Annotated in this window: 56 protein-coding genes (1 of these 56 only partly in view); 26 read left to right on the top strand and 30 right to left on the bottom strand. The window is 73.9% G+C overall.

Annotation, left to right across the window (positions count from 1 at the left end; genetic code table 11):
- On the top strand, window positions 1-585 hold the 3' portion of the coding sequence (locus tag ACFVZH_RS08970) for a phosphotransferase family protein (RefSeq protein ID WP_384894781.1). It extends 474 nt beyond the left edge of the window; the window shows 585 of its 1,059 coding nt (coding positions 475-1,059); the start codon falls outside the window, past its left edge; its stop codon occupies window positions 583-585.
- A 257-nt stretch (window positions 586-842) separates the two neighbouring features.
- Here the strand turns inward: ACFVZH_RS08970 and ACFVZH_RS08965 are convergent, their stop codons facing one another.
- The 7 genes from ACFVZH_RS08965 to ACFVZH_RS08935 form a co-directional block, all read right to left on the bottom strand.
- Window positions 843-1,610 (bottom strand): rod shape-determining protein MreC, encoded by a 768-nt coding sequence (locus ACFVZH_RS08965; protein WP_384894779.1) that lies wholly within the window; start codon window positions 1,608-1,610, stop codon window positions 843-845.
- A 120-nt stretch (window positions 1,611-1,730) separates the two neighbouring features.
- Entirely contained in the window at window positions 1,731-2,918 is a 1,188-nt protein-coding gene (locus tag ACFVZH_RS08960) for a globin domain-containing protein (protein ID WP_384894777.1), read from the bottom strand.
- Between the two features lie 81 nt (window positions 2,919-2,999).
- Window positions 3,000-3,443 carry an RrF2 family transcriptional regulator gene (locus ACFVZH_RS08955; protein ID WP_384894775.1) on the bottom strand — a complete coding sequence of 148 codons (444 nt, stop codon included), beginning with the start codon at window positions 3,441-3,443 and terminating at the stop codon, window positions 3,000-3,002.
- A 37-nt stretch (window positions 3,444-3,480) separates the two neighbouring features.
- Window positions 3,481-4,416 carry a hypothetical protein gene (locus tag ACFVZH_RS08950; RefSeq protein ID WP_384894773.1) on the bottom strand — a complete coding sequence of 312 codons (936 nt, stop codon included), beginning with the start codon at window positions 4,414-4,416 and terminating at the stop codon, window positions 3,481-3,483.
- Between the two features lie 25 nt (window positions 4,417-4,441).
- Complete coding sequence (locus ACFVZH_RS08945) at window positions 4,442-4,843, bottom strand: SHOCT domain-containing protein (RefSeq protein WP_384894771.1); 402 nt, start codon at window positions 4,841-4,843, stop codon at window positions 4,442-4,444.
- Between the two features lie 286 nt (window positions 4,844-5,129).
- Entirely contained in the window at window positions 5,130-5,579 is a 450-nt protein-coding gene (locus ACFVZH_RS08940; protein WP_384894769.1) for a peroxiredoxin, read from the bottom strand.
- Between the two features lie 127 nt (window positions 5,580-5,706).
- Window positions 5,707-6,306, bottom strand: coding sequence for a PadR family transcriptional regulator (locus tag ACFVZH_RS08935; RefSeq protein ID WP_384894767.1), 600 nt, complete (start codon window positions 6,304-6,306; stop codon window positions 5,707-5,709).
- Window positions 6,307-6,507: 201 nt separating this feature from the next.
- Between ACFVZH_RS08935 and ACFVZH_RS08930 the strand changes: the two genes are divergently transcribed.
- The 3 genes from ACFVZH_RS08930 to ACFVZH_RS08920 all read left to right on the top strand — a co-directional run bounded on the left by ACFVZH_RS08930 (window position 6,508) and on the right by ACFVZH_RS08920 (window position 8,935).
- Window positions 6,508-6,993, top strand: coding sequence for an SRPBCC family protein (locus ACFVZH_RS08930; protein WP_384894765.1), 486 nt, complete (start codon window positions 6,508-6,510; stop codon window positions 6,991-6,993).
- Window positions 6,994-7,129: 136 nt separating this feature from the next.
- Window positions 7,130-8,479: an Ig-like domain-containing protein gene (locus ACFVZH_RS08925; protein WP_384894763.1), complete on the top strand. Its 1,350-nt coding sequence runs from the start codon at window positions 7,130-7,132 to the stop codon at window positions 8,477-8,479.
- A gap of 135 nt (window positions 8,480-8,614) precedes the next feature.
- Entirely contained in the window at window positions 8,615-8,935 is a 321-nt protein-coding gene (locus ACFVZH_RS08920; protein ID WP_384894761.1) for a CU044_2847 family protein, read from the top strand.
- On the opposite strand, the gene ACFVZH_RS08915 is transcribed toward ACFVZH_RS08920, so the two are convergent.
- From ACFVZH_RS08915 to ACFVZH_RS08890, 6 genes are all read right to left on the bottom strand, one after another.
- A complete protein-coding gene (locus tag ACFVZH_RS08915; RefSeq protein ID WP_384894759.1) occupies window positions 8,859-10,007 on the bottom strand; it encodes a threonine/serine exporter family protein in 1,149 nt (382 codons plus the stop codon). The genes ACFVZH_RS08920 and ACFVZH_RS08915 overlap by 77 nt on opposite strands.
- Before the next feature lie 183 nt (window positions 10,008-10,190).
- On the bottom strand, window positions 10,191-10,793 hold the full coding sequence (locus ACFVZH_RS08910; RefSeq protein ID WP_384894757.1) for a GNAT family N-acetyltransferase: 603 nt from the start codon (window positions 10,791-10,793) through the stop codon (window positions 10,191-10,193).
- Window positions 10,794-10,894: 101 nt separating this feature from the next.
- On the bottom strand, window positions 10,895-11,710 hold the full coding sequence (locus ACFVZH_RS08905; protein ID WP_384894755.1) for an ABC transporter permease: 816 nt from the start codon (window positions 11,708-11,710) through the stop codon (window positions 10,895-10,897).
- Window positions 11,711-11,732: 22 nt separating this feature from the next.
- Window positions 11,733-12,662, bottom strand: a complete 930-nt coding sequence (locus tag ACFVZH_RS08900) for an ABC transporter permease (protein ID WP_384894753.1) — start codon at window positions 12,660-12,662, stop codon at window positions 11,733-11,735.
- Window positions 12,663-12,672: 10 nt separating this feature from the next.
- Window positions 12,673-13,884: an ABC transporter substrate-binding protein gene (locus ACFVZH_RS08895; RefSeq protein WP_384894751.1), complete on the bottom strand. Its 1,212-nt coding sequence runs from the start codon at window positions 13,882-13,884 to the stop codon at window positions 12,673-12,675.
- 97 nt (window positions 13,885-13,981) lie between these two features.
- Window positions 13,982-15,028 carry an ABC transporter ATP-binding protein gene (locus tag ACFVZH_RS08890; protein ID WP_384894749.1) on the bottom strand — a complete coding sequence of 349 codons (1,047 nt, stop codon included), beginning with the start codon at window positions 15,026-15,028 and terminating at the stop codon, window positions 13,982-13,984.
- A gap of 158 nt (window positions 15,029-15,186) precedes the next feature.
- Between ACFVZH_RS08890 and ACFVZH_RS08885 the strand changes: the two genes are divergently transcribed.
- From ACFVZH_RS08885 to ACFVZH_RS08875, 3 genes are all read left to right on the top strand, one after another.
- Window positions 15,187-16,035, top strand: coding sequence for a FadR/GntR family transcriptional regulator (locus ACFVZH_RS08885; RefSeq protein WP_384894747.1), 849 nt, complete (start codon window positions 15,187-15,189; stop codon window positions 16,033-16,035).
- Complete coding sequence (locus tag ACFVZH_RS08880) at window positions 15,989-16,915, top strand: cache domain-containing protein (protein WP_384894745.1); 927 nt, start codon at window positions 15,989-15,991, stop codon at window positions 16,913-16,915. Before ACFVZH_RS08885 ends, ACFVZH_RS08880 begins: the two co-directional genes overlap by 47 nt.
- A gap of 130 nt (window positions 16,916-17,045) precedes the next feature.
- Window positions 17,046-17,549: a tetratricopeptide repeat protein gene (locus ACFVZH_RS08875; RefSeq protein WP_384894743.1), complete on the top strand. Its 504-nt coding sequence runs from the start codon at window positions 17,046-17,048 to the stop codon at window positions 17,547-17,549.
- Window positions 17,550-17,602: 53 nt separating this feature from the next.
- Here the strand turns inward: ACFVZH_RS08875 and ACFVZH_RS08870 are convergent, their stop codons facing one another.
- The gene (locus ACFVZH_RS08870; protein WP_384894887.1) at window positions 17,603-17,920 is read right to left on the bottom strand and encodes a cupin; all 318 of its coding nucleotides are present in this window, start codon (window positions 17,918-17,920) and stop codon (window positions 17,603-17,605) included.
- The gene (locus ACFVZH_RS08865; protein WP_384894741.1) at window positions 17,920-19,197 is read right to left on the bottom strand and encodes an MFS transporter; all 1,278 of its coding nucleotides are present in this window, start codon (window positions 19,195-19,197) and stop codon (window positions 17,920-17,922) included. The genes ACFVZH_RS08870 and ACFVZH_RS08865 overlap by 1 nt, the downstream gene beginning before the upstream one ends.
- Window positions 19,198-19,315: 118 nt before the next feature.
- Here ACFVZH_RS08865 and ACFVZH_RS08860 point away from each other — a divergent pair, with 118 nt between their 5' ends.
- Window positions 19,316-20,203 (top strand): LysR family transcriptional regulator, encoded by an 888-nt coding sequence (locus ACFVZH_RS08860; RefSeq protein WP_384894739.1) that lies wholly within the window; start codon window positions 19,316-19,318, stop codon window positions 20,201-20,203.
- Here the strand turns inward: ACFVZH_RS08860 and ACFVZH_RS08855 are convergent.
- The gene (locus ACFVZH_RS08855) at window positions 20,163-21,509 is read right to left on the bottom strand and encodes a M20 family metallopeptidase (RefSeq protein WP_384894738.1); all 1,347 of its coding nucleotides are present in this window, start codon (window positions 21,507-21,509) and stop codon (window positions 20,163-20,165) included. The genes ACFVZH_RS08860 and ACFVZH_RS08855 overlap by 41 nt on opposite strands.
- 282 nt (window positions 21,510-21,791) lie before the next feature.
- On the opposite strand from ACFVZH_RS08855, the gene helR reads away from it, so the two are divergent.
- Window positions 21,792-23,939: an RNA polymerase recycling motor ATPase HelR gene (gene helR / locus ACFVZH_RS08850; protein WP_384894736.1), complete on the top strand. Its 2,148-nt coding sequence runs from the start codon at window positions 21,792-21,794 to the stop codon at window positions 23,937-23,939.
- A gap of 151 nt (window positions 23,940-24,090) precedes the next feature.
- Here the strand turns inward: helR and ACFVZH_RS08845 are convergent, their stop codons facing one another.
- Window positions 24,091-24,675, bottom strand: a complete 585-nt coding sequence (locus ACFVZH_RS08845; RefSeq protein ID WP_384894734.1) for a TMEM165/GDT1 family protein — start codon at window positions 24,673-24,675, stop codon at window positions 24,091-24,093.
- A gap of 321 nt (window positions 24,676-24,996) precedes the next feature.
- On the opposite strand from ACFVZH_RS08845, the gene ACFVZH_RS08840 reads away from it, so the two are divergent.
- The 4 genes from ACFVZH_RS08840 to ACFVZH_RS08825 all read left to right on the top strand — a co-directional run bounded on the left by ACFVZH_RS08840 (window position 24,997) and on the right by ACFVZH_RS08825 (window position 30,271).
- Entirely contained in the window at window positions 24,997-25,644 is a 648-nt protein-coding gene (locus ACFVZH_RS08840; RefSeq protein ID WP_384894732.1) for a TetR/AcrR family transcriptional regulator, read from the top strand.
- A complete protein-coding gene (locus ACFVZH_RS08835; RefSeq protein ID WP_384894730.1) occupies window positions 25,641-27,068 on the top strand; it encodes an MFS transporter in 1,428 nt (475 codons plus the stop codon). The genes ACFVZH_RS08840 and ACFVZH_RS08835 overlap by 4 nt, the downstream gene beginning before the upstream one ends.
- 25 nt (window positions 27,069-27,093) lie before the next feature.
- A complete protein-coding gene (locus ACFVZH_RS08830) occupies window positions 27,094-28,200 on the top strand; it encodes a PP2C family protein-serine/threonine phosphatase (protein ID WP_384894728.1) in 1,107 nt (368 codons plus the stop codon).
- 172 nt (window positions 28,201-28,372) lie between these two features.
- Window positions 28,373-30,271, top strand: a complete 1,899-nt coding sequence (locus ACFVZH_RS08825) for an alpha/beta fold hydrolase (protein WP_384894726.1) — start codon at window positions 28,373-28,375, stop codon at window positions 30,269-30,271.
- Between the two features lie 67 nt (window positions 30,272-30,338).
- On the opposite strand, the gene ACFVZH_RS08820 is transcribed toward ACFVZH_RS08825, so the two are convergent.
- Window positions 30,339-31,703 carry an NtaA/DmoA family FMN-dependent monooxygenase gene (locus ACFVZH_RS08820; RefSeq protein ID WP_384894724.1) on the bottom strand — a complete coding sequence of 455 codons (1,365 nt, stop codon included), beginning with the start codon at window positions 31,701-31,703 and terminating at the stop codon, window positions 30,339-30,341.
- Window positions 31,700-32,815, bottom strand: a complete 1,116-nt coding sequence (locus ACFVZH_RS08815) for an LLM class flavin-dependent oxidoreductase (protein WP_384894722.1) — start codon at window positions 32,813-32,815, stop codon at window positions 31,700-31,702. Before ACFVZH_RS08815 ends, ACFVZH_RS08820 begins: the two co-directional genes overlap by 4 nt.
- A 497-nt stretch (window positions 32,816-33,312) precedes the next feature.
- Between ACFVZH_RS08815 and ACFVZH_RS08810 the strand changes: the two genes are divergently transcribed.
- Window positions 33,313-34,485 carry an alpha/beta hydrolase family protein gene (locus tag ACFVZH_RS08810; protein WP_384894720.1) on the top strand — a complete coding sequence of 391 codons (1,173 nt, stop codon included), beginning with the start codon at window positions 33,313-33,315 and terminating at the stop codon, window positions 34,483-34,485.
- Window positions 34,486-34,523: 38 nt separating this feature from the next.
- On the opposite strand, the gene ACFVZH_RS08805 is transcribed toward ACFVZH_RS08810, so the two are convergent.
- The 4 genes from ACFVZH_RS08805 to ACFVZH_RS08790 form a co-directional block, all read right to left on the bottom strand.
- Window positions 34,524-35,108 carry a nucleosidase gene (locus ACFVZH_RS08805; protein WP_384894718.1) on the bottom strand — a complete coding sequence of 195 codons (585 nt, stop codon included), beginning with the start codon at window positions 35,106-35,108 and terminating at the stop codon, window positions 34,524-34,526.
- Window positions 35,109-35,156: 48 nt separating this feature from the next.
- Window positions 35,157-35,366: a DNA-binding protein gene (locus tag ACFVZH_RS08800; protein WP_384894716.1), complete on the bottom strand. Its 210-nt coding sequence runs from the start codon at window positions 35,364-35,366 to the stop codon at window positions 35,157-35,159.
- A gap of 256 nt (window positions 35,367-35,622) precedes the next feature.
- Complete coding sequence (locus tag ACFVZH_RS08795) at window positions 35,623-37,014, bottom strand: VWA domain-containing protein (RefSeq protein WP_384894714.1); 1,392 nt, start codon at window positions 37,012-37,014, stop codon at window positions 35,623-35,625.
- On the bottom strand, window positions 37,011-37,892 hold the full coding sequence (locus ACFVZH_RS08790) for an AAA family ATPase (protein ID WP_384894712.1): 882 nt from the start codon (window positions 37,890-37,892) through the stop codon (window positions 37,011-37,013). The genes ACFVZH_RS08795 and ACFVZH_RS08790 overlap by 4 nt, the downstream gene beginning before the upstream one ends.
- A 182-nt stretch (window positions 37,893-38,074) precedes the next feature.
- Here ACFVZH_RS08790 and ACFVZH_RS08785 point away from each other — a divergent pair, with 182 nt between their 5' ends.
- Complete coding sequence (locus ACFVZH_RS08785) at window positions 38,075-39,337, top strand: PP2C family protein-serine/threonine phosphatase (RefSeq protein ID WP_384894710.1); 1,263 nt, start codon at window positions 38,075-38,077, stop codon at window positions 39,335-39,337.
- Window positions 39,338-39,473: 136 nt separating this feature from the next.
- On the top strand, window positions 39,474-39,839 hold the full coding sequence (locus ACFVZH_RS08780; RefSeq protein ID WP_026057873.1) for a luciferase family protein: 366 nt from the start codon (window positions 39,474-39,476) through the stop codon (window positions 39,837-39,839).
- 15 nt (window positions 39,840-39,854) lie between these two features.
- Here ACFVZH_RS08780 and ACFVZH_RS08775 read toward each other — a convergent pair whose 3' ends face one another.
- Window positions 39,855-40,367, bottom strand: coding sequence for a PaaI family thioesterase (locus ACFVZH_RS08775; RefSeq protein WP_384894708.1), 513 nt, complete (start codon window positions 40,365-40,367; stop codon window positions 39,855-39,857).
- Window positions 40,368-40,468: 101 nt separating this feature from the next.
- On the opposite strand from ACFVZH_RS08775, the gene ACFVZH_RS08770 reads away from it, so the two are divergent.
- Window positions 40,469-40,942: a winged helix-turn-helix transcriptional regulator gene (locus ACFVZH_RS08770; RefSeq protein ID WP_384894706.1), complete on the top strand. Its 474-nt coding sequence runs from the start codon at window positions 40,469-40,471 to the stop codon at window positions 40,940-40,942.
- Window positions 40,943-41,011: 69 nt separating this feature from the next.
- A complete protein-coding gene (locus ACFVZH_RS08765; RefSeq protein ID WP_384894704.1) occupies window positions 41,012-41,869 on the top strand; it encodes a YhjD/YihY/BrkB family envelope integrity protein in 858 nt (285 codons plus the stop codon).
- Window positions 41,870-41,872: 3 nt separating this feature from the next.
- Here the strand turns inward: ACFVZH_RS08765 and ACFVZH_RS08760 are convergent, their stop codons facing one another.
- Together ACFVZH_RS08760 and ACFVZH_RS08755 are read right to left on the bottom strand one after the other, a co-directional pair.
- Window positions 41,873-42,715 carry an ABC transporter permease gene (locus ACFVZH_RS08760; protein WP_384894702.1) on the bottom strand — a complete coding sequence of 281 codons (843 nt, stop codon included), beginning with the start codon at window positions 42,713-42,715 and terminating at the stop codon, window positions 41,873-41,875.
- A complete protein-coding gene (locus tag ACFVZH_RS08755) occupies window positions 42,712-43,620 on the bottom strand; it encodes an ABC transporter ATP-binding protein (protein ID WP_384894700.1) in 909 nt (302 codons plus the stop codon). The genes ACFVZH_RS08760 and ACFVZH_RS08755 overlap by 4 nt, the downstream gene beginning before the upstream one ends.
- 134 nt (window positions 43,621-43,754) lie before the next feature.
- On the opposite strand from ACFVZH_RS08755, the gene ACFVZH_RS08750 reads away from it, so the two are divergent.
- Window positions 43,755-45,029: a sensor histidine kinase gene (locus ACFVZH_RS08750; RefSeq protein ID WP_384894698.1), complete on the top strand. Its 1,275-nt coding sequence runs from the start codon at window positions 43,755-43,757 to the stop codon at window positions 45,027-45,029.
- Window positions 45,026-45,703: a response regulator gene (locus ACFVZH_RS08745; RefSeq protein WP_384894696.1), complete on the top strand. Its 678-nt coding sequence runs from the start codon at window positions 45,026-45,028 to the stop codon at window positions 45,701-45,703. Before ACFVZH_RS08750 ends, ACFVZH_RS08745 begins: the two co-directional genes overlap by 4 nt.
- Before the next feature lie 59 nt (window positions 45,704-45,762).
- Here the strand turns inward: ACFVZH_RS08745 and ACFVZH_RS08740 are convergent, their stop codons facing one another.
- Window positions 45,763-46,284 carry a hypothetical protein gene (locus ACFVZH_RS08740; RefSeq protein WP_384894694.1) on the bottom strand — a complete coding sequence of 174 codons (522 nt, stop codon included), beginning with the start codon at window positions 46,282-46,284 and terminating at the stop codon, window positions 45,763-45,765.
- Window positions 46,285-46,383: 99 nt separating this feature from the next.
- On the opposite strand from ACFVZH_RS08740, the gene ACFVZH_RS08735 reads away from it, so the two are divergent.
- From ACFVZH_RS08735 to ACFVZH_RS08725, 3 genes are all read left to right on the top strand, one after another.
- Complete coding sequence (locus ACFVZH_RS08735; protein WP_384894692.1) at window positions 46,384-47,031, top strand: DUF6629 family protein; 648 nt, start codon at window positions 46,384-46,386, stop codon at window positions 47,029-47,031.
- Window positions 47,028-47,240, top strand: a complete 213-nt coding sequence (locus ACFVZH_RS08730) for a hypothetical protein (RefSeq protein WP_384894690.1) — start codon at window positions 47,028-47,030, stop codon at window positions 47,238-47,240. Before ACFVZH_RS08735 ends, ACFVZH_RS08730 begins: the two co-directional genes overlap by 4 nt.
- A gap of 136 nt (window positions 47,241-47,376) precedes the next feature.
- Window positions 47,377-47,874 (top strand): peptidylprolyl isomerase, encoded by a 498-nt coding sequence (locus ACFVZH_RS08725; protein WP_384894688.1) that lies wholly within the window; start codon window positions 47,377-47,379, stop codon window positions 47,872-47,874.
- Between the two features lie 149 nt (window positions 47,875-48,023).
- Here the strand turns inward: ACFVZH_RS08725 and ACFVZH_RS08720 are convergent, their stop codons facing one another.
- From ACFVZH_RS08720 to ACFVZH_RS08710, 3 genes are all read right to left on the bottom strand, one after another.
- Window positions 48,024-48,860: an SDR family oxidoreductase gene (locus tag ACFVZH_RS08720; RefSeq protein ID WP_384894686.1), complete on the bottom strand. Its 837-nt coding sequence runs from the start codon at window positions 48,858-48,860 to the stop codon at window positions 48,024-48,026.
- 120 nt (window positions 48,861-48,980) lie between these two features.
- On the bottom strand, window positions 48,981-49,229 hold the full coding sequence (locus tag ACFVZH_RS08715) for a type B 50S ribosomal protein L31 (protein WP_384894684.1): 249 nt from the start codon (window positions 49,227-49,229) through the stop codon (window positions 48,981-48,983).
- Between the two features lie 123 nt (window positions 49,230-49,352).
- Window positions 49,353-51,965 carry a SpoIIE family protein phosphatase gene (locus ACFVZH_RS08710; RefSeq protein ID WP_384894682.1) on the bottom strand — a complete coding sequence of 871 codons (2,613 nt, stop codon included), beginning with the start codon at window positions 51,963-51,965 and terminating at the stop codon, window positions 49,353-49,355.
- A gap of 154 nt (window positions 51,966-52,119) precedes the next feature.
- Between ACFVZH_RS08710 and ACFVZH_RS08705 the strand changes: the two genes are divergently transcribed.
- From ACFVZH_RS08705 to ACFVZH_RS08695, 3 genes are all read left to right on the top strand, one after another.
- Window positions 52,120-52,884: an alpha/beta fold hydrolase gene (locus ACFVZH_RS08705; RefSeq protein WP_384894680.1), complete on the top strand. Its 765-nt coding sequence runs from the start codon at window positions 52,120-52,122 to the stop codon at window positions 52,882-52,884.
- Between the two features lie 171 nt (window positions 52,885-53,055).
- Window positions 53,056-53,652 (top strand): hypothetical protein, encoded by a 597-nt coding sequence (locus ACFVZH_RS08700; protein WP_384894679.1) that lies wholly within the window; start codon window positions 53,056-53,058, stop codon window positions 53,650-53,652.
- Between the two features lie 150 nt (window positions 53,653-53,802).
- Window positions 53,803-54,878, top strand: a 1,076-nt coding sequence (locus ACFVZH_RS08695; protein ID WP_384894677.1) for a phosphoribosyltransferase family protein, incomplete at its 3' end; no start/stop codon positions are given.

The raw sequence follows: 54,878 nt of genomic DNA, 5'->3' as shown, positions 1-54,878 counted from the left end.
ACCGTTCCCCATGAACTCGCCGGTCTCCTGGAGCGGCTGAACCCCGCCTCGCACCATGCGCTGCTGCACGGCGACCCCTGCCCCGGCAATGATCTGCGCACCGCCGACGGCGTCCGCTTCGTCGACTTCGAGCGGGCCTCGCTCGGCAACGGCCTGATCGAACTCGCCTACTTCCGCATAGGCTTTCCCACCTGCTGGTGTGCCATGTCGGTCACGGCGGCCCCGCTCACGGAGGTCGAGGACGTCTACCGGACCACCTGGCGCGGCCTCACCGGCAAGGACGTGCCGGGTGACATCGCCGACGCGTGCGCGGGCTGGCTGATCCAGGGCGACGCGCTCGTCGAGCGGGCCCACCGGGGGACGGTCGACCAGCTCGCCCGAGTGCCCGCCGAGGACTTCGAGTGGGGCAACGCCTCCGCCCGAGAACGCCTCGTCCACCGCCTGGGCGTGGTCGCCGACATCACCCGCGACCACGATCACCTGCACGCCCTCGGCCGCCTCAGCTCCGCCATGGCCGACCGCCTCCTCGAGCGCTGGGCGACCCTGCGTCCGCTGCCCACGCAGGACACCCGCCCTTGGTTCTAGGGGGTGTCGGTCAGACCGGGCTCGCGGCGTCTGGCACCGTGCCTCGCCGCGTTGTCGTCGGTCGGCATGGTCCCCCGTACCCCTTCGGGCACGGGGGTGCCCCCACCGCCATGACTCTCTCCTCCGCCTTGCGATCCGCCCACTCGGCCCTGGCGAGCCTGGCGGGCCGGGGGAGACCCCAGGCTCCGGACGCCGCTCCCTGGTCCGGCTTGAGATCCGGGCTGATCCGGCCTGACCGACAAGGCACCTCCTCGGCGTCAGTCGCGGGTGAGGGGCCCGGACGGATGGCGCAGGACCGAGGTGAGCATGAGGCCGGCGCCGCGGACGACGCTGGTCGCCGGGTCGTTTGCCAGGCGGAGGCGGGCGCGGAGGAGGTGGGCGAGGTGGCCCGTCACATCGAGGCGGAGTGCGCCGCCGCCGGTTACCAGGACCCCCCGGCGCAGGGCTCCGCGGACGGCGCCGGTGCTGTCGTGCCGCCACATGTCGCTCACCATGTCGGCGGTGGTCCCGGCGATCGTGTCGGGGACCCGCCCCGGCTCGGGTACGTCGTCGACCCCCACCTCGGCGAGGCGGGCGTCCTCCACGAGGCCGTCCACGACGAGGGTGACCTCGGTCAGCCGGGCGCCCAGGTCGACCACGAGGAGGGGGCCGCCGCCGGGCGGGGCCGAGTACGCCGCCGCGGCGCGGGCACTGTCGACGGCGATGACCCGTACCGGACCCAGACCGTCCATCATCCGGCGCGCCGCCTCCCGCTCCTCGGGGCCGGCGAGGACCGGGTGGGTCAGCATCACGACGGTGTCGTGCTCGCCGTCGCCCGGGGCCGAGGCGGTCAGCCGGCGCAGCAGCCGGAGCTGGGAGGCCGAGTCGGTGGTGTGGCCGCGCCGCACAGGACCGCTCGGCACGTCCGCGAAGACGCCCGCTCCCGGCGCCCAGGCGCGGGTCCGGGAGCTGCCGATGTCGAGGGCGATCCCGCGTACGGGCCGCCGTGTGCCCCGGCCCCCGACTGCTGATCCGAACGATCCCATCGCTTCCGTCCATTCGCTGCGGACCCGCTGATTGCGAGGCCGATATGGGGCTCACTATGCAGTATCCGCAGCGGGAGCGCTATGACGCACAGGGATCGAAGGTCAAGCGGTGAAGTGCGGTCAGTTCTCGGCGCCGAGCCACAGGTCGGGTCCGAACACCTCGTAGTGGATGTCGGCCGCCGCCGTGCCGGCGTCGAGGAGATCGCCGCGCACCGTGCGGAGGAAGGGGAGCGGCCCGCACAGGTAGGCGGTCGTGCCCGTCGGGAGGTCGAGCGCCGTGACGTCCGCGCGGCCCGGGCGGGCGTCGGAGTCGCCCGGCTCCTCGTACCAGAGGTGCAGCGTCCCGTGCGGCAGTGCGTCGACGAGGCGCCGGAGCTCGGCGGCGTGGGCGTGGGAGGCGGGGGAGCGGTCGGCGTGCACGACCGCGACCGGGCGGGTGGACCCGGTGGCCGCGAGGTGGTCGAGCATGGCCAGCATCGGGGTGCTGCCGATACCGGCGGAGGCGAGCAGCAGGGGGCTCTGGTCCTCCGGCAGCACCAGGTCGCCGAACGGTGCCGAGACCTCCACGGTGTCGCCCGCGCGGGCGTGGGCGTGCAGCCAGGAGGACACCTCGCCCGCCGGGTCGCCGTCGACCCGCTTCACGGTGATGCGCCACTGCGGACGGCCGGGTGCGGCGGACAGGCTGTACTGGCGGATCTGCCGGGCGCCGTCGGGCAGCTGGACCTGCACGCTCACGTACTGGCCGGGCCGGAACGAGGCGGTGGGGCTCCCGTCGGCGTGCCGCAGGACGAAGGACACCGTGTCGGCGGTCTCCTCTTGGCGCTCGGCGATCTCCATCGAGCGCCAGACCTCGCCCTCGGGGACGCCCGTCTCCTGGTAGAGCCGGGCCTCGATGGCGATGAGCGCGTTCGCCATCAGCCAGTACACCTCGTCCCAGGCCCGTGCGACCTCCGGGGTCACCGCTTCGCCGAGGACCTCCACGATGGCGGCGAAGAGGTGCTCGTGCACGACCTTGTACTGCGCCGAGGTCACGCCGAGGGAGGCGTGCTTGTGGGCGATCCGGGACAGCATCGCGTCGGGACGGCTGTCCGGGTTCTCGAGCAGGGCGACGGCGAAGGCGGCTATGGAGCCGGCGAGTGCCTTGCGCTGCTCGCCGTTGGTCTGGTTGCCCCGGTTGAACAGGTCGCGCAGCAGCTCGGGGTGTGCGGCGAAGAGGCGCGAGTAGAACCGCTCGGTGATCTGGTCGAGCGCGCCGCCGACGGCGGGCAGGGTGGCGCGTACAACCGGAATGGCCTGCTCGGACAGCATGGGAACTTCCAATCTGGTAGATGATCTGCGTATTAAAGAGCGTGCGTGTGGGGCTGACTGGCGCCTGGTGGCGCGGATGGTTCAGGAGGTGGGGCGTGGGGTGAGGGAGAGGAGTAGCGGACCCGTCGGCGAGGTCACGAGCTCTGTCACGGTGAGTGGGTCGAGCGCGCGGTAGAACGCCTCCTGTGCCTCGCGCAGCGCCCCCCGCAGCCGGCATGCCGCGCGCAGGGGACATGGCGGATCGCCCTCGCAGGCGACGACCTCCTCGTCGCCCTCCAGCGTGCGGGTCAGCCAGCCCACCGACGAGCGTCGGCCCAGTTCCGTCAGGGCCAGGCCGCCGCCGCGCCCGCGCCGCGCCTCGACCACGCCGAGGTGTTGGAGTCGGGTGACCACCTTCGCCATGTGGGCGTAGGGCACGTCCATCGACTCCGCCACCTCGCGGGTGGTGACGGATTCCTCCGGTGCGGTGACCGCCAGGCGCATCACGGCACGGAGCGCCAGGTCGGTGAACTTTGTCAGCCTCACGGTGTGACCGTATCAAAGTGGCATCTGCATGACGTATTCAGGGGGTGGGTCGGCGCCTGTGGCGTCGCCAGAGCCACCAGCCGCCGGTGAACAGGCAGCTGGCGGTGAGCACCATCCCGAGCACCGGCCATCGTCCACCGGCGATCCGGAGGTCCGAGGTGACGACCAGGAACACCGCGACCGCCGGGACGAGCAGGGATGCCAGCGCGCGCAGCAGTGCCAGACCCATGGCCGCGTCGACCCGGACCCCGCGCGGTACGCGCAGGTCGGGGGAGCCGACGTAGAAGACGGTGGCCCGGCCTGTCAGCCGCGTGGTGGCCCGCCAGTACATGACGGCCAGGTACGGGAGCCATACGAGCGGCGCCACCAGGCCGACGAGGAAGACGAGGCACGACAGCGCGATCTGGAAGATCCGGACGAGCTTCCCCGGGCCGTCCGTGGCCGGCGTGAGCAGGCCCAGGAGCCGCGCCATCCTGATCACCAGGCCCCACAGCGCCGCCCACCGTCCCCGCGTTTCCGGCCGGCGGGTGCGGGACGGAGCGGCGGTCAGCGCCGCGCGGGCCGCCGCGGTGTCCTCGTACACGCCCTGGAGGACGAGCAGTTCGGCTGCCCGCTCGGGGTCCGTGGCGTCCCGCCCCTCCGCAGCGGCGAGCTCGAAGATCATGCGGGCCTGGGACAGCAGGGCGCCGCAGAACGCGACGGGGATGAACAGCATGAAGGGACCGCCGACGAAGGCTCCCTCGGCGGTCACCGCCCGCCGCCCGCGCGTCACGATCAGGGCTCGCAGGGCCGCCGCGTCGGCATCGGGGTGGGCGGCCCGCAGGCGCTCGACGGCCTTTCCGGCGCCCGGCCCCATGCGGCGCAGGGCGAAGGAGGCCAGGGACTCCGGCAGCCTGCCCGGCTCCGCAGCGACCTCCCGCAGCAGGGAACCCGCGAGCCCGCCCGCCGGCGCCGCCCCGGCCTCCTTCCGCACCTCGGTCCGCCCTCCTTGCGCAGGGTCAGGCCAGGACCTTGGCCTTCGCCTTCTCGAATTCCTCGGGGGTGATGGCGCCCTTGTCCTTCAGCTCCGCCAGCCGGGCCAGTTCGTCGGTGGCGCTGCCGCCGCCCGCGGGCGCCGTCCCGGCCGTCTTGCGGATGTAGTCCTGGAACGCGGCCTCGCTCTCCTTGGCCTGCTTCATGTCACGCTGCCCCATGCTCCTGCCGCGGGCGATCACGTACACCAGCACCCCGAGGTAGGGGAGCAGGATGCAGAAGATCAGCCAGCCGGCCTTCGCCCAGCCGTTGAGCGAGTGGTCGCGGAAGATGTCGGTGATCACCTTGAACAGCAGGAAGAGCCACATGATCCAGATGAAGAACCACAGCATCGTCCAGAAGACGTCGAGGAGGGGATAGTCGTCCATTCCTGCACACTCCGTTCCCACCCGGCCGGGAGAGCCTGGCGTTGGAGTGAGTCTCACCCAGCCCTCGCGGCCCCGCACGTCGTGGCGGCCCGGCGTGCGGGCCTCACGCCGGCGTGTTCGGATGGAGGCCGCGGACCGCGAGTGGGCGGCACCCGAGGGCCCGGGCGGAGTGCCGTCCGGCCGAAAGCCCCGGGCCGCGCGCGCCGCGCAGCCCGGGAGTGGTCTCAGTCGCGGCGCAGCCCCAGAGACATGGCCTCAGTCGCCGCGCAGCCCGGGAGCCTTGGTCTCAGTCGCGGCGCAGGGCCGCCAGGGCGCGGTCCGCGTGGGCGCTCATCCGCAGTTCGCTGCGGACGACCTCGCGTACTCGCCGGTCCTGGCCGATCACGAACGTGACCCGCTTGGTCGGGGCGAGGGAGAACCCGCGCTTCACGCCGAACCGTTCGCGTATGGCGCCCTCGGTGTCGGACAGCAGGGGGTAGCCGAGGGAGTGCCGCTCGGCGAACTCCTGCTGCCGCTCCACGTCGTCCGAGCTGATCCCGACGGGGAGCGCCCCGACGGCACGGAACTCGGCCGCGAGGTCGCGGAAGTGACATGCCTCGGCCGTGCACCCGGGCGTCAGCGCGGCCGGGTAGAAGAAGAGCACGACCGGCCCCTCGGAAAGCAGTCCGCTGAGGGAGCGCGCCGCGCCCGTCTCGTCCGGAAGGCTGAAGTCCTCGACGAGGTCACCGACGTTCATGGAAGCCCATCCCCGATCAGTACCCGCATGCCACCGGCACCTCCGGTGGCCGGTCGGTGAGGCTACCGCAGGGTAGGGACCCGTCGGCACAGAGGGGTGGGTGAAGCCACCGGCCGAGGGTGTCGTGTCAGCCCCGGGGGGCCGCCTCCGCCCCCCGCACCGCCCCGGTCCGCGTGGCGGCGCGGCGGTCGAGCACCGCGAGGGCGCGTTCGCCCCACCGCAGGTTCTCCTCCTCGAAGAACCGGCCGCGCATCAGCGTGAGATAGGGCCCGACCCGCTCCGCCTCGGCGAGGTAGGTCTCCTCGTCCCGGCCGTCGAGCATCCATTCCCGCAGCCGGTCGTAGCGGGCGAGCTTGGCCTGGGCCGTCTCCATCCGCTGCGCCACGAAGCCGCGCACCGCCGTCGTGTCGCCCTCGTCGCACGCCTGCACCTGGACCAGGAGCTCGTCCCGTACGGCGCTCGGCCGCGGAGGTGTCGAGGTGTAGGCCGCCAGATCCCGCAGTCCCGGCTCCGTGAGGCTGAACATCCGCTTGTTCGGACGCCGTTCCTGCTCCACGACACGGGCGGTGATCAGCCCTGCCTCGTCGAGGCGGTCCAGCTCGCGGTAGAGCTGCTGCGGGGTGGCCGCCCAGAAGTTGGCGACGGACACGTCGAAGATCTTGGCCAGGTCGTATCCGGATGCCTCGCCCTCCAGGAGAGCTGCGAGGACGGCGTGCTTGAGCGACATTCCGACACGCTAGCAGCACGTTTAATAGTTTCCTCCGCACCTATTCACCAGTGTGACCCGCGGGTGTTCACAGGGGGGCCGGCGACTGTTCACCGGGGGCCCCACGGGCCGGACGGGTGTCCTTCGCTGGCACGTCCGTCCGGCGCCTGCCTAGGCTGGAGAGAGGCAGGACGCGGGGGAGCAGATCCGAGGGGCAGCGCGATGGACAGCGACTCGTTCGTCTACACCACCTATATCCGGACGACGCCCGACGAGCTCTGGCAGGCGCTCACGGACCCCGAGCTCACCCGGCGCTACTGGGGTGTGGCCTTCGAGACGGACTGGACTCCCGGAGCCCCCATGGTCTGGGACGAGGGCGGCCGCAGCACCGCCGACCCCGAGCAGGTCGTCCTCGCCGCCGAACCCGGCCGCCTTCTCTCGTACAGCTGGCACACCTTCACCCCCGCCTGGGCGGAGGCCGTCGGCCTCGGGCACGAGGTCTACGAACGCCTCGCCGCGGAGCGCAGATCGAAGGTGACCTTCGTGATCGAGCCTTCCGGCGACATCGTCAAACTCACGGTCACGCACGGGGACCTGGAGCCCGACGGGACCATCAGGGAGCTGATCGGCGAGGGGTGGCCCGCACTGATCGCCAGCCTCAAGTCCCTCCTGGAGACCGGTGAGGAGCTCCCCGAGCCCGCCCGCTGACCCATTCGAGTCGTCTCGCCCGCCACTCGCCCGCCACGCCCGGCGCCTTGATCATCTTTTCCTCTGTTGATCCGTTTTGATGTTCGGGTCGGCACCGCCCGCCGGCGTCGTCGTCCGGAAGGGGAGGGTGTCCGACGTGTCGTCACGCAGATACGTTCGGGGGTGGGGAGCGCTGTCCCTGGCCGTCGGAGCCGTACTCGTCGGTACGGCCGCCCAGTCGTCCACCGGCCGGGACACACGCCCCCGCGCCGCCCCCGACCCCACCGCCATCGTCACCGTCGACGGCTGCTCCGCCGACGGCGGGCTCTGCTCCGTGCCCCGCCACACCGCCGTCCTGACCGGCGGGCCCGTGCTCACCGGAGACCCGTTCCTGCTCGACACGCGGGTGTCCGGGCCCGTGGAGATCGCGCTGCGCACACCCGGCCTACTCGCCGACGTCACCGTCACCGACCAGCGCGGCCGCCAGGTCGCCGGTGCGTCGAGCGCCGACGGCACCCGGTGGACCAGCGCGGCGGTGCTGCCCACGGGGGCCCGGCTCGCCGCCCGCCTCGTCGTCGAACACACCGGGACGGGAGAGCCCCGTCGGCACATCGCCCGCCTGGACTTCCGCACCGCCGCGGAGCCGGCCGGGGAGCGGCTCACCGTCGCCTTCGGGCCGGAGGACGGCCGCACGTACGGTGTGGGCCGGCCGGTCACCGCCGAGCTCAGCCACCCGGTCCCGGCCGACGACCCCGCGGCCCGCCGTGCCGTCGAGCGAGCCCTCGACGTGCGGTCCGAACCCCACGTCGAGGGCTCCTGGTACTGGGTCGGCCCCTCCACCCTCCACTACCGGCCCCGTACCTTCTGGCCCGCCCGCGCCACGGTCCGGGTCCACAGCGGACTCGACGGGGTCCGGGTCGGACGCGGGCTCCACGGCGGCCCCTCGCGTCCCCTCACCTTCACCACCGGAGCCCGGGTCGAGGCCGTCACCGACGCCAGGGCCCTCACGATGACCGTCTCCGAGGACGGACGCGTTCTGCGCACCCTGCCGGTCACCACCGGGAAGGCGGGCTACCGCACCCGGGGCGGCATCAAGGTCGTCCTCGGAAAGGAGCCGCTCGTCCGCATGCGGGGCGACTCCATCGGCATCGCCCGCGGCAGCCGCGACTACTTCGACCTCAAGGTCCGTTGGGCCACCCGGGTGACCTGGAGCGGCGAGTACCTGCACGCGGCCCCCTGGTCCGTCGACGCGCAGGGCAACGAGAACGTCAGCCACGGCTGCACCGGCATGAGCACCGAGGACGCCGCCTGGCTGTTCCGCACGGTCCGCGAAGGGGACCTCGTCCGTGTGATCAACGGATACGGGGAGCCCATGAGCCCGTTCGACAACGGCTTCGGCGACTGGAACCTCAGCTGGCCCCAGTGGCAGCGCGGCAGCGCCTTCGACCCCGGCGCCGGCGTCGCCGCGGCCGGACCCGCAGCCGGTCCCTTCCGCCCGGAACTCTGAACGAGCGGTACGGGGGGTGTGTCCGCGCCGACGGTCACCGGCGCGCCACGCCGCCCGGCCGATGGGCGCGCCCCGCGTCGTACCCCTCGGTGATACTGACGTCCTGTCAGCTCACTCTCGACCCCAGGAGCCCCGATGCCGGACGTCACCGAAGTCGCGGTCGGGGACGCGACGCTTTACGTCGAGGCGCGATCCCTCGGCCCCGAAAGGGAGTTCGACGGCGAGCTCGAAGGGCTCGGCGACCACCTGCCCGACCTCTCCGCGGTCACCGAGGCCCTCTCCTCCTTCGCGGGGCAGATCGGTGACGCGCTGCACCAGGCGGCGCCGGACCGCGCGACCGTCGAGTTCGGCTGCCAACTGGGCCTGGCCGCCGGCAAGCTCACGGCACTCGTCGTCTCGGGCAACGCGAACGCGAGCCTGCGGGTGACGCTCGAATGGACGAAGAAGCCCCACTGAGCGCGGGGTCCCTCGCCGCGGGCTCAGAGACCGCCGCCGGCCGGAGGCTTCTCCGCCGTCGTCTCCCCGTCCGGGTCGGGCAGGGGAGAGGCCGGGGCGGCGCGGAGAAGTACAGCAGGAAGCCGAAGCCGAGCAGCAGCACCCCGGCCCAGGGCGCCCAGGCGCCCAGCGGATCGGACGCGGGGCCGCCCGCCGGGTGGGGCCGCAGCAGTTCGGTGCCGACCAGGATGCCGAGGGCCAGGAGCAGCAGGACGTTCACCGCCCCCGCCAGTCGGGCGATACCCGAGAGGGCCGCGCCGGTGGCGAGTTCGATGGCGCCGAGGGTCAGCGCGGCGCCCGGCAGGAAGGCGATCAGCGGCGGGACGTACAGGACCGTGGGCTCCTCGTGCAGGAGCGGCCCGGCCCATCGCAGGGACGCGGCCGTGACGAGGATCGCCGCGACCACCGGCAGGGCCGTACGGGCCGCCGGGAGCCGGTCGCCGAAGAGGCGCAGCAGACCGACGCCCAGGCCGAGCACCGCGTACCCGACGACGGCCGGGACGGTCGCGTGCCGCATCACGCCGAGCCCGATGGTGAGCAGGACGTAGCCCAGGACGGTGGTCGCCGGGCTGAACCGCTCCGGGCGCTCCCGCACCTCCCGGAGCGACCGTCGCGCGTCCTCGAAGGAGACCTCCTCGGCGCGCATCCGCTTCACCAGCGACTGCAGCGCCTCCACCTGGTCGAGCCGCAGGTCGGGCCCCTCGACCGGGGAGAAGTCCAGCTCACCGCCCCGCCCGTCGGGGCCGCCGCCGACCCGGACGAAGAGGCCGGTGGGGACGACGAAGGAGCGCACCCGCATTCCGTAACGGGCGGCCACGTCGTGCAGCGCGCCCTCCACCTCGGCCGTCCGTTCCCCGGCCCGGAGGAGCATGGCGCCGAGCTCGCAGAGCAGCGCGGCCAGGTCCCGCAACCGCTCCCTGCCGGCGTCCTCGGCCTCCGGCACGGTGACGGTGCTCCCGCCGCGCCGCCAGGGCCGCAGCGCCGCCGCCCGTCGGGCGGCGGCGCGCAGATCGAAGCGGGACAGCCTCACCACACGCGCCCGCTTCCCGTGGCGACGGCGCCACGCCTCCCCCGAAACGCAGACAAATTACGCATTTCGGAAAGGTAGCAGCGGGTGGGCGGTCGCGCGCCGCAGCCCAGCGGAGCCGGGCGGACGCCTTCTCGGGTCAAGCGGCGTGACGCGTTCTCGGATCAGGCGGTGGGACGCGTTCTCGGATCAGGCGGCGGGGCGCGGCTCGCGCCACATCCCCCACAACGTGGGTCCGCCGCCCGGCAGTCGCAGCTCCTCGCGCACGGCGAAGCCGAAGTGCTCGTACACCGGGAGGTTGGACTCCTTGGAGGACTCCAGGTAGGCGGGCATGCCCGCCGCGTCGGCCTTGGCGAGGCCCGAGCGCAGCAGGGCGGACCCCTGGCCCCGGCCCTGGGCGGCCGGGTCGGCGCCGATCAGGGCCAGGGACCAGTGGGGCTCCCGGGGCGTGTGCTCGGCGGCCGTCCGCACGGCCTCCCCGAACAGCCCGGCCCGGTCGCCGAGGATGTCCGTGAGCTCCTGGATGGTCTCGGCGTCGGGCACCGCCTTGGCCTGGGCCTCGGGCGCGACCCAGAACGCGGCGGCCGCGTCGGTGCGTTCGCACACGCCGTGGCGGACGTACTGGCGGGTGAAGAGCGTGGTGAAGTAGCGCCCCAGCGCGGTCGCGCGCGAGGTCTCTTCGGGGAAGAACCAGCGCATCATCGGGTCGTCGTCGAAAGCGCGGGTCAGGACGCGGCTGATGGCCGCGGCGTCGTCGATCGTTGCCGTTTTGGGCATGTTCGTTATCGCCATAAGGGTCATTGTGCCCCTTGATGATCTTGAACGGTCGACGGGGGGTCGGATCCGGATCCGACCCCCCGTGCCGGGTGCCCGGCCGGGGCCGGACACCCGTCTCAGACGCGTCCGCCGCCCGCCGTGTCCGACGACAGCCGCTGGGCGGCGTAGATCGGCACGACCGACAGCAGGACCAGTGCCGCGGCCACCACGCTGACCACCGGCGCCTGCTGAGGGCGAGTCATGTTCTCGAAGATCCAGACCGGCAGTGTCCGCACCCCCGGCCCCGCCGTGAAGGTGGTCACCACGATCTCGTCGAAGGAGAGCGCGAAGGCGAGCAGGCCGCCCGCGAGGAGCGCGGAGCGCAGCAGCGGGAAGGTGACGTCCCGGAAGGTGCGGAACGTGTGCGCGCCGAGGTCCATCGCCGCCTCCTCGTACGAGCCGGGGAGTCTGCGCAGCCGGGCCACCACGTTGTTGAAGACCACCACGATGCAGAAGGTCGCGTGGCCGACGACCACGGTGAACATGCCGAGGCCCACCCCGAGCGGCCGCAGCACCGTGCCGAAGGCCGAGTTGAGCGCGATGCCGGTGACGATGCCGGGCAGCGCGATCGGCAGCACCACCGCGAAGGAGACGGCCTCGCGCCCGAAGAACGAGTGGCGCTGCACCGCGAAGGCGATCAGCGTGCCGAGCACCAGCGCCACCGCCGTCGCCGCCAGCCCCGCCCGCACCGAGGTCCACAGGGCCGCGCGTGCGCCCTCGTTGTCCCAGGCGGCCGCCCACCAGTCGAGCGTCAGCCCCGGTGGGGGCCAGCTCGCCGAGCGGTCGGGGTTCAGCGAGCCGAGCAGCACGAGCAGCAACGGCAGGTAGATCACCGCGAAGCCGAGGCCGGCCGCGGTGCGCAGCGCGATCCGCGCGGGTCGGGAGAGGTTCATCGGTCGCGGTCCTTCCGGCCGGTCACAGGCTGCGCAGCGCGCCGGAGCGCCGCACCGCGAGCAGGTACACCACGATGACGGCGACCGGCACGGTGCCGAGCGCGGCGGCCAGCGGCAGGTTGAGGGTGACGTTGGAGTAGACGAGGTTGCCGATCAGCTGGGTCTTGCCGCCGACGATCTGCACCGTGATGTAGTCGCCGAGACTCAGCGAGAAGGTGAAGACGGACCCGGCGGCCACCGCCGGCCACACCATCGGCAGGACGACGGAGACGAAGGTGCGGCCCGCCCGCGCGCCGAGGTCGGCCGAGGCGTGCAGCAGGCTGTCGGGAAGCTGCACGAGCGCCGTGTGGATCGGCAGCGCCATGTACGGCAGCCAGAGGTAGGTCAGGACGAGCACCGTGGCCGTGAGTCCGTACCCCGGGCCGCTGAGCCCGAACGGCCGCAGCGCCCAGTCCAGTGGGCCGCCCTCCGACAGGATCAGCCGCCACGCGTACACCTTGACGAGATACCCGGCCCACAGCGGCATGAGCAGCGCCACGACGAACAGCGGCCGGCGGCGCGGCGGGGCCACCCGGGCCGTGTAGAAGGCGAGCGGGAAGGCGATGAGGGCGCAGAGCGCGGTCACCGCGAGGGCGACGGCGACGGTGCGCAGGGCGACCGTCCGGTAGACGGGGGAGGCGACCAGTTCCTCGAAGTTCTGCGAGGTCCAGATCCGTACGACCTCGGAGGTGAAGCTGTCGGTCGTCCAGAAGGCGGAGAGGAACAGCGCCGCGAGGGAGCCGAGATAGGCGAGGACCAGCCAGAGCAGCGGCGCCGTGAGCAGGGCCGCGAGCCGCAGCCGGGGGCGGCGGTGCAGGGCCCCGGCGAGCCGCCTGACCGGACCGCGGGCCCGGTCCGGCCCGGCCGTGGCAGTGGCTCCGGCGGCGCGCGGGGAGGGGGAGAGGGTGGTCATGGCGCCCGGATCAGCCCTTGATCTCGTTCCATGCCTGGACCCACTTCGCGTACGGGACGCAGCGCGTGTCCGTACGCCCGTCGAGGCACTGCTCGATCGGCGTGGTCCAGAAGTGCACCTGCTTCCAGTAGCCCTCGTCGGTGGCGTGGAAGGTGGCGCAGTGGTTCTTGTCGGCCGTCTCGGCGCACGACTTCGCGTTGGCCGGGGCCTCGCCGAAGTACTCGGCGACCTGGGCGTTGGTCTTCGGCGAGACGATCCAGTCGAGCCACTTGTAGGCGCAGGTGGGGTGCTTGGCCTTGGCCGAGACCATCCAGGTGTCGGACCAGCCGGTCGAGCCCTCCTTGGGCAGGACCGCGTCGATCTTCGCGCCCTCGGCCTTCGCCAGGTTGGCGATGACCTGCCAGCTGGTCCCGACGACGGAGTCGCCGCTCTTGAAGGCGGAGATCTCCTTGAGGTAGTCGCTCCAGTACTCGCCGATGTGCGCGTTCTGCTCCTTGAGCAGGGCGACCGAGGCGTCGAACTGCTTCCGGTCGAGCGCGTACGGGTTCTCGATGCCGAGCTCCGGCTTGGTCGCCTTGAGGTACAGGGCGGCGTCCGCGAGGTAGATGGGGGAGTCGTAGGCGGTGACCTTCCCGCTGTGCGCCGCCGCCTTGTCGAAGACGGCGGACCAGGAGTCGGGGGCGGGCTTCACCTTGTCCGTGTCGTACATGAGGAGGTTGGCGCCGCGGCCGTGCGGGATGCCGTAGGCGACGCCCTTCACGGAGTTCCAGTCCTTGTTCTTGAGCCCGGCGAAGACGTCGGCGTAGTTCGGGACCAGCGCCGTGTTGACGGGGGCCGCGTCACCGGAGGCGATGAGCCGCAGGGAGGCGTCGCCGGACGCGGAGACGGCGTCGTACGCGCCCGTCTTCATCAGCGACACCATCTCGTCGGAGGTCGCCGCGGTCTTGGTGTTCACCTGGCAGCCGGTCTGCTTCTCGAATGCGCCGACCCAGTCGACCTTCGGGTCGTTGGAGCCGTCCTCGACGTACCCGGCCCAGGCGATGAGGTTGACCTCGCCCTCGGCCTCGCCGAGCGCGGTGGGTGCCTTCAGATCGGGCGGGTTGAGACCGCCGGCCTTCCCGGAACCGGCCGGGTCCGCCGATCCGCAGGCGGTCACGAGGAGCAGTCCGGAGACGGCTGCTGCGGTCAGGAGGGAGCGGTGCGGGCGCACGTGGTTCTCCATTGCGTGAGGGGGCGGTGAGGGGGCGTGACGGGGGCGCGTGCGGAGTGGGGGCGCTGTTCGCCGGGGTTCGCGTGGGCGCGGGAGCGCGAAGGCGCTGTTACGGGGTCTCGGGGACGCGTACGGCGTGGCGCGGGTCCCAGCGGAGGCCGATCCGGGCGCCGCGGAAGCCGGCGAGGTCGGCGGAGGAGGTCTCCAGGTTCTGCTGGACGGCGGTGAGCCGGCCGCCCGTGTCGAGGTCGACCAGGAAGCGGGTCGAGTCGCCGAGGTAGACGACCTCCGCGACCGTGCCGACGGCGGTGGCGACGCCCGGTTCGCCGGGCGAGCGGAGTGCGGCGGGGTCGGTGACGACACGGATCTTCTCCGGCCTGATGCTGTACGTGCCCGGTGCCCCGACCACCCGTCGGGCGGTGTCGCCGCTGAGCAGGTTGGAGGTGCCGACGAAGCCGGCGACGAAGGGGCTCCCGGGGCGCTCGTAGATCTCGGCGGGGGTCCCGACCTGTTCGATCCGGCCCTGGTGGAAGACGGCGATCCGGTCGCTCATGGTCAGGGCCTCCTCCTGGTCGTGGGTGACGAACACGAAGGTGATGCCGACCTCGCGCTGGATCTCCTTGAGCTCGACCTGCATCCGCTCGCGGAGCTTGAGGTCGAGCGCGCCCAGCGGTTCGTCGAGCAGCAGCACGCGGGGGCGGCCGACGAGCGCGCGGGCGAGGGCGACCCGCTGGCGCTGGCCGCCGGAGAGCTCGGCGGGCCGGCGCCTGCCGAGTCCGTCGAGCCCGACCCGGACGAGGAAGGCACGGGCCCGCACCAGGCGCTCGGCGCGTGGCACCCCGCGCACCTTGAGGGGGTAGGCGACGTTCTGTTCGACCGACATGTGGGGGAAGAGCGCGTAGTCCTGGAAGACGGTGTGGACGTCGCGCTCGAAGGGTGCGAGCCGGGTGACGTCCCGGCCGGCCAGCTCGACGGTCCCCGCGCTCGGCGGTTCGAATCCGGCGATCATCCGCAGCACGGTGGTCTTCCCGGATCCCGAGGGGCCGAGCATCGAGAAGAACTCGCCGTCGGTGATCTCCAGGTCCACGCCGGCGACGGCCTCGGTCCGGCCGTAGGTCTTGCGCAGTCCCGTCAGCCGGATCGCCATTCCCTCCATGGGCGGGAACCTTTCTGGTGCGGTGGAGCGTTGCTCGGGCGTGGCCGTAAACATATGAAGTCATAGTTCAAATCTCAAGACCCCTTTAAGGTAAAGGCTGAGTCAACGCTCAACGCTCAACGCTCAACGCTCAAGCTCGACGCGCGAGGTGGTTCACCGTGAGACCGAACGGCAAGCCCGACGACGGGGGCGGAGCGGCCGGGGCGGGCACCGCCCGCAGGGCCGTCTTCACCCCGGTCGACACCCGCGCGCGCGTGGACACCGTCGTCCGCCGCATCGCCGACGCCATCGAGCTCGGACTCCTCGCCGACGGGGAGCAGTTGCCCGGCGAGACCGAACTCGCCGGCCAGCTCGGCGTCTCCACCGTCACCCTGCGCGAAGCGCTCATGGCCCTGCGGCAGCAGGGGCTCGTCACCACCCGCCGCGGCCGCGGCGGCGGCAGCTTCGTCACTCTCCCCGACAACCCTCCCGAGGAGCGGCTGCGCGCCCGCCTCGCCGACTGGTCCACCGAGGAACTCCGCGACCTCGGCGACCACTGGGCCGCCGTCTCCGGGGCCGCCGCCCTGCTCGCCGCCCGCCGCACCCAGCCCGGCGACCTGCGCCCCCTCACCCGTACGGTCGAGGAACTCACGGCCGCCGAGGATCCGGCCTCCCGCGGCCGGCTCTACGGGCGCTTCCACGTCGAACTCGCCGCCGCCGCGCAGTCCGCCCGGCTCACCCGCGAGGAGATCGCCCTCCAGACGGACCTGGGCGCCCTGCTCTGCCTCGTCCTCGACCCGGCCCATCTCGCCGTTCTGTCGGATCGTCACCGCGCCGTGATCTCCGCCGTGCAGGATGAGGCCGACGAGCGGGCCAGAACGCTCGCCGAGACATGCGTACGGGAGTCGGTGGAGCGGCTGATCGCGCTGCGCCTCGCCGCCCCCGGCCGCGCAGCCGAGCCTCGTTCCCAGGAGGACACGCATGGCCAGGAGCACCGGGCTCGCGGGCCCCGCAGGGGCCACCACTGAGACCGCGCGCGCCCAGGACGGACCGGCCGCGGCCGCGAAGGCCCGGACCGCGACGGCCGTGACGGCGACCGCCGAAACCGCCGGGAGCGCCACCCCGGCGGCCGGGGCCCCGCGCGCCGGTGCGGCGGTGCCGGACGCGGACGGCGGCCCCGTCGCCGAGGTCGTGCGCAGGGTGCGGGACGCGCTCGAACAGGTCTTCACCGTCGTCGCCGAGACCGGCGCCGACACGAGCGCCGCGCTCGCCGACGTGTCGACGGCGGGACGCCGGCCCGTCGCCACCGACCTGGCCGCCCTGCGCCCCGGCCTGCGCGCCCGCCTCGCCGCCCTCCCGCTCGTCTCCGGCGTGGGGTTCGTCGCCGCGCCCGGCCTCCTCGCCGACGTCCCCGGTTGCCTCGAATGGTGGCAGCGCGGACCCGGCGGAGCCGTACGCCCGCTCCTCCTCGACCTCGACCCGGAGCACTCCGCGTACTCCGACTACACGCACTGGGACTGGTACACCCTGCCCCGTGACACCGGCCGTCGGGCCGTCGCGGGACCCTACGTCGACTACCTCTGCTCCGACGAGTACGGCCTCACGCTCTCCGCACCGGTCACGCACGCCGGGCGGTTCGTCGGGGTGGCCGCGGCCGACGTCTACCTGCGCCACTTCGAGGCGATCGTGCTGCCCGTGCTCCAGCGGCTGCCGGTGCCGGCCCGGCTCGTCAACGCACGGGGCCGGGTCGCCGCCTCCACCGACCCCGCCCACCTCGCCGGATCCCTCACCAGGGGACCGGACTTCGCCGCCGTCCTCGCCGGCCCGCCCGCCGAGCACCACGCCGACGGCCTCCGCCTGCTGCCCTGCGGCGGCGCCCCGCTCGTCCTGGTCACCGCCGCGGACTGAGCGGCGCCCCGCCGTCGCCCCCGTGGTGCCCCGCTGTCCCCTTCACCGTGGCGCTGGCCGGGTCCGGTCCGCGTGGCGCCGGCCGGGTCCCACCCCCATGGCGCCCCTCGCCACCTGCGACGATGGCGCCATGGATCACGTCGAGGGGAAGAGCGGCCCGCTGGCCGCGGCGGTCGCGCTGCGCGAGCAGGGCCGTAAGGACGAGGCCCGTGAGCGGCTCGTCGCGCTCGCCGCCCGATGGCCAGACGACGCGGAGGTCGCGTACCAGACGGCCTGGGCGCACGACGTCCTCGGCCTGGAGGCGGAGGCCGTGCCGTACTACGAACGAGCCCTCGCCGGAACGGGGCTCACCCCGGACGACCGGCGCGGCGCGCTCCTCGGCCTCGGCAGCACCTACCGGATCCTCGGCCGGTACGAGGAGGCCGTCGCCCTGCTGACCGGCGCCGCCGAGGAGTTCCCCGAGGACGGCTCGCTGCGGGCGTTCCTCGCGATGGCCCTCTACAACACCGGCCGTCACCACGACTCGGTCCGGCTGCTCCTCCGCCTCCTCGCCGCCACCAGCGACGACCCGTCCGTACGGGAGTACCGGCCGGCGATCGAGCATTACGCCGAGGACCTCGACGCGGTCGAGTGACCCGTCCGCCGGGCGGGCGGAGGGGCGCGCCGGGGGTTCCGCGGGCCGGTGCCTCAGTCGTTCACGGCGGTCAGGAGGACCACCGCGTCCTCCAGGGCCGTCAGGCCGTGCCGCTCCTTGGGGATCATCCGCAGCGCGCCGGCCCCCATCTCCTGCGCCCACCCGGGCGAGGTCAGCTTCACCCTGCCCCGCAGCACCTGGAGGCTCGCCGCCGGGGGAGCGTTGTGTTCGTCCAGGGAGGTGCCCGAGGTCAGGGCGATGACGGTCTGCCGGAGCACCCCGTCGTGCATCACCAGATGGGCGCTGCGCCCGTGCGCGGCGGTGCGGGCCGCGGCCAGGTGCTCGTCGGCGAGCTCGGTGAGGTCCGACATCATGAATCTCCCTGCGGGGTGCCCTCCGGAGAGGTGCGCGGGCGGATACCCCCAGCCTCCCGTGTGACGTCCGGGACGCAACTCGGGACCGCCGGTCGCGCCGGCACGGCCGCCGCCACGAGCCCGGTGGCGGCGCACGCCCCGGCCGCGAGCAGCGCGGCCGACCAGCCGTGGACCGCGTACAGCCATGTGCCGGCCAGGGAACCGAGCGCACCTCCGCCGAAGGTGGCCAGCATGAAGACCGTGTTGACCCGTGCCGCCACCTCCCGCCCGATCGCGAAGATCCGCGCCTGCGCGGCGACCTGGCACGAGCTGACCCCGACGACCAGCAGGTTCGCCCCGGCCGCGAGGCCCACGGCCGAGGCGGGGGCCAGGCCCGCCACCGTGAGCCCGAGCCCCGCGCAGACGAGCCCGCCGGCGTTGACCGCGCCCGCTCCGAACCGGTCGGTGAGCGGGCCCGCCGTCGCCGAGAGCAGCGCCGCGGGCAGTGTCAGCAGACCGAACAGCCCGGCCGCACCCGGCCCGTACCCCAGCGGCGGAGCCGCCAGATGGAAGGCGAGCACGGCCCAGAAGACACTGAACGCGGCGAAGGCGCAGGCCCCGATCAGCGCCGCGACCCGCAGCTCCCGATGGGCCACGAGGAGCCGGGGCAGCCCGGCCAGGAGCGCGGTGTACGAGGTGCGCCCCGGCGGCCCCAGCCGCTCGGGCAGCCGCCGCGGCAGCACGAACAGCAGGGCGGCCGTCGCCACCGCGGCCACCACGTACGCCGTCCGCCAGCTGCCGCTCGCGTCGGCCACGGCGCCCGAGACCGTACGGGAGAGGGTCGAGCCCAGGGTCAGGCCGAGGCCCACCAGGGCCACGACCCGGCCCCGCCGCCCGGGGCCCGCGAGGACCGCCGCCACCGGGGTGAGTATCTGCGGAAGGACCGTCGTGGTGGAGAGCGCGAGCGTCGCGACGGTCAGCGTCACCACGTCGGGCGCCGCCGCGGCGACGAGCAGGGCGGCACTGGTCAGGGCGAGCAGCACCGAGGTGAGGCGCCGCAGCCGGGCGGTGTCGGCGGTCGGCACGAGCAGCAGGATGCCGAGCGCGTAACCGACCTGCGCGGCCGGGGCGATCAGCCCCGCCGTCCGCTCCGAGACGTCCAGGCCGCGCGCCACGGCGGCGAGCAGCGGCTGCGGGAAGTAGAGGTTGGCGACGGTGACGGCCCCCGCCACCGCGAAGAGCGGCACGTTCACGGGCCGGGCGGGTGCGGGCGCGGCGAGGGGACTCGGTTCCACGGACTCTCTTCCACAGGGCGGAGGGGGACGTCCCCAGGCTCCCGCCGCCGCCCCCGGCCGAACAAGGTGCGATCATCGAAGCGGCGTTGAGCCACACTCAACGATCGCTGGAGGGGCGATGCTCGAACGGTACGAACTGGAGGCGTTCCTGACGCTCGCCGAGGAGCTCCACTTCGGACGCACCGCCGAACGCCTCGGCGTCACCACCGGCCGCGTCAGCCAGACCGTCAAGAAGCTGGAGCGCCGCGTCGGCACACCGCTCTTCACCCGCACCAGCCGCAGCGTCCGCCTCACTCCGGTCGGCCGGCGCCTGTACGAGGACCTCCTGCCCGCCTACCGGCAGCTGCGCGGCGCCCTGGAACGCGCCACCTCCGCCGGCCACGGCCTCCAGGGCAGGATCCGCGCCGGCTTCGGGACCCCTTGGGGCGGCGAACTGCTCACGGCCGCCGCCGACGCCCTGCTCGCCCTCCACCCCGCCTGCGAGATCACCGTCCGGGAAGTGCCGCTCGACGAAGGGGTCCGCCCCCTCCGGGACGGCACCCTCGACGTCCAGTTCGTCGCCTTCCCCGTCCGCGAACCGGACCTGACCACGGGGCCGGTCGTCATCACCGACGAGCGCGTGCTGCTGCTGCCCGCCGCCCACCCGCTCGCCCGCCGGGCGTCCCTGGGGCTTGAGGACCTCGCGGGCCTCGACCTGATCGCCCCCGAGGGCGCCTGCCCGGACTACTGGACCGACCACCACTACCCCCGCAGCACCCCGTCCGGCGCACCGATCGGCCGGGGCCCGGCGGCCGCCACCTGGCAGGAGGTCCTCTCCCACGTCTCCGCGGGCCGGGGAGTCGCGCCCGGCGCGGCACGCGGCGCCGCCTACCACCCCCGCCCCGGCATCGCCTACGTCCCGCTGCGCGACGCCCCGCCCGTCGCGTACGGCCTGGCCTGGCCGACCGCCGCCGACTCCGGTCTGCTCAGCGCTTTCGTGAAGGAGGTCGGCCGGAGCCGGCCCTGACCCCTGCGGTCCACGGTTCCGCGGACGCCACCAGCGCGCCCGTCAGATGGTCGTACGCCACGTGCGCGTGGAGCCGGACGCCGGTGACGAGGGTGTCGTCGTCCGCGTAGAAGTGCGGGTTGTGGTTGGTGACGAGTCCGCGCCCGTCCGGCAGGGGCACGGGCTGCCCGGAGGCGTCCAGGGTCGCGTCCTGGACGCCGAGCATCACGTACAGCCCGCCGAACCGGCTCACGAACTCGGAGACGTCGTCGTACCCGAGGGTCCCGCCGGTCTCCACCACGCGCTCCTCGCCGACCACGCGGCGGAACGTGGGCAGCGCCGCCGCCACCCACGGGGCGCTGTTGTGCACGGGCGGCACGGGCTGGAGGTACTCGACCGTCGCCGTCGCCCCGTACGCCGCCGCCGAGTGCTCCGCCAGCGTCGTGAGGCGCCGCTGCACCTCGGTCATGTCCGACTCCACGGCGCAGCGGACCGTGCCCCACAGGGTCACGGTCTGGCCGACGATGTTGAAGCGGCCGACGTCCTCCACGTGGCCGATGGACACGGTGACCGCGTCGAACGCCGAGACCTGCCGGTACAGCTGGCCGATGCCCGTGAGGACCGCCCCCACCGCCGGCATCGGGTCGATCCCCTGCCAGGGCGTCGAGCCGTGCGTCTGCTTGCCGGTGACGACGATCCGGACGAGCGCGGAGGCACCGTACTGGTTGCCGATCCGGTACCCCACGTACCCCTGGGGATGCGGCGTCACATGCAGCCCGAAGGCCATCGTCGGCACCGGGCCCGCGAAGGCTCCCGCCTCGACCATGGCCCGCGCGCCGCCCTCCTCGGTCACCGGCGGGCCCTCCTCGGCCGGCTGGAAGACGAAGAGGACCGTCCCCGGCAGCCGGTCGCGCACGCCCGCCAGCACCGTGGCCGCCCCGAGCAGCATCGCGGTGTGGCAGTCGTGTCCGCAGGCGTGCGACACCGGGAACGGGCCGCCCGGGTAGTCGGCGTCGACCACCTGGGAGGCGAAGTCCGTCCCGCACAGGTCCTGTACCGGCAGCGCGTCCATGTCCGCCCGGAGCGCCACCACCCGCTCGCCCCCGGCCGCACCGCGCAGGACTCCCACGACCCCGTGTCCCGCGATACCGGTCCTGACCTCGTCGAGGCCCAGCGCGCGCAGCTGCTCCGCCACCAGCCGCGCCGTGTTCACCTCCCGGTTGGACAGCTCCGGATGCCGGTGCAGATGGCGCCGCCAGGCGACCACCTGATCCGCCACCTCGCCCGCCCGGTCGTCCAGTTCACGGTGGATCGCCTCGCTGTCCAACGGGGACTCCCTCTCGTTCCGGCCGAAGCCGTGGCCATGGGACGCGTGCCGCACCAGCCTGACACCCCTGAGTGGGGTCCGCAGGGAGAGCACGGCACGGCATACGCGCGAGGCCCGTTGGAGAAGGGTGGGAAGCCGGTCTTCGTCACGGCTCACACCGGCGCGAGGAGACGACACATCCTCCGCCACTCTCAACATATAGCGCACCAGGGGGCTTGCGGCAAGGCCCCCGTGGTGGCGCACAATCTCCCCTCGTAGCCAGGACCTGCGGAAACGGGAGACATGCACCCTCAGACCACCAGCGCCTTCGACCTGCCCGACAGCCTCGCGGCCAAGGCGGACGCGGCACTGATCGCCGGCGACGAACGGCACTTCGCGGCCATCGCGGAGAGCCTGGAGCAGACGATCGCCGAACTGTCGGACCGCCTCGCTGCCGAGCGCAGGGCGCCCGGCGGCGTCGGCCAGGCGGCGATGGAGCGGGACCTGGAGATCCACCGGCTGACCGGCCGCCTGCGCGCCCTGCGCCGCTTCGGCCTCGACCTGTGCCTCGGGCACGTCGTCGGCGCGGACGGCGCCGAACCCCTGTACATCGGCCGCCTCGGCCTCACCGACAGCGAGGGGCGCCGGCTGCTCGTCGACTGGCGTTCCCCCGCGGCCGAGCCGTTCTTCGCGGCGACCCACGCCCACCCGATGGGCCTGGAGAGCCGCCGCAGGTACCGCTGGACCCGCGGCCGGATCAGTGACTACTGGGACGAGGTCTTCACCGCCGACGGACTCGACCGGCACGCGGCGCTCGACGACCAGTCCGCGTTCATCGCCACCCTCGGCGGCAACCGGTCGGCCCGCATGCGCGACGTCCTCTCCACCATCCAGTCCGACCAGGACGGCATCATCCGGGCCGGATCGCGCGGCGCGCTCGTCGTCGACGGCGGTCCCGGTACGGGCAAGACCGTCGTCGCCCTCCACCGCTCCGCCTACCTCCTGTACTCCGACCCGCGCCTCGGCCACCGCCGCGGCGGCGTGCTGTTCGTCGGCCCCCACCAGCCGTACCTGAACTACGTCGCCGACGTCCTCCCCAGCCTCGGCGAGGAGGGCGTCCAGACCTGCACCGTGCGGGACCTCGTCGCCGAGGGGGCCAAGGCCGGTGTCGAGTCCGACCCGGAGGCGGCCCGCCTGAAGGCGAGCGCGGCCATGGTCGGGGCGATCGAGACGGCCGTGCGGTTCTACGAGACGCCCCCCACCGAGGGCATGACGGTCACGACCTCCTGGTCGGACGTCCGGCTGAGCGCCGACGACTGGGCCGAGGCGTTCCGGGCGGTCGAGCCGGGAACTCCCCACAACGAGGCGCGCGACCAGATTCTGGAGGAGGTGCTGACGATCCTCACGGACAAGAACGACGGGGACGTGTCACCCGAGCTGTTCCGGAAGTCGCTGCTGCTCGACCGGGAGCTCATCGGCACCCTCAACCGCGCCTGGCCGCTGCTCGAAGCGGCCGACGTCGTCGGCGACCTGTGGGCCGTCCCCGCCTACCTGCGGCTGTGCGCCCCCTGGCTCGGCCCCGACGAGGTCCGCACGCTCCGGCGCGCCGACCCCGAGGCATGGACGGTGTCCGACCTGCCGCTCCTGGACGCGGCCCGCCTGCGGCTCGGCGACCCGGAGGCGTCGGCGCGCAAGCGGCGCCACCAGGCGTCGGTCGACGCCGAGCGCGCCCGCATGGCCGACGTCATCGACAACGTGCTCGCCGCCGACGACGACGGCGAGGGCGCGGTGACGATGCTGCGCGGCCAGGACCTGAAGGACAGCCTGATCGACGACGCGGCCCTGCCCGTCGCCGACCCGGAACCCCTGGCCGGCCCGTTCGCGCACATCGTCGTGGACGAGGCCCAGGAACTGACCGACGCCGAATGGCAGATGCTGCTCCTGCGCTGCCCGTCCCGCAGCTTCACCATCGTCGGCGACCGCGCCCAGGCCCGCCACGGGTTCACGGAGTCGTGGACGGAACGGCTGGAGCGGAACGGCTTCGACCGGATCGACATCACCTCCCTGAGCATCAACTACCGCACGCCGGAAGAGGTCATGGCGGAGGCCGAGCCGGTCATCCGGGCCGAGCTCCCGGACGCCAACGTGCCGACCTCGGTGCGCGGCAGCGGCATCCCCGTCGTCCACGGACCGGTCTCCGAGCTCCACTCGGTCCTCGACACCTGGCTGGCCGAGCACGCGGAGGGCATCGCCTGTGTCATCGGCGATCCGACGTTCCGGGAGACGCCCCGCGTCCGCTCGCTGACCCCGTCGCTGTCGAAGGGCCTGGAGTTCGACCTGGTCGTCCTCGTCGACCCGGACCGGTTCGGCGACGGCATCGAAGGAGCGGTCGACCGCTACGTCGCGATGACCCGCGCGACCCAGCGCCTCGTCGTCCTGACCGGGCCCTGACACCCGTTCCGCGTCTACGGTCGACCGACGGGCATCGGAACCAAACGCCGCACACCCCCGCGGTTGCGGGGGTGTGCGGCGTCGGATGCGGGGATGCGGGTGTCCGCGCGAGTGCGGGGTGACCGCACTCCGGGCGCGGCGGCCGCCGGGGTCAGCCGGTGAAGACCTCCGTCAGGGACCAGATCGCGAGCCCGGCCATGCACACGCCGCCGACGCGCTGCACGGTCTTGAGCGGCACGCGCTTGGCGATGAACCGGCCCGCCACCAGGGCCAGGGCGGAGACGCTCATCAGGGCGGCGAGCGAGCCGATCGCCGTCGACCAGGTGCCGTTGGTGGCGGCGAGGTTGGCGGTGGTGATCTGCGTCAGGTCGCCCCACTCGCTGATGAAGACGGCCATGAAGGCGGTCGAGAAGACGGGCCAGAAGCCGGTGACCGTACGGCCGCCCGCGTCCGCCTCGTCGTCGTCGCCCCCGCCGCGCAGCAGCATGAAGGCGCCGAAGCCGAACATCAGGGCCGAGACCAGCTTCACGGACCAGCCGGGGAGCAGCCCGAGCAGGCTGCCGGCTCCCACGGCGATGGCGACGTGCGCCAGGAAGGCGGTGGAGGTGCCGATCCACACGTACAGCGGACGCATGCGCGTGCCCATGGCGAGGGACGCGAACATCGTCTTGTCGGGAAGTTCGGCGAGGAAGATCAGCCCGAAGGCGGTGAGGATCGCCAAGGGGTCGAGGTGCATACCGGGGCTCTCTGCTCGGTCCGGGCCCATGGACTTCGCACAGCGCCTCGGTGGGCGACGGGAGGACCACTCGGCCCGGCATGACGGACCGCGCCCACGGGAACGCGGACACGGTTGTTGCCTGGCCGAAGGTCTCGCCCGTCCGCGTCGTGCGCGGACCCGGTCACCGGGAACCCGGGGGTTCCAGTGTGTCGACGACCGGTTCGCAGGGCTACTCCCCTTCGCTGTCCCTCAGTGTAACCGACGGGGGCGCGGGGGTGAGTAGACGCCGTCTACCTGCATGAGTAGACAGTGTCTACTCGATCTTGGTAGACACGGTCCATGCACGCCGAGACAGAGCGACACGAAGACCCCCGGGCCGCCGGAGCCACGCCCGGCACGGGCGGGGACACGGAGACCGACGCCGGGCTCCGCGGGCGACTCGTCCGGGTGGGCGTCGAACTGGTGAACACCGAAGGCGCCCAGGCCCTCTCCCTGCGCGAGATCGCCCGCCGGGCCGGCGTCTCCCACGGGGCGCCCCGACGCCACTTCCCGACCCACCTCGACCTCCTGTCGGCCATCGCCCGCCAGGGCTTCGCCGAACTCGCCGCCCGCGTCACCGCCGAGGACCGGGAGACCGCCGGGCCGCGCGAACGGATCACCCTGCTCGCCCGCCTCTACCTCGACTACGCCGCCACCCGGCGCGGCATGTACGAGCTGATGTTCCGGCACGACCTCCTGGAGAGCGGTCGGCTCGGGCTGCGCGAGACGAGCCTGCCGCTCTTCGCCCACCTCACCGGGCTCGTCGCCCGCGTCCGGCCCGACGCCGACCCCGCCGTCGTCGCGGGCGCGCTCTGGGCCAACCTCCACGGCATCGCCCAGCTCTGGCACTGGGGCAGCCTCCGGCTCGCCACCGGCGGCGACGACCCGGCCCCCCTCCTCGTGGCCGCCCTCGACGCCCACCTCGGACCCGCGGAGCCGGCGCCGTGACCCGGCGGCGCACCCCCGTCCTCGCCTGCAGTGTCGTCGGCGCCGCCGTCGTCGCCCTCGACGGGACCGTCCTCACCGTCGCCCAGCCCGACCTCCAGCACGATCTGCGCGCCGACGTCGGCCAGGTCCAATGGACCAGCACCGGCTATCTCGTGGCCGTGGCGAGCCTCCTCGTCCTCGCGGGCCGCCTCGGCGACCGCCACGGCCACCGCCGGATCTTCGCCATGGGCGCCCTCGGCTTCGCCGCCACCTCCGCCGCCATGGCCCTCGCCCCCGGAATCGGCACGGTGATCCTGCTCCGCGTCCTCCAGGGCGTGTGCGGCGCGCTCCTCCAGCCGGCCACCCTCGGCATGCTGCGCACCGCCTACCCGCCGGAGCGGCTCGCGACCCCGATCGCCGTGCGCACCGCCGCCATCGGCCTCGCCGCGGCCGCCGGCCCGCTCGTCGGCGGCGCGCTGGTCTCCGCGTACGGCTGGCGCTCCGTCTTCCTCCTCGGCGTACCCCCGACCCTCGCGATCGGCCTTCTCGCCCTCACGACCCGCGAACCGGGCCCCCGCCCTGAGCGGGACCCGCACCGGGACCGGGCCCCGCTCGACCCGGGGGGCGCCCTCCTGCTCGCCGCGGCCCTGGGCCTGCTCGTCCACGGACTCGTCGAGGCGGCCCGGCCCGGCGGGACGGGGACCGCTCTCCTCGCGTGCGCGGCGAGCGGCGCGGCCGGGATCCTCTTCGCACGGCACGAACGGCGGACCGCGCGGCCCCTCCTGCCGCCCGGGCTCCTGCGCGGCAGGCCCGTCGTCGCGGGGCTGGCCGTCCTCCTCGCCGCCTCGGCCGCCCTCTTCGGCACGCTGTTCGTGGCGACGTACTTCCTCCAGGACGTACAGCGGCTCGACGCCCTCGACTGCGCACTGCGCGTCCTGCCCCTCGCCGTGTTCATGGTGCTCGGCGCCCCGCTCTGCCCACCGCTCCAGCGACGGTTCGGCCCCCGGCGCACGGCGACCGTGGGCGCGGCCCTCCTCACGCTCGGCGTCCTGCTGTTCTCCCGGCTCGACGCGACGGCCGGAGCCGTACCCGTCGGCGCCGGCTCCGCCCTCCTCGGGGCGGGGTTCGTCACGCTGATGGTGACCGCGACCTCCGTCGTCGTGCACCGCGCGCCCGAGGCCCACGCCGGAGTCGCCGGCGGGCTCCAGCAGACGGCGATGAACATCGGACCGGCGCTCGGCGTCGCCACCGCGACCCTGTTGCTCGCCCTGGTCCCGCAGGGCGGATTCGTACCGGACCGAGGAGTCGCCCTGCCGGCCCTGGCCGCGATCGCCGCCCTCGCCCTCCCGGCCGCTCTCGCCCTGCCCGGCGCCCGGGACCGCGAAGGAGCACCGCCGAAGGGGCGCACGGGGACACGCCCGGGGCCGGCGCCAGCCCGGTCATGACGACGGGGCTGCGTACGATCATGAGATGCCCGCTGCTGGTCACCGGCGTCTCCCCGGAGCGGCGCGCACCCAGTTCAACCTCGGTCGCGCCCTGCCCTTCCTGATCCTGGCCATGACGGCTCTAGCCGACATCTTCACCCCCGACAAGGAGCGCTTCGAACGCCTGCTCGTCGCCGCGCCCGCGCTCGCCGCCGTCACCTGGAGCGTGCGCGGGACGATCGGCATCGGGCTCCTCGCCATGGTGGTGCGCGGCCTGCTCACCCTCGGCCGGGACGAGACCGTCCCCGAACTCCTCGCCAGCGAGGTCGTGCTCGCCGTCGTCACCGCGGCCTCGGCCTGGGTCAGCCAGGTGCGCACCCGCTACGAACGGGACCTGAGCGAGGTCACCGCCGTCGCGGAGGTCGTCCAGCGGGTCGTGCTGCGCCCGCTCCCCGACCGGCTCGGCCGGTTCGAACTGCACCTCCTGTACCTCGCGGCCGCCGCCAAGGCCAGGATCGGCGGCGACTTCTACGAGGCCGTACGGGTGCCGGGCGCCGTGCGGATCATGCTCGGCGACGTCCAGGGCAAGGGCCTGGGCGCCGTGGAGACCGCCTCCGTGCTCCTCAGCTCCTTCCGCGCCACCGTCGACGACGTCCCGGACCTGGCCGCCCTCGCCGACCGGCTCGACGAAGGACTCGCCCGCTACAGCGGCTGGGACCCCGAGTCGGACGCCGCCGAACGCTTCGCCACCGTCGTCCTGGTGGAACTCCCCGACGACCGGAACGTCGCCCGCATCCTCAGCTGCGGCCACCCCGCACCCCTGCTCCAGCACGGCGGCGACGTCGCCCCGGTCCCCTTCGCCGACCCCTCACTGCCCGTCAACCTCGCGGGCCTCGCCGAGAACCACCACCGGATCGAGGAGATCCCCTTCGGTCCCGGCGACCGGCTGCTGCTCTACACCGACGGCGTCAGCGAGGCCCGGGACCGGACCGGCACCTTCTACCCGCTGGAGCTCCGGCTGCGCGGCTGGGTCCGCGCCTCGCCCGCCGACGTCCCGGAGCTCCTCCACAGCGACCTCGTCGCCTACGGCTCCGGCGACCTCGACGACGACGTCGCCGCCCTGCTCGTGTCCTGTCCGCCCGACACACCCTGACCCACCCCCAGGGCGCCCAAACATCGAGTCCGGGGCGGCTTGTGTCGCTGTCACCCGATTGCACGACACGTGCGCCGTTCGTGCGCTCTGGTCGCTCCGTGCCCGATGAGTGAGGCTTGCACCCGTCCGTAGCGCGGACAGTCAGCAGCCCAGTCGAGAGGAACGGGTGCACGTGCCCCAGGACAACCCCTTCACCGCTGGACCGTCCGAGGAATTCCCCGGCTTTCCGGGCGCCGCGACAGGCGTGACCGCCGCCGAGGCCGACCGCATCACGGGCCGCGGCCTCTGGGCCGCCGACGGCACCGTCGACCCCGACACCGTCCGCCTCGCCCACACCCTGACCACGGCCGTCCTGAGGGGCGGGGACGGGGCAGCCGACGGTCCCGAGGCGTCGCTCCCGGCCGCGCTCGCCGCGTCCGTGGAGGAGGTACGGGGGCTGGCGCTGCCCGCGTACCACCGGATCGAGTCCTTCGACGGCATCCGGCTCTCCGCCTTCAGCCTCCGCCAGCGCGGCCCCGGCCCGCACCCGCTGGTCGTCGTCCCGGCCGGCTGGACGCCGTTCGGCTGGCCGCTGTTCCTCTGGTCGTACCTCTCGCTCGCCCGCAGGGGCTACCACGTGCTCGCCTACACGCCCCGCGGTCTCGGCATCCCCGGACTGCCCTCCACCTCGGAGGGGTTCGTGGACGTCGCCGGACCCCACGACTGGGCCGACGGCTCGTCCGTCATCGACTTCGCCGTCGACCACCTGGCCCCGGGAGTCGTGGGCTTCCTCGGCGCGTCCTACGGATCCGGCATCAGCCAGCTCGTCGCCGCCCACGACGACCGGGTCTCCGCGGTCGTCGCCCTGAGCACCTGGGGCAACCTCGCCACCAGCCTCTACGACCACGGCACCCGGCACCTCGCGGCGGTGAAGGCGCTCCTCGCGCTGACCGGCGGGCCGGTGGAGGAGAAGTTCGCCCCGGCCGACCGGACCGTCCTCGCCGACTTCCTGGCCGACCGGAACCTGGACGCCGTCGTCGAGTGGGGCAGGCTGCGCTCCCCGGAGTCCTACGTCCATCTCACCAACGAGAACGACACGCCCACCTTCCTCTCCCACACCTGGCACGAGGGCCTGTTCGCCGTGAACCAGGTCCTGAAGACCTTCGACGCCCTGGAGGTGCCCAAACGCCTCAACCTCTGGATCGGCGACCACACCGCCCCCGAGGCCGCCGGGCTGACCGGCACCGCGCCCGGCGGGCCCGACCTCCCCATGGAGGAGGCGTACGCCTGGCTCGACCACCACCTGAAGGGCGAGCGCAACGGCGTGGAGGAGTGGGAGCAGATCTGCGGGCAGGTGATGTTCACCTACGTCACGCAGCCGGTCCTGGACCCCGCGAGCGGCGAACCGACCGGCGAGCACCGGATCGTCGAACCCGCCGTCCGCGAGCACCGGGCCGACTGGAGCCGAGTGACCACCGGCGTCGAGACCTTCGGCCTCACCGGCGACGGCGCGGGCGGCACCGACGGGGGACTCCTTCCCGCGACCGGGGAGGAGGCCGGGCACACCGGCTGGCGGCGCGCGTTCCTCGCGGGCGTGGACACCGAGGCGACCGTCATGGACGCGCTGATGAAGACCGGTCAGGCCGAGTGGGCCGGCACCCCCAAGACCTACGACACCCGCAAGATCGACCGCCGGCACGCCGTGGCGTGGACCACCGGGCCGTTGTACGACCCCGAGGGCCGGGGACGGGCCGGCCGGCGTGTCCGCGGCATCCCGCGCCTGCGCCTCACGGTCCGCTCCACCGCCGCCTCCGCGACCCTCGTCGCCCACCTCCTGGACGTCTCCGACGACGACACGGCCCGGATCGTCACGCACGAGCCGCTCAACGTGTACGGGCTGACGCCCGAGCAGGACACCACCGTGACCTGGGAGCTCCAGGCGGCGGCGTACGACATCCCGGCCGGTCACCGCCTGATGCTGGTCGTCGACAGCAAGGACCCGCTGTACGGCGACGCCTCCGTCACCTGGACGCAGACCGCCGTCGGCTCACCGGAGGACGAACCGTCCTTCCTGGAACTGCCGCTGGGCTGAGCGCCGGTCGGCACGGAGTGGTCGCACGCGAGGGGGCGCGTCCTGATAGGCACGCGCCCCCGTCGTGTCACACCGCCGGCGCGAGCTCCAGGTGCTCCCGCAGCGTCGTCCCCGTGTAGGCGGTCCGGTACACGCCGCGCTCCTGGAGCTCGGGCACGAGAAGGTCGACGATGTCGTCGAGGCCGTCCGGCACCAGGTACGGCGAGATGTTGAAGCCGTCGACGGCGCCGTGGCGGGCGAACCGGGCGAACGTGTCGGCCAGCCCGGCCGGGGTGCCGACGTGCCCGTGCTGCGGACCCAGCTCGATGACGGTCTCGCGCAGCGACCAGCCGTTGGCATCGGCCTTCGCCCGCCACTCGGCCACCACGGTCCGGGGGTCGTCCACCCAGCGGGTGCCGAACGTCCCCTTGTCGTGGGCGACCACCGGATCCTCGGCGGGCAGCGGCCCGTCGGCGTCCCGCCCCGACAGGTCGAAGCCCCACAGACGGCTCGCGATGCCGAGGGCCACCGCGGGCGTCACCTGCTCCAGCCGCACCCAGCGGGCCTTCTCCTCGGCCTCCTTCTCGGTCGCCCCGATGACGATCTCCGTACCCGGCAGGATGCGCAGCGCGTCCTCGGGCCGGCCCGCCGCCCGCAGCCGGCCGCGGATGTCCTCGGCGAAGGCGAGGGCGTCGTCGAAGTCCGTCCCGTGCGCGGAGAAGACCACGTCCGCGTGGCGCGCCGCGAAGTCCCGGCCCTCCCCGGAATCGCCCGCCTGGAAGATCACCAGGTGGCCCTGGGCGCTCCTCGGCAGCGTCGGCGCGAGGTCCACGTCGAAATGCGCTCCCCGGGTGCGGACGCGTCCCACCGCGTCCGGCACCGACCAGGAGCGGGCGTCCGCCGACCCGGCCACGGCGTCGTCCGCCCAGCCGTTCCACACGGCGCGCGCGACGGAGAGGAACTCCTCGGCGCGCCGGTAGCGGTCGGCGTGGTCGAGGAAGCCGCCGCGCCGGAAGTTCTCCCCGGTCCAGGCGTTGTGGGTGGTCACCACGTTCCAGCCGGCCCGGCCGCCGGAGAGCAGGTCGAGCCCGGCGAGCCGCCGGGCCAGGTCGCCCGGCTCGTTGAAGGTGGTGTTGGAGGTGGAGACGAGCCCGATCCGGTCGGTCGCCGCGGCGAGCGCCGCCAGCTGGGTGATCGAGTCCGGGCGGCCCGCCACGTCGAGTTCGTGGATGCCGCCCCCGGACTCGCGGAGCCGCAGGCCGTCCCCGAGGAAGAAGGCGTCGAACAGTCCGCGTTCGGCGGTCCGCGCCACCCGCAGGAAGGACGCCGGATCGATCTGGGAACCGCTGGACGGGTCCGACCAGATCGTCCAGTGGTTGACGCCCTGGAAGAACACCCCGAAGTGCAGGCGGGCGTCGGGGCGGGGGACGTCGTCGTGGTCGGTGCGGGTCATCGGGTCTCCTCCGGGACGAGGGCGGCGGCACCGTCGGTCGTGAAGCGGCTGAGGGGCCGGGGAAGGCCCAGGGAGGCGCGCAGGGTGGTGCCCGGCAGCGGCCGGGCCGCGAGCCGCCGGACGAACAGCTCGGGCAGGACGAGCCGGGAGAGCACCGCCAGGTCCTCGTCGAGGACGAGCGGGTGGAGCCGTACGCCGTCGACGTGGCCGGCCAGCTCGGCGAGGAGCGTCACCAGGCCGGCGGCCGGGCCGGAGTACCGCAGCCGGTCGGGCCGCCGGTCCCACGGGGCGGACCGCTCCAGGTCGGCGATCCGTTCCCCGGCCGTCTCGCGCGGGGTGTCCAGCGCCACCTCGACCTCGGCGAAGGCCAGGGGTGCGCCTGAGGAGGCCGCCGCGGCGCCCGTCTCGGCCGCGGTGGCGCCGCCGACCAGGGCCACGTCGGTCAGCTCGGCGGGGACGAGGCCCCGGCGGGCCAGGACCACGGGGCGCCCCTGCGGCGGGCGCGGCACGATCGACGGGCCCCGCACGGTGTACGTCTCGCCCCTGAAGTCGACGGGGTGGAGCCGCGACCGGTCCAGATAGCGGCTCGTGGCGACGGACCGGATGACCGCGTCGTCCTCCCACGAGTCCCACAGGTCCCGCACGACCCGCAGACCGTCGTGGGCCTCACGGGCCAGGGCGTCGGCGCCCTCGACCACGGGCCGGCCCCAGGCGCGGGCGGCCAGCGGGTCGTCCTCGACCCCCACCACCCAGCCGGCGCGGCCGGCCGACACGTGGTCGAGCGAGGCGAGCTGCGAGGAGACGTGGAACGGCTCCGCGTACGTCGTCGCGAGCACCGGCGCCACGCCGAGGACGCTCGTCGAGGCGGCCGCGAAAGCGGCCCGCTCCACCGCGCCGATCCGGCCCACCGGGCCGGCGCCGGAACCCGGCGGCAGAATCGAGTCGTCCAGCGTGATCAGGGTGAACCCGGCGTTCTCGGCGACGGCCGTGACCCGGGCGAGCCGCCGGGGGCCGAGCAGTTCGCCGGGGGAGTGCGCGGCACGGCGCCACGCGGCCGGATGGGCACCGTCGCCGTCGATCTCGACGGCCAGGTGCAGGGCAGGGCGGGGCATGGGAGTCCTTCCGGAGGTCGGGGAGCGCGCGACGGCACGGCGGCGGTGCGGAGCACGGCCGGCCGGGGCCGGGCGACGAGACGTCACGGGACGCGCGGACCCACGCGGAACGGGGTCAGGCGCGACAGGAAGGACAGATGGCCGAGGAGGTACGGCAGAAGTCGACGTGCCGGCGGCAGACCAGCCGGGCACCGGAGGGGGCGTAAGGCACGGCGACCGTCGCGATCACGTGCGCCTCCCCCCGGTGGTGGACCCGTCCGGGCGAGGACGGGGACTCCTCCTCACCATAGGCAGGACGCCTTCCGGACTGTCAAGACCAGGCCGGTCGGCGAGGCGTCAGAACGCCCCGGGAGACGGGGAGTCGGAGGACACCGCCGGACGGCGGGGCCGGGAATCGGTGCGGGCTCCGGGCCGGAAACCGCGTCAGACTCCGGGCTGACCCGAAGGGGGACCGTGGACGGACGCGTGGGCGTCTCCCCGCCGCCTAGCGTGCCCCCATGACGCGAATCACCCGGGCGGCCACGGCCGCCGTCCTCGCCTGCTCGCTCGCCTTACCCGCCGCCGGAGTCGCCACGGCGACCACTCCCCACCCGACGGCCACCGCGGCCGTGCCGGCGGCACGGGCCGCCGCCCTCCCGGCGCCCACCGGGCCGTACGCCGTCGGCAGCACGATCCTGCCGCTGGTGGACCGGTCCCGCACCGATCCCTGGGTGCCCACCGCCGACGGGCGGGCGCTCATGGTCACGCTCCACTACCCGGCCACGCGCCCGGGTGGCGGCCGGCCCGCCCCGTACGCCACCCGCGAGGAGGCGCGGCTGCTCGCCGAACAGCTCGGGCCGGGTGTCTCCGGCGACGTGCTCGCCCGGACGCGCACCCACAGCAGGACCGACGCCCGGCCCGCGCCGGGGCGACGCCCCCTGGTGCTGCTCTCGCCGGGCTTCAGCGTCTCCCGATGGACGCTCACCCACCTCGCCGAGGACCTCGCCTCCCGCGGCTACGTCGTCGCCTCCGTCGACCACGCCTACGAGTCGTACGGGATCAGCCTGCCCGGCGGCCGTACCCTCACCTGCGTCGCCTGCACGGCCCTGGACGAGGGCGGGGTGCACGGCAGCGTCGTCACGTCGACCCGAGCCGCGGACATGCGGTTCGTCCTGGACCGGCTGACCGGCGACCGGCCCGCGTGGCGGTACGCCGACGTGATCGACCCGAGCCGGATCGGCATGGCGGGTCACTCCATCGGCGGGGCGAGCGCGGCCACCGCCATGGTGGCCGATCCGCGTATCGACGCCGGGATCAACATGGACGGCTCGTTCTGGGAGGAGCTTCCGGCCGAGGGCCTGCGGGGCCGCCCGTTCATGATGCTGGGCACCCACGACGACATGCACCTGCCCGGGGGCGTCGACACCACCTGGGACCGGGCGTGGACCGCGCTCGACGGATGGAAGCGCTGGATCACGGTGGCCGGATCCGAGCACTTCACCTTCTCCGACGGCCCCGTGATCTCACGTCACTTCGGCCTGCCGCAGCCCGCGCTGCCCACCGACCGGGCCGTCGCCGTCACCCGGACGTACGTCGCCGCCTTCTTCGACCGGCACCTGCGCGGGCTCCCGCGTCCGCTCCTCGACGGCCCCTCGGCCCAGAACCCGGAGGTCCACTTCCAGCAGCCCTGACCCGCCGGGCGGAGGGGTACGGGGGAGGTTGCCTGCTCTCAGGAGCGGTACGGGGTGTTCGCCTCGGCCCAGTCCGCCAGCGCCCGGGCGCACTCGGCGACCGACTCGCGCCAGCTGCGGGCGGCGCCGTCGCCGGCCTCGTCGCTGACGTGCTTCACGATGCGCAGCGGCACCCCGGCGATTCCGGCGGCCGTGGCCAGCGCGTACCCCTCCATGTCGACCAGCGCCGCCCGCTCCGCGAGCCGGGCGCGGGCGGCCTCGTCCGAGATGAACGCGTCCCCGGTGGCCAGCACCACCTCACCGCCGTCCGGCAGCGTCAGCGGCGCCCCGTACGTCTCGCCGGTCAGCGTGGCGAGCAGCTCGCCGTCCAGGTCGTGCTGGACCACGGTGCCGACCACGTGGGTCCCGGTCCAGCCCGGCCGCAGCGCCCCGGCCGTGCCCAGGTTCACGATCCCGGAGGGCAGCGGCCCCCGGCCCAGCACGGTCGCGAGGGCGGTCGCCGCGTTCACCTTGCCCATGCCGGTCAGCAGCACGGGCAGGTCCGTGTCGAGGAACTGCGCCTCCTCCTTGACCGCGACGACGAGCAGGGGACGGCCGGCGGTGATCTCTCCCAAGAGTTCCATGGAGGCCACGCTAGTTCGCGGGTACGCCCGTCGTACAACCGGGCGGACTCACCCCAGCGACATCCCGCGCTCCGCCAGCGCCTCGCCGAGGACCCGCAGCGCCTTCGGCCCCACGCCGTGCAGCGCCGCCAACTCGGCGGCGGGCACGCCGGCGAGCTGATCCAGCCGGGTGTATCCGGCCGCCTCCAGCGCGCGCGTGGCGGGTGCGCCGACACCGCGGGGATAGTCCGTCCCGGGACGGTCGGATCCGGTAGCCATGCTCCGATCGTGCCACGCCCGCGACAACCGGGCCGTCGGGCACGGGCGCGGGGCTCGGCGGGGGTCACCGGGGCGCCCGGCACTGTCAGCCCGCGGGCGGTACCCGGCTGTCCAGCAGCCCACGCGCGCGTACCGCCCCCTTCGCCGCCACGCGCGCGTACTGGCGATTCCGTCGCTCGCCACGTGCGCGTACCGCTGCTTCCGACGCCACGCGCGCGTGCCGCCCCCTTCCGTCGCCACGCGCGCGTCCCCGCCGTCAGACCGGCAGCAGGCGGCCGATCAGCGCGCCCAGCTGGTGGGCGTTGCGGCAGGGGCGCATCTCGACGACGGCGGCGTAGGCGGGGGCCACCGAGTCGCCCGTGCCCCAGAGGGAGGGCTGCTCGGGGTTGAGCCAGTGGACCCGGCGGGCGCGGTCCGCGACGAGGCGCAGTGCCGCGAGGTTCGGGTCGGCGCCGTTGGTGCGGGCGTCGCCGAGGACGAAGACGACCGTGCGCGGGCCGACGGCCTCCGCGTACCGCTCGGCGAACTCGCCGAGCGAGGTGCCGTAGTCGCTCTGGCCGTGCCAGCCGGTCAGCCGGGCCTCCGCGAGGATCAGGTCGCCGAGCGCGGTGGGGTCCTCCGGGCCCCGGGCGATCAGGTCCGTCACCTCGTCCACCCGGTTGACGAAGCCGAAGACCCGCACCCGGCTGAACTGGTCGTGCAGGGCCCGCACCAGCAACATCGTGAACTGGGCGAAGCCCGCGACCGACCCCGACACGTCGCAGAGCAGGACCAATTCGGGGCGCCGGGGTCGGCGCCGCCGCAGCACGGGCCGTACCGGCACACCGCCGGTCGACAGTGAGCGGCGCAGCGTCCGCCGGAGGTCGATCTCCCCGCGGGCCGCTCTGCGCCGCCGGGCCGCGAGCCGGGTGGCCAGCTTCCGCGCGAGCGGCCGGACCGTACGCCGCAGCTCGTCCAGCTGCGCCCGTCCGGCCAGCAGGAAGTCCACCCGGTCCGCCGTCCCGGCGACCGCCCGCCGCGCGACCAGGTCACGGCCCTGTCGTTCGGCGACCCGCCGCCGCGCCTCGGTCCGCACCCGCTCCCGGAACGCCTCGATCAGGCGCCGGATCTCGTCGTCGAGCAGCCGGTCGGCGAACTCGGGTTCCGCTGCCCCGGCATCCGCCCGGCGCCGGTCCCGAACCCGGGCGAGCAGCGTCTCCGGGCGTACCCGGGAGAGGGTCTGGTACGAGGACCAGCCGTCCGTCTCCGGGCCGGAGCCGTATCCGCCGAAGCCGCCCACCGCCTCGGCGGCGAGCGCGTCGAGGGCCGCGGCGTCACCGGCGGCCAGGGCCTCGGCGATCCGGTCCCGCAGCGCAGCGAGTTCCGCCGGGCCGCCCCCGTGCTCCTCCGGAGCCCCGGGCGGGCCTCCGCCGAGCGGGAAGTACAGGTCGAAGACCCGGTCGAAGACCGCTCGCTGCGGCACGCCGTGGAGCAACGTCGCCGCCAGCGCCTCCCGGGCGCGCTCCCGGTCGGTGAACCCGACCGCTTCCAGCGCCTGCCCGGCGTCGACCGTCTCGCCCGTCCCGATGCCGAACCCGTGCGCGCGCAGCGCCGCCACGAGGCCGGTCAGGCGCTCCGCCGCCCCGCCGGCCGGGGACGCCGTGCTCACACCGCGTCCAGGTCGAGCTTGGCCGCCGCCTTGACGATGTCGTCCTGGTGCTTCAGGAGGACGCCCAGGGTCTCCCGTACGACCCGCTCGTCCAGCCGGTCCGCGCCGAGCGCGAGCAGCGTGCGGGCCCAGTCGATGGTCTCCGACACGGACGGCACCTTCCGCAGGTCCATCGCCCGCAGCGCGCCGACGACCCGCACCACGGACGCGGCGAGCGCGGCGTCGAGCCCGGGCACCTTGAGCGTGACGATCCGGCGCTCCAGCTCCTCCTCGGGGAAACCGATGTGGAGGAAGAGGCAGCGCCGGCGGAGCGCCTCGGACAGTTCGCGGCTCGCGTTCGAGGTCAGCACGGTGAACGGCCGTCGCGTCGCCGTGATCGTGCCGAGCTCCGGCACGGTCACCTGGAAGTCGCCGAGCACCTCCAGCAGGAGGCCCTCCACCTCGACGTCGGCCTTGTCGGTCTCGTCGATCAGGAGCACCGTCGGCTCCTCGGACCGGATCGCGGTGAGCAGCGGCCGGGGGAGCAGGAACTCCTCGCCGAAGATGTCCGTCCGCGTCTCGTCCCAGGACTCGCCGCGGCCGGCGGTGATCCGCAGCAGCTGCTTGGCGTGGTTCCACTCGTAGAGGGCGCGGGACTCGTCGACGCCCTCGTAGCACTGCAGCCGCACCAGCCGCGCCCCCGTCACCGCCGTCACGGCCTTGGCGAGCTCGGTCTTGCCGACTCCGGCCGGGCCCTCGACGAGCAGCGGCTTGCCCAGCCGGTCGGCGAGGAAGACGGTGGTGGCGACGGCGGGCGACGCCAGGTAGCCGGTCGTGGCGAGCCGTTCGGCGACATCGTCCACAGAGGTGAAGAATCCGGTCGTCGTGGCGGTGGTCATGGCTGTCCCCCCGGGGAGCGAAATCGCGTACTGGCCGGTAGCATCAGTCGTACTTGATCAGATCGGGCACCACCGCACAACCGTTCCGCACGAGGTCCGCGCCGCGCGCGGGACGCCGCCCACTGGTGCAATGGGGAGACCGGGTACGCCACCCGGAGGACCGCGCGGCCGGTGGAGGTGTCGTGGCGGAACGGGACGAGCCCCTCCTGACCACGGTGCGGGCACTGGAGCGGGCGATCGGTGAGATCGGCACGACGCTCGACGGGACGACCACCTGCCGTGAGCTCACGGCCTTCCTCGCCCGTCATCTGGACGGCGTCTCCGCCACGGTCGACCTCCTCGCCGACCGGGCCGGCCCGCTGCGGCGCGCCGCCTCCGCGGGACCGGCGCCAGGACCCTGCCCTGCCCCGGACGGCGCCGCGACGGACGCTCCCGGCCTCGCCGCGCCTCACGTCGCTCCTGGTCTCGCCGCGCCTCCCGTCGCTTCCGGCCCTACGGAGCCGCATGCCGCTTCCGGCCCCCCGGAGCAGCACCGCGCTCCCCGCCGCGCCGCGCCTGCCGCCTCCAGCCTCGCCGTACCCCTCGCCGTCGACGACGAGGAGCCGCTCGGGACGGTGACCGTCACCCGGGCCGCCGGTGGCCCCTTCTCCGAGAGCGACGTGGCGGTGCTCCGGCACGCCGCGCGCCTCGCGGCCCGGCACCTCGGCCACGCACGCAGGCTCGCCGCCACCGAGGACACGGCCCTGCACCTCCAGCGGGCCCTCGTCGCCGAACCGGGCCGGCCGCACCCCAACCTGGAGATAGCCGGCGGCTACCTCCCCGCCGGGTCCCGCACCCTGGTGGGCGGCGACTGGTTCGAGACCGTACGCCTCCACTTCGGCCGCAGCCTCCTCGTCGTCGGCGACGTGATGGGCCACGGCCTGGCCGCGGCCGTCGACATGAACGCGTATCGCACGGCGCTCCGCGAGGTCGCCGCGACCGATCTGCCGCCGCACCGGGTGCTGCGGCACCTCGACTCGGTGGTGGCCGAGGACGAGGCCCGCCGTCCCGCGACCTGCCTCCTGGTCCGGGTCGACCCGGCGCGCGGCACCGCGACCTTCGCCAGCGCGGGCCACCTGCCGCCCGTCGTCTTCGCCGCGGACGGCTCCGCGGAGCTCGTCGACCTTCCGGTGGGCCCTCCGCTCGGCACCGGCGTCGGCGGCTACGAACCCACCACGCGCCCGCTCACCCCGGCCGAGACCCTGCTGATCTTCACCGACGGCCTCGTCGAACGACGCGGCGAGGACATCGACGTCTCGCTCGCCCGCCTCGCCGCCCTCCGGCTGCCCGCCGCATCCGGACCCAAGGAGGTCGTCGACGAGGTGCTCCGGCGGCTCGGCGCGCACGCGGCGGAGGACGACGTGGCCGTCCTGGCGGCCCGCATCCGCGCACGCCCCGCATCGTGACACAGGGTCACTCCCTCCCCACGAAACGCCGTGACACACGGTCACACCACCCTCGTCGGCGACCTGTTTCACGCCTGGGCGGGATTCTTCCGGCAGGACGCTTGTGCACGGCCCCGGGGCCCGGCACGCTCCTCGTATGAACACGGCCAGGCATGCCAGTGAACGTCTGATGAGCTGGCCCTCGCTGACCCCCGGCCGCGCCCATTGCGGCGCCGAGCTCGGACTGGGCACCGCGACGGAGGAAATCGTCCACTTCCACGGTGAACACGAGGCCGACGTCCACCTCACCCGCGCCATGGTGGCCAAGCTGCGACCCGCCCTCCTCGGGTCGAGCGCGGTGCGCCTGCGTGCCGGATCGGGGTGGGTCACGGTCCGTCTGGACATGGGTTCGGACATCGACCTGCTCGCCACCCTGGTGAGCGCGGCACTCCAGGCCAACGGCGTCCCCGACGTCGCCCCGGACGGCTGCACCCGCACCCGTCCGGTCCCCGGGACACGCTGAGGGCAGGACACCCCACTACGCGCGCGTGGCTCCGCTTCCGTCCGGTACGGGGAAGATCATGCACGTGCTCGTCGCGTGGCCGAGCAGCCGGTCCTCGGAGTCGTAAAGGCCCGCCTCCGCGAGCGCCGTGCGGCGGCCCCGTGACAGCACCGTGCCGATCGCCCGGACCTTGCCGGTGGCGGCGGTGAGCGGCCGCAGGAAGCGGGTCGACAGGTCGAGCGAGGTGTACGCGGTGCCCTGCGGCAGGGTCGAGTGCACCGCGCAGCCGGCGGCCGAGTCGAGCAGCGTGGCGTACACCCCGCCGTGCACGCTGCCGATCGGGTTGTAGTGCTCCTCGCCCGGTTCGAAGGCGAACACGGCCCGGCCGTCCTCGACCTCCTCCAGGGTGAAGCCGAGGAGGGCGGCGATCGGGGGTCCGGGCAGCCGTCCCGCCACCATCTCCCGCAGGAAGTCGAGCCCCGCCATCGTTCCCGCGGCCCGCGCGGAGACCCCCGGGTCCTGCCACTCGACCGTGCGCGACCGACCCATGACCACTCTCCACCCTGTTCGCCCAGCTGACTCTGTACGGCGAAGCTAGCTTTCGCGGCAGCTGACTGTCAACGAAGCAGTCAGGTGGCTAGAGTGTGACGATGAAGTGGCTGGAGACGGACACGCAGAACTGCCCGGTCGGCCGCACGCTGGACCTGGTCGGCGAGAAGTGGACCCTGCTCATCCTGCGGGACGCGTTCAACGGCGTCCGCCGGTACGACGAGTTCCGCCGGCACCTCGGGCTCTCCGAGGCGGTCCTCGCCGACCGCCTCCGCAAGCTCGTCACGGCCGGCGTCCTGCGCGCCGAGCCCTACCGCGAACCCGGTGCCCGGACCCGGTACGAGTACCGGCTCACCCGGAAGGGCGTCGACCTCTGGCCCGTCCTCCTCGCCCTCAAACAGTGGGGCGACCGCCACGCCCCGGAGCCCGAGGGCCCGGTCCTCGACATCCGGCACACCGACTGCGGCGCGCCGGTCCGCGTCGTCGTCCAGTGCGAGGGCGACGAGCACGCGACCCTCGCGGCCCGCGACGTCACCGTCCGCCCCGGCCCGGGAGCCCGCCCCCTCACCCCCTGAGCGGCGCCCGACACCCGTTCGGCCGTAACCCCGCGATGGCCCGCCGTCCGTCCGGGTACCTGACGAGGCATGCCCTTCCCTTCCGGTCCGCCGCACGACGGTGCCCCCACCGAGAACGGCCACTGGTTCCAGCGGCTCCACGCCCGTGTCCTCGCCTCGCCCGTCGGGCTCGCGTGGAACCGCGGCCGCGCCATGGAACTCATGCACCGCGCCATGGGCTTCGCGGCACTCAGCCTGCTCACGCTCGTCCCCCTCCTGATCGTGGTCGCCGCGGCCGACCTCGCCAGCGGACAGGGCTTCGCCCGCTGGCTCATCCAGGGCCTCGGCGTCTCCGAGGTCTCGGAGGAGGAGGTGGAGCGGCTCTTCGGCCAGCCGGGCCAGGCCCTCCAGCGCACCACCGCCTTCGGTCTCGCCGCCCTCGCCGCCTTCGGCGTCACCTTCGGGTCCGCCGTACAGACCGGCTACGAGAGGGTCTGGGACCTTCCCACGGCCCGCTGGCACACCATGTGGAGGCACGTCGTCTGGCTCGCCGTCCTCGTCGCGGCCCTGCTGCTCTTCGTCGCCTTCCCCGCGCCCGAGAGGGCCTCGGCCGGCGTCACCGTCGTCGTCGCCCTCGGCGATCTCCTCGGCACCTTCCTCTTCTTCTGGTGGTCCCAGCGCTTCCTGCTCTGCGGCCGCATCCGCTGGCGTGCCCTCGCCCCCGGCGCCGCCCTCACCGCGCTCGGCCTCCTGGGGCTGCGGGTCTTCTCCCAGCTCGTCTTCTCGCCGCTGATCGCCTCGAACGCCGTGACGTACGGCCAGTTCGGCACGGTCCTGGTGCTCCAGTCCTGGCTCGTCGGCGTCGGCTTCGTCGTGTACGGAGGCGCCCTCGCCGGGCGCCTCGTCCACGAACACCTCGTCAGCCGCCGTCTGAAGCGCCCCAGCTGACCCCTACTGGTCCCGGTGCCGCACCGCGAGGACCGTCACCGCCGCCGCGCCCAGCGCCCACAGCGCGTACACCAGCCAAGCGCCGCCCGGCGACCACGGGAACAGCTCCTGGGCGGGCGGCCCCGCGTCCGCCAGCCGCTGCCAGGCGTGCAGCGGCGTCGCGTGGGCGAGCACCGCGGACAGGTGGCGCCGGTCGGAGAGCACCGCGGGCAGCAGCAGGAGCAGGATCACCGTGCCGACGATCGAGAGCGCGCTCCGCCGCAGCAGCGCGCCGAGCGCCATCCCGGCCAGCGCGCACACCGGAGCGAGCAGCGCCGAGGCCACGACGATGCGCAGCGCTCCCGGATGGCCGATCGGCAGCCCGATGCCCCGGGTCGACAGCATCGCCTGTGTCGACCAGAACGAACCGCCCGCGACCACCGCCCCGAACAAGCCCTGCACCACCGCGACGACCAGCACCTTCGCCGCCATCAGCGCGGAGCGCGCTGGCACCGCCGTGAAGGTCGTACGGATCAGCCCGCTGCCGTACTCGCCGACCACCGCCACCGCCCCCATCGCGGCCGAGCAGAGGATCAGCACCATCGACGCGTTGTACGTGAACGCGTCCCACAGCGCCATGTCGTTCGCCACGAACTCGGCCCGGCTCCCCGCGTCGTACTGGAGCCAGTAGCGGTAGTGGTCCCAGGCGGTGCCGAAGTTGAAGCCGACCACGGCGAGCGCGCCGAGCAGCAGTGACCAGCCCGTCGAGCGCAGCGACCACAGTTTCAGCCACTCCGACGCCACCAGGTCGCGGAAGCGGGCACGGGGTTCCGCGACGGAGGCCGCGGGAAGATCGAGGGTCGTCATCGGGGCTCTCCTGCCAGGTACTCGACGCTGTCGGCGGTCAGTTCCATGAACGCCTCCTCAAGGGAGGCCGTACGGGTGGTCAGCTGGTCGAGCAGCACCCGGTGCTCCAGGGCCAGCGCACCGATCCGTGCCGCGGAGAGCCCGGTCACCGTGAGCAGACCCGCCACCTCCTCGACCTCGGCCCCCTCCCCGAGCAGCAGCGCCGTCAGCCCCGCCCGGTCGGGCGTGCCGACGGTCACGCTCAGGCGCCTGCCCCGTGCGGCGAACTCCGTCAGGCTCTCCGCCGCGATCAGCGCGCCCCGCCCGATGACCACCAGCTCGTCCGCCGTGTGCTCCATCTCGGTCATCAGATGACTCGACACGAACACCGTCCGGCCCTCCTCGGCCAGGCGCCGGAACAGCCCCCGCACCCACTTCACGCCCTCCGGGTCGAGGCCGTTCAGCGGCTCGTCGAACAGCAGCACCGGAGGGTCGCCGAGGAGTGCGCCGGCGATGCCGAGCCGCTGCCGCATCCCCAGCGAGTAGCCGCCGATCCGGCGCCGGGCCGCCGCCGCGAGCCCGACCTCCTCCAGGACCTCGTCGACCCGGGAGAGCGGGATGCGGTTGGCGCGCGCCAGGACCGCCAGATGCGCCCGGGCGGTCCGCCCGCCGTGCACGTCCCCGGCGTCGAGGAGCGCGCCGACGTGCCGCAGGCCGCGCGGCCGGTCCCTGAACGGCCGGCCGTCGACCGTCACCGAGCCGCTCGTCGGCGTGTGCAGGCCCAGGATCATCCGCAAAGTGGTGCTCTTGCCCGAGCCGTTGGGGCCGAGGAAGCCGGTGACCCGGCCCGGCCGGACGGTGAAGGTGAGCGCGTCGACGGCGGTCGTGGCGCCGTAGCGCTTGGTGAGTTTCCTGACTTCGATCATGGGCACCACCGTGCCGCCCGGGGCCCGCTCCGGGCATCGGACCAGCACGGACAATCGGCGGCGGACCCTGTCACCCCAGGTCGTACACCCCTGGTCCGATGCCCCGCGTCGGGACCGCCGTTTACGATCAGCGCATGTCCGCCACCCTGTCAGCACCGTTCTTCAAGAGGGGCACGCCCGGCGGGTGGGCCGTCGTCGCCTGGGGCGCGGGCATCGCCTTCACCGCCCTCCTCCGGATCCGCGTGCCCGGCCAGGAGGGGCCGGACGTCCTCCCCGGCTTCGTGATCCTGCGCTGGGACGGCCTCTGCATGCTGGCCGTCGCCACGCTCCTCACCCTGCGCGGCAGCACCCTTCTCACCCGCCGTCCGATCGTCGGCCTCTGCTGTCTCCTCGTCGCCTCGGTCATCGCCTCGACCCCCCTCGGTGTCATCGCCATCCCCTTCGCCCAGTACCTCGCGGTCGACGTCGCCCTCTACGCCATCGCCGCCCGCCGTCCCCGCCGCGAGGCGTGGCGGGCACTCGTCCTGGCGATCGGTCTCCTCGCCGTGTACTTGGCCGTCCGGCTGCTCGCCGGCTGGAGCGCCGGCACCACGAGCGGGCTGGCCGTGGCCCTGACCGCCCTCGTCGCCTGGCTCCTCGGCCGCTCGGAAGGGCAGGCCCGGGAGTACGCCGAACAGTCCCGCGCCCAGGTCGCCGAACAGGCCGTCACCGCCGAACGCCTGCGGATCGCCCGCGAGATGCACGACACGGTCGCCCACAGCATCGGGATCGTCGCCCTCCAGGCCGGGGCCGCCCGCCGGGTCATCGACACCCAGCCCGAGCAGGCCCGGCAGGCGCTCACCGAGATCGAGACGGCCGGCCGGGAGACCCTGGCCGGACTGCGCCGGATGCTCGGCGCGCTGCGCGCGGCCGAGTCGAAGGCCGACGGCACGACGGCCTCCGACGAGTCGGGCCTTCCCGAGATGCCTGGTCTCGCCGCGCTCGACCGGCTCGCCGAGGCCACCGGAGCCGTCGGCGTTCGCGTCGCCGTCCGCCGGATCGGGCCGCCGCGCCCGCTGCCGCAGGACATCGACCTCTCCGCCTTCCGCATCGTCCAGGAGTCCGTCACGAACGTCGTCCGCCACTCGGCCGCCGACGCCTGCGAAGTGACCGTCGACCAGCGCGACCCCGACGCCGTCGTGGTGACGGTCCAGGACCTCGGAGCGCCCCGCGGAGGGAACCGGGCCGCGGCCCCCGGCCCGCACCGGGAGCGCCCCGGCCCCGGTTCCGGCTACGGCCTCGCCGGCATGCGCGAACGTGTCGGCCTGCTGCACGGCGAGTTCTCCGCCGGCCCCCGTCCCGGCGGCGGCTTCCGCGTCGACGCCCGTCTGCCCCTCCCCGTCGTCCTCCCAGGAGCCACCACCCGATGAGCGAGACCACCGCCGAGCGGCCCGTCCGGGTCGTCCTCGCCGACGACCAGCCCCTGGTGCGCACCGCGCTGCGGATGGTCATGACCGACACCCCCGACCTCGTCGTCGCCGGCGAGGCCGCGAACGGCGCCGAAGCCGTCCGCCTCGTCGAGGAGACCGGCGCCGACGTCGTCGTCATGGACCTGCGCATGCCCGGCACCGACGGCATCGAGGCCACCCGGCTCATCACCGCCGGCACCACCGGCGCCCGGGTCGTCGTCCTCACGACCTTCGACGACGACGACCACGTGTACGGAGCGCTCCACGCGGGCGCGTCCGGATTCCTCGTCAAGGACATGGCCCTCGACGACATCCTGGCCGCCGTCCGCGTCGTCGCCTCCGGCGACGCCCTCATCGCGCCCAGCGTCACCCGGCGCCTCATCAAGGAGTTCACCGACCGCCCGCGGGCCGCACCCGCGCCGCGCCGCGGCGCCGACGGCATCACCGACCGCGAGCGCGAGGTCCTCACCCTCGTCGGGCGGGGTCTGTCCAACACCGAGGTCGCCGCCGAACTCCACATCAGCGTCGCCACCGCGAAGACCTACGTCACCCGCCTGCTCGCCAAACTGGACGCCCGCGACCGCGTGCAGCTGGTGATCATCGCGTACGAGGCGGGCCTGGTCTCCACCGGCTGACCCGGCCCGGGCACGAGGGCGGGACCGCCCTCCGGGGGCGGTCCCGCCGTGGCGTCGCCTCAGGCCCGGCAGCCGACCGGGTGGGCGATGTCGATCACGAAGCGCTCCGGGGAGTGGAGCGTGAACGTCTTGTAGGCGGGCTTGGTGTCGAAGGCGGCTCCGATGGAGACCACGCCCTCGAAGTCGCCGGTCAGGGCGACCCCCTTGAGGGCGGGCAGGTGGATCTTCAGCAGCCGGGGGCCCTGGTAGACGGACCGTCCGGCGTCGTCGTGGGCGGCGGCGGGGGAGAGCGTGATCGCCAGGAAGTACTTTCCCGGGAGCGGGACCCTGGCTCCCGAGCCGTCGTAGTGCAGGGCGTTGACCTGCCGCACGGTGACGGGGGGCATGGCGCCCCGTACGTCGATCACGAGGCGGTCGAAGGTCGCGTGGCCGCCCCAGCGGGCGTTGACGACCAGGGACGTGGTCGGCGTCGTGGAGGTGCGGGCCGGGGCGTTCGAGGCGCCGGCCGGGATCGTGGCGCCGATTCCGGCGGTCAGGAGAATTCCCGCGGCGACGGCCGCGAGGGTGTGACGGTGCTGCATGACGTCCCCCTGTTTCTGCTGTTCGGGGACAGTGGTGTCACTGGGAGAGACATCCACCACTAGCGTACGGTTCCGCCAGATATGGGGTAAAAGTGCGCTATGTGCTGGAGTGCGACGGCCGACCTCTGGGCGGGCCTCGGGATCTGCGCCGTGGGGGTGGCCTGCCTCGCCTCCGTACGCCGCCCCGCGGACGCGCCGCTCGCCGCACTGCCCCTGCTCCTGGGCGCCCATCAGATCGTCGAGGCCGCCGTCTGGCACGCCGACGGCGGAACCGGACCCGCCACCCTCGCCTGGGCCGTGATCGCCCTGCCCCTCCTGGCCCTCTGGGTGCCGTCCGGCGTCATGGCGGCCGCCCGCCCCGCCGACCGGCCGAGGCTGCGCGCACCGCTCGCCGCCGGCGCGGTGACCGCGGCCCTCCTCGCGTACCGCCTCACCACCCGGCCCGTCTCCGCCGAGGTCCGCGGCCACACCCTCGGCTACACCGTCGACCTGCCCTTCCCGCCCCTGATCCTCGCCGGCTACCTCGTCGCCACCGTCGGCGCCCTGCTCCTGGCCCGCGACCGCGTCCTCCGGCTCCTCGGGATCGTCACCGGAGCGGGGGCGATCGTCTGCGCGGTCCTGTGGCGGACCGAGTTCGTCTCGACCTGGTGCGCCCTCGCCGCCGCCGCCTCGCTCCTGCTGCTCTTCTGGATCCGACGGCGGCCCGGCCGTAACCCCTCGGCCTCTCAGCAGTTGACCCGAGCATGAAGAAGCGCAGCATGCTCGCCATCGCCTCCCTCGCCGCAGGCGTCGTCACCGCTCTCGTCAGCCCGCCGCCGCAGGCGAGCGCGGCAGAGAGCCCGCTCGGCGGCGCCACCGGCCTCCTCCAGGAGGACCAGGTCGCCCCCGTCCTCCACGAGACCGTCCAGGGCGCCGAGGGCGCCCTTCAGGGCCAGGCCCCCGGCGGGCTCCTCTGATCCCCTCGCTGCTCCGCGGCCTCCGCGCCGCGACAGGTGCCCCGCGCCCCCACGGGCCGCGGGGCACTCGCGTGCCGTGACCCGGGAGGAGGCGGCCCGTGCGCGCGCAGTGCGCAGGTAATGACAGGATGTCCCCATGAGCGACAACGTTTACTTCGACATCACCATCAACGACGAGCCCGCGGGACGGATCGTCTTCAAGCTGTTCGACGACGTCGTCCCGAAGACGGCGACGAACTTCCGCGAGCTCGCCACCGGCGTGCACGGCTTCGGCTACGCCGGCTCCCCGTTCCACCGCGTCATCCCGCAGTTCATGCTCCAGGGCGGTGACTTCACCCGCGGCAACGGCACCGGCGGCAAGAGCATCTACGGCGAGAAGTTCGCGGACGAGAACTTCACGCTGAAGCACGACCGCCCGTACCTGCTCTCGATGGCGAACGCCGGCCGCAACACCAACGGCTCGCAGTTCTTCATCACCACGGTCGTCACCGACTGGCTCGACGGCAAGCACGTCGTCTTCGGCGAGGTCGTCGAGGGCCAGGACCTGGTCAAGAAGATCGAGGGCCTCGGCTCCCGCTCCGGCGCCCCCAGCGCCACCGTCAAGGTCGCCGAGTCCGGCATCGTGAAGGCATGATCGCCTTCCCGGTCTGAGCGGAGGGCGCCGAGCGCCCTCGCTCACCCACCCGGCCGGGGCGGGGAGCGCCGTCCGACGGACGTGAGCCCCCGCCCCCGCCGTGTCCTCCGGTACCACTCCCGGTGCGGCGATCCCGCCCCCCGAGCGCCTCAGGCGAAGGCGGGCGCGTTCCGCTCCGCCCAGGCCGAGAAGGGCCGGGGGGACCTGCCGAGCACCCGCTCCACGTCGGCGCTCACCCGCTGCTCCGCGGCGCTGGGGTCCCCCATCACCGACAGCATCCCGTCGACGGCGTCCTCCGGCAGGAACCGCACCAGCTGCGCCCGGGCCTCGTCCGCCGTCAGCGGCACGAACCCCACCGGAGCGTCCAGCGCGGCGGCGAGAGCACCCACCTGCTCCCGCGGCGACACCGCGACCGGTCCGGTCAGCACGTACGTACGCCCCGCGTGCGCAGGGTCCCGCAGCGCGGCGGCCGCCACCTCGGCGATGTCCAGCGGGTCCACCACCGGCAGCGCCACCTCCGCGAACGGGGCCGCGACCGCACGGGCGGAGCGCACCTGCTCGGCCCAGAGGAACGCGTTGGAGGCGAAGCCTCCGGGGCGCAGGACCGTCCAGTCGAGACCCGACTCCCGTACGGCCGACTCGAACGCCCGCAGGATCGCGTGCGACACGGAATCGGTCCGTGTCCCCACCAACTGCGAGGACTGCAGCACGATCCGCCGCACTCCGACGGCCACCGCCGCCGCGACGATCTCGTCCGGCCGCAGGTCGTCCCCGAGGCCCGCCACGAGCAGATAGACGGCCTCGGCGCCTTCGAACAGTTCCTTCAGGCCGTCGACATCGGCCAGGTCGCCCTGCCGGTGCGCCACCCCCGCGGGCAGCTCCCCGGCCGGCCGGCGGCTCACCGCCGTGACGTCCTCACCGGCCGCGGCCAGCAGCTCCACCAGCGGTCGTCCGACATTGCCCGTTGCTCCGGTCACCACGATCACAGCAGTTCCCCTCCAGGGAGTCAGCGGCGGAGCGGGTGCGCTCCGCCGTCTTCGTGACCTCATCCTGGAAGGCGAACTGGCCACCTTCTGGCCAGTTTCACGAACCGGTTCCGCCGGACCTCAGCTCTCCTCGCCGAAACGGCGCTCGAACTTGGCGATCCGGCCCTCGGAGTCCACGGTCCGCGCCGTGCCCGTGTAGAACGGATGGCTCTCGGAGGAGATCTCGACGTCGATCACCGGGTACGTCTTCCCGTCGTCCCACTCGATGGTCCGGTTGCTCGTCGCGGTGGACCGGGTCAGAAAGGCGTACCCGGCCGAACGGTCACGGAAGACCACCGGGCCGTACTCGGGCTGCTTGTCCTGCTGCACGCGTCCTCCTCGGGCTGCCGCCCAGACGTGTCCGGCCCTCACGGCACGGCACCCCTCCAGCCTCCCCGCGCGACCGACCGGCGACCAGCGCCAGTAGTCCGACCGGGTGGCGCGGAGGCCCGCTCAGCCGCCGTCCGGCCAGCGGGCCGCGAGCAGCAGCGCGATGTCGTCGGGCCGGGCCGTGGCCTGCCGGGCCTCCCGGATCAGCCGGTCGGCCGCCTCCGGCAGCGGCAGCGAACCGGTCGCCGCCAGAGCCTGCCGCAAGTGCTCGATCCCCTCGTCGATGTCCGTGCCCGGCCGCTCCACCAGTCCGTCCGTGAACAGCGCGAGCACCGCACCGGGATCGAGTTTGAGCCGCGTCACCGGGTACGAGGCACGGTCGTCGACCCCGAGGACCACCCCGCCCGCCAGCTCCACCTGCTCCGTCACGCCGTCCGGCCGCAGCAGCAGCGGCTGCGGATGCCCGGCCCGTACCGCCCGCGCCTCACCGGTCTCCGGATCGAGGAGTACGTAGCAACAGCTCGCGAACTGCCCGGGATCCAGGTCGATCAGCAGCCGGTTGGTGCCCCGCATCACGTCCTGCGGCCGGTGCCCGCCCAGCGCGAACGCCCGCACCGCGCTGCGCAGCTGCCCCATGGTGGCCGCCGCCGCCACACCGTGCCCCTGGACGTCGCCGATGACCAGGGCGAGCCGCCCCTGGTCCGTCTCGATCACGTCGTACCAGTCGCCCCCGACATCCATGCCCTGGGTGCCCGGCAGGTAGCGGCCCACCGTGTCCACACCGTGCCGCACCGGCAGCCGGTGCGGCAGCAGCGCGTCCTGGAGCCCGCGCGCGACCGCCGACTCCGTGTCGTACCGCTGCGCCCGCTCCAGGGCCTGCGCGATCAGTCCCGCGAGCGCCGTGAGGACGGTCCGCTCCTCCGGACTGAACCCGCGCGGCCGGTCGAAGCCGAGGATGCAGGAACCCACCGGCCGCCCCGAGGCGATCAGCGGCAGGAACGCCCGCGCCCCGGAGTGCGCGTCCATCGGCAGATCCGGATAGGCCCGGCCCAGCTGCTCCATCGACTCGAAGAACAGCGGCCGGCCCGTCGTCAGCGTCTCCACCCCCGGCATCCGGGTGTCCAGGGCCACCCCGTCGAAGGGTTCGAGGAATCCCGGCGGGAACCCCGTCTCCCAGGCCAGATACAGCCGCCGGTCGCTCAGCAGGTAGATCGCCAGCTGCCGCCCGCCGAAGGCCGGCAGCAGTTCCTCCGTCACCACCGCGGACACCTGGCGCGCCGTCACCGCCTCGGTGAGGGCGATCGCCAGGGCCACCGGCCGGTAGAGCGCCGCCGCCCGGTCACCGGGCGAGGACAGGCCGTCGTCCGTCTTCCGGCGCCCCCCGGCCCGGATCCCGGCCGCCGCCGGATCCTCCTCCGGGACCAGCAGCATGGTCACCCCGTCCCGCCCCGGATGCAGGGACACGGAGATCCACCGGCCGCGCTCCGGACGGGCCAGGAAGCGCACCGGTTCGCCGGAGAGCAGAGCGGCCCGGAGCTGCTCCTCGTGGAAGGGATGGCCGAACCAGGGCAGCGCCTCCCACAGCGGCCGGCCCGCCAGGGCGCCCCGCGGCCGGCCGAGCAGCCGCTCCGTGCGCTCGTTGACGTAGGTGATGCGGCCCAGCCGGTCGATCGCCAGGATCGCCCGCGGCAGCCGGTCCGTCGCGTCCGAACCGACGAGCCCCGTCCCCAGGTCGACGAGCGTGCCGGTCAGATGCCCACTGCTGCCGGTGACCTCGGTGCCGCCGCTGTCGCTGTCGTGGTTGTCACCGTCGCCGCCGGAAGACCCGGCAGCCCGCGCCGCCCGCGCCTGCGCGGTTCCCGTCGTACTCCGCCGTGTCCGCGCGGACACCTCCAGCAGGTGCAGGCCGCCGTCCGGCCCCTTCAGCCGGAGCCTGCGCACCGAGGGCCGTCCGTCCGCCCCCGTGGCCTGGCGTGCCGCGGCCCAGAGGGCATAGCCGTCCTCCGGTTCGAGCAGGGACGTGAGCACCTCGATCCGGCAGGGCGAGGTGACCTCCGCGCCGAGGATGGCGAGCAGTCCGTCGTCCATCACGACCGAGCCCGTGTCCAGGTCCCAGTCGAAGGATCCGAACCGGACCGGCGGGCCGGAACCGACGGACAGCTGCACGCACACCGGATCGTCGGGCCACTCGACCGGCGTCCCGCCACGGGCCAGGCCGGACAGGGCCTCGCCGAGGCTGAGCGCCCCCCGGGTCATCCGGCCCCTGTCCCGCGCGTCCACCGGCACCCCCGGCGTCGGCGCCCGCAGCACCACGAGGACCCCGAACCGTTCACGGCCCGCGGCCACCGGCGCGTACAGCGAGGCGAAGGGGAACGGCAGACTCGCCACCAGCTGGGGGAACCGCCGCATGGCCTCCTCGACGTCGGGGAGGTAGACGGACTGCCCCGAGCGGTACGCCTCCGCCACGGGGAACGGCCGGTTCGTATGCATCCGCCACCACGGCCGGAACAACGGCCCCGGCAGCCCCACGAGCACCGCCAGCCTCAGCAGCCCCGGCGTTCCTGAGCGCAGGTACACCCCGCCCGCGTACCCGCCGACCTCCTCGACCGCCCGCAGCGCCGATTCGGCGAGTGTCCAGGTCAGCGCGGACGAAGCAGGCCCGTCGGCAGCTCCGTACCCGGACGGACGCCCGGTGCCGCCCGTCGGGCCGGAGCCGGACGTGCCCTGCGAGGTCACACAGCCAGGATGCCCCCGACGCGAAAGCCTCCGCATCCCGGCCCGCCCGCGCCCGGGTCGGCGATGTTGACCGCACGCGTCCGGACCGTCACACTCGGTCGTCGACCGCCGCCGCCGGCGCGCGGCGCCCATCACCTCGCGACCAGGGGGCACGATGACGGACCGGCTTCTTCCGTACGACGTACACGGCGGAGGCCCCGCGCGGGCCGTCGTGCTGCACAACTGGTTCGGCGACCGCACCAGCTTCGACCCGCTCCGCGCCCACCTCGACGGCGCCACCGGAAGCTACGCCTTCGTGGACTGCCGCGGATACGGCGAGGCGCTCGACCACGCGGGCGCGTACACGATGGAGGAGGTCGCCGCCGACGCCCTCGCCGTCGCCGACGACCTCGGGTGGGACACCTTCTCCGTCATCGGCCACTCGATGGGCGGCAAGGCGGCCCAGCTGATGCTGCTCGACGCCCCCGACCGCGTCCGCTCGATCGTCGGCATCTCACCGGTCTCGGCGGCGGGCTTCCCGCTCGACGGCGAGACGTGGGAGCTCTTCGCGGGCGCCGCCGAGGAACCGGCCAACCGGCGGGTGATCATCGACAACACCACCGGCGGCCGGTACGGCGACGCGTGGCTCGGAGCGCTCGTCGACCGTTCCGTCGGGCGGTCCTCCGCCATCGCCTTCCGCGCCTATCTGGACTCCTGGTCCCGCACCGACTTCCACGAGCGCGTCCGCGACAACCCCACGCCGGTCCTCCTGGTCGTCGGCGCCCACGACCCGGCGCTCGGCACCGACGCGATGGAGTCCACCTGGCTGCGCTGGTACCCCAACGCACGCCTGGAGGTCCTGAAGGACGCCGGCCACTACGCCCCCGAGGAGACGCCGGAGGCCCTCGCCGAGGCGATCGAGGCATTCCTCGCCGCCTGACGGGAGCACACGGCCCGCGGGGTCCCGGACACCGTCCGAAGATCATCCGAACGTCGAGCGGACGGACGACTTTAGAGGACAGCGGTGCGGCGGCGCGTCACGCGATCATCGTGGTCACGACGCCACGGGACGGTCTCCGCAGACCGTCCACGATCAGCAGGAGCACACCCGATGGGCCTCGCGCAGACGCAGCACCGCTTCCTCGTCCGGCAGAAGGTCACGCTCATGGCCAACCGCTACCTGGTGCACACCGCGGGTCCCGACGGCGAGGAGGCGGAACTCGTCGCGTTCGCCCACCAGAAGAGGATGGCGCTCAAGGAGCACGTCACCTTCTACACGGACGAGTCCCGGCGCCAGGTCCTGTTCACCTTCAAGGCCCGCCAGGTCCTCGACGTCGGCGCGACCTACGACGTGCACGGCGCCTCCGGTACCCGGCTCGGCGGATTCCGGAAGGACTTCGGCGCCTCCCTGCTGCGCAGCACCTGGCACCTGAGCAGGGAGGGCGCGGCGGGGGAAGCCACGGGGCAGGAGCGGCACCAGGGGGTGGCGCTGCTGCGGCGCGCCTGGGAGTTCCTGCCCTTCACGGACCTGCTCCCCTTCGTCGTGCCGTACCACTTCGACTTCGCCGCGGCCGGACGGTCCGTCATGTCCGTCGACAAGCGCTTCGGACTGCGGGACCGGTACGTGCTGGACATAGCGGACCCGGAGCTCGACCGGCGGCTCGCGATAGCCCAGGCCGTCGCGCTCGACGCCCTCCAGTCCCGCTGACGGCCGACCGCCGATCACCGGCCGCCGCCTGCCGACCGGCCGGCCGCCGACCCCGCACCGCTGACGCGTCTACCCTGGAAGGAGGGGCAGGGGGCGGGGCGCGCCGTTCCTCCCCGGCCCCGGGCCGCGCAGGCGGAAGGGCGGCGGACCATGTACTTCAGCGATCGCACCGACGCGGGCAGGCAGCTCGCCGCCCGGCTCGACCACCTCAAGGGCCGTGACGTCGTGGTCCTCGGTCTGCCGCGTGGCGGGGTACCGGTCGCCGCGCAGGTCGCGGAGGCTCTCGACGCACCGCTCGACATCTGTCTCGTACGGAAGCTGGGGGTGCCCGAGCAGCCGGAGCTCGCGATGGGCGCGCTGGGCGAGGGCGGCGTGCGGGTGCTCAACGAGCGGGTGCTCCGTGAGTCCGGTGTGGGCGACCGGGAGCTCGCCGCGGTCGAGGAGCACGAGCACGCGGTGCTCGACGAGCGTGCCCGCCGCTACCGGGGCAGCAGGGAGTCCGTGCCGCTCGAAGGGCGCACGGTGGTCGTCGTCGACGACGGGCTGGCCACGGGGGCGACGGCGCTGGCGGCCTGCCGGGTGGTGCGGGCCAGGGGCGCGGCCCGGATCGTGCTGGCGGTGCCGGTGGCGCCACGCGGCTGGACGGCACGGCTGGGCGGTGAGGCCGACGAGACGGTCAGCGTCCACGCGCCGGAGGTCTTCTTCGCGATCGGACCGTTCTACCAGGACTTCACCCAGACCGCAGACGCCGAGGTGATCGCCTGCCTCGACCGGGTCCGTGCCGTGCGGGGGCCCGTCGTCCGGGACTCGGACGTACGGATCCCGCTCGCCGGCGTCGCGCCGGCCGCCGGGCGGCTCGCCGTGCCCGACGGCGCGACCGGCATCGTGCTGTTCGCCCACGGCAGCGGCAGCAGCCGGCACAGCCCGCGGAACCGGGCGGTCGCGCAGGCGCTCAACCGGGCGGGGCTCGGGACGCTGCTGTTCGATCTACTCACCGAGTCCGAGGCGGGCGACCGGGCGCGGGTCTTCGACACGCCGCTGCTGGCCGACCGGCTCGCGCTCGCCACGGAGTGGCTGGCCGGGCAGTCCGCGAGCGCGGGCCTTCCGCTGGGCTACTTCGGAGCGAGCACGGGAGCGGCGGGCCCCCCCCGGGCGGGGGGCCCCCCCCCCCGACCGCTCCCCCCCGCCCCCCCCCACAGGCCCACGACCCGACACCGCGGCCCCAG

Origin of the sequence: Streptomyces sp. NPDC059534, assembly GCF_042743475.1 — a bacterium.
Classification (GTDB): domain Bacteria; phylum Actinomycetota; class Actinomycetes; order Streptomycetales; family Streptomycetaceae; genus Streptomyces.
This window is presented reverse-complemented; position numbering and strand designations above follow the sequence as displayed.

Coding starts and splice junctions, on each gene's coding strand:
- ACFVZH_RS08730 (WP_384894690.1), top strand. CDS start 47,028: ATGAAGAAGCGCAGCATGCTCGCCATCGCCTCCCTCGCCGCAGGCGTC.
- ACFVZH_RS08750 (WP_384894698.1), top strand. CDS start 43,755: ATGTCCGCCACCCTGTCAGCACCGTTCTTCAAGAGGGGCACGCCCGGC.
- ACFVZH_RS08960 (WP_384894777.1), bottom strand. CDS start 2,918: ATGCTGTCCGAGCAGGCCATTCCGGTTGTACGCGCCACCCTGCCCGCC.
- ACFVZH_RS08920 (WP_384894761.1), top strand. CDS start 8,615: ATGCCGGACGTCACCGAAGTCGCGGTCGGGGACGCGACGCTTTACGTC.
- ACFVZH_RS08840 (WP_384894732.1), top strand. CDS start 24,997: ATGCACGCCGAGACAGAGCGACACGAAGACCCCCGGGCCGCCGGAGCC.
- ACFVZH_RS08765 (WP_384894704.1), top strand. CDS start 41,012: ATGCCCTTCCCTTCCGGTCCGCCGCACGACGGTGCCCCCACCGAGAAC.
- ACFVZH_RS08880 (WP_384894745.1), top strand. CDS start 15,989: ATGGCCAGGAGCACCGGGCTCGCGGGCCCCGCAGGGGCCACCACTGAG.
- ACFVZH_RS08805 (WP_384894718.1), bottom strand. CDS start 35,108: ATGGAACTCTTGGGAGAGATCACCGCCGGCCGTCCCCTGCTCGTCGTC.
- ACFVZH_RS08810 (WP_384894720.1), top strand. CDS start 33,313: ATGACGCGAATCACCCGGGCGGCCACGGCCGCCGTCCTCGCCTGCTCG.
- ACFVZH_RS08860 (WP_384894739.1), top strand. CDS start 19,316: ATGCTCGAACGGTACGAACTGGAGGCGTTCCTGACGCTCGCCGAGGAG.
- ACFVZH_RS08800 (WP_384894716.1), bottom strand. CDS start 35,366: ATGGCTACCGGATCCGACCGTCCCGGGACGGACTATCCCCGCGGTGTC.
- ACFVZH_RS08700 (WP_384894679.1), top strand. CDS start 53,056: ATGGGCCTCGCGCAGACGCAGCACCGCTTCCTCGTCCGGCAGAAGGTC.
- ACFVZH_RS08740 (WP_384894694.1), bottom strand. CDS start 46,284: ATGCAGCACCGTCACACCCTCGCGGCCGTCGCCGCGGGAATTCTCCTG.
- ACFVZH_RS08940 (WP_384894769.1), bottom strand. CDS start 5,579: ATGAACGTCGGTGACCTCGTCGAGGACTTCAGCCTTCCGGACGAGACG.
- ACFVZH_RS08900 (WP_384894753.1), bottom strand. CDS start 12,662: ATGACCACCCTCTCCCCCTCCCCGCGCGCCGCCGGAGCCACTGCCACG.
- helR (WP_384894736.1), top strand. CDS start 21,792: ATGCACCCTCAGACCACCAGCGCCTTCGACCTGCCCGACAGCCTCGCG.
- ACFVZH_RS08965 (WP_384894779.1), bottom strand. CDS start 1,610: ATGGGATCGTTCGGATCAGCAGTCGGGGGCCGGGGCACACGGCGGCCC.
- ACFVZH_RS08755 (WP_384894700.1), bottom strand. CDS start 43,620: ATGATCGAAGTCAGGAAACTCACCAAGCGCTACGGCGCCACGACCGCC.
- ACFVZH_RS08875 (WP_384894743.1), top strand. CDS start 17,046: ATGGATCACGTCGAGGGGAAGAGCGGCCCGCTGGCCGCGGCGGTCGCG.
- ACFVZH_RS08790 (WP_384894712.1), bottom strand. CDS start 37,892: ATGACCACCGCCACGACGACCGGATTCTTCACCTCTGTGGACGATGTC.
- ACFVZH_RS08890 (WP_384894749.1), bottom strand. CDS start 15,028: ATGGAGGGAATGGCGATCCGGCTGACGGGACTGCGCAAGACCTACGGC.
- ACFVZH_RS08725 (WP_384894688.1), top strand. CDS start 47,377: ATGAGCGACAACGTTTACTTCGACATCACCATCAACGACGAGCCCGCG.
- ACFVZH_RS08905 (WP_384894755.1), bottom strand. CDS start 11,710: ATGAACCTCTCCCGACCCGCGCGGATCGCGCTGCGCACCGCGGCCGGC.
- ACFVZH_RS08745 (WP_384894696.1), top strand. CDS start 45,026: ATGAGCGAGACCACCGCCGAGCGGCCCGTCCGGGTCGTCCTCGCCGAC.
- ACFVZH_RS08870 (WP_384894887.1), bottom strand. CDS start 17,920: ATGTCGGACCTCACCGAGCTCGCCGACGAGCACCTGGCCGCGGCCCGC.
- ACFVZH_RS08775 (WP_384894708.1), bottom strand. CDS start 40,367: ATGGGTCGGTCGCGCACGGTCGAGTGGCAGGACCCGGGGGTCTCCGCG.
- ACFVZH_RS08760 (WP_384894702.1), bottom strand. CDS start 42,715: ATGACGACCCTCGATCTTCCCGCGGCCTCCGTCGCGGAACCCCGTGCC.
- ACFVZH_RS08930 (WP_384894765.1), top strand. CDS start 6,508: ATGGACAGCGACTCGTTCGTCTACACCACCTATATCCGGACGACGCCC.
- ACFVZH_RS08815 (WP_384894722.1), bottom strand. CDS start 32,815: ATGCCCCGCCCTGCCCTGCACCTGGCCGTCGAGATCGACGGCGACGGT.
- ACFVZH_RS08820 (WP_384894724.1), bottom strand. CDS start 31,703: ATGACCCGCACCGACCACGACGACGTCCCCCGCCCCGACGCCCGCCTG.
- ACFVZH_RS08935 (WP_384894767.1), bottom strand. CDS start 6,306: ATGTCGCTCAAGCACGCCGTCCTCGCAGCTCTCCTGGAGGGCGAGGCA.
- ACFVZH_RS08705 (WP_384894680.1), top strand. CDS start 52,120: ATGACGGACCGGCTTCTTCCGTACGACGTACACGGCGGAGGCCCCGCG.
- ACFVZH_RS08945 (WP_384894771.1), bottom strand. CDS start 4,843: ATGGACGACTATCCCCTCCTCGACGTCTTCTGGACGATGCTGTGGTTC.
- ACFVZH_RS08735 (WP_384894692.1), top strand. CDS start 46,384: ATGTGCTGGAGTGCGACGGCCGACCTCTGGGCGGGCCTCGGGATCTGC.
- ACFVZH_RS08830 (WP_384894728.1), top strand. CDS start 27,094: ATGCCCGCTGCTGGTCACCGGCGTCTCCCCGGAGCGGCGCGCACCCAG.
- ACFVZH_RS08910 (WP_384894757.1), bottom strand. CDS start 10,793: ATGGCGATAACGAACATGCCCAAAACGGCAACGATCGACGACGCCGCG.
- ACFVZH_RS08895 (WP_384894751.1), bottom strand. CDS start 13,884: ATGGAGAACCACGTGCGCCCGCACCGCTCCCTCCTGACCGCAGCAGCC.
- ACFVZH_RS08770 (WP_384894706.1), top strand. CDS start 40,469: ATGAAGTGGCTGGAGACGGACACGCAGAACTGCCCGGTCGGCCGCACG.
- ACFVZH_RS08780 (WP_026057873.1), top strand. CDS start 39,474: ATGAACACGGCCAGGCATGCCAGTGAACGTCTGATGAGCTGGCCCTCG.
- ACFVZH_RS08845 (WP_384894734.1), bottom strand. CDS start 24,675: ATGCACCTCGACCCCTTGGCGATCCTCACCGCCTTCGGGCTGATCTTC.